Source organism: Chiayiivirga flava, assembly GCF_014202825.1.
Classification (GTDB): Bacteria; Pseudomonadota; Gammaproteobacteria; order Xanthomonadales; family Xanthomonadaceae; genus Chiayiivirga; species Chiayiivirga flava.
The window spans coordinates 229,209-286,879 of sequence record NZ_JACHHP010000001.1 but is presented as its reverse complement, the minus strand read 5'-3'; the positions used below and the strand labels follow the sequence as shown (position 1 = coordinate 286,879).

At 67.6% G+C, this 57,671-nt stretch carries 43 protein-coding genes, 1 tRNA gene and 2 pseudogenes (1 of these 46 only partly in view); 28 read left to right on the top strand and 18 right to left on the bottom strand.

The window, feature by feature from the left end; all coding sequences use genetic code 11:
- Positions 1 to 132: 132 nt before the first annotated feature.
- The 14 genes from nuoG to truB all read left to right on the top strand — a co-directional run bounded on the left by nuoG (position 133) and on the right by truB (position 17,318).
- Complete coding sequence (nuoG, locus tag HNQ52_RS01230; protein WP_183958992.1) at positions 133 to 2,472, top strand: NADH-quinone oxidoreductase subunit NuoG; 2,340 nt, start codon at positions 133 to 135, stop codon at positions 2,470 to 2,472.
- Between the two features lie 2 nt (positions 2,473 to 2,474).
- Positions 2,475 to 3,554, top strand: a complete 1,080-nt coding sequence (gene nuoH, locus HNQ52_RS01225; protein WP_183958990.1) for an NADH-quinone oxidoreductase subunit NuoH — start codon at positions 2,475 to 2,477, stop codon at positions 3,552 to 3,554.
- Between the two features lie 9 nt (positions 3,555 to 3,563).
- Entirely contained in the window at positions 3,564 to 4,052 is a 489-nt protein-coding gene (gene nuoI / locus HNQ52_RS01220) for an NADH-quinone oxidoreductase subunit NuoI (RefSeq protein ID WP_183958988.1), read from the top strand.
- Positions 4,053 to 4,059: 7 nt separating this feature from the next.
- Entirely contained in the window at positions 4,060 to 4,674 is a 615-nt protein-coding gene (locus HNQ52_RS01215; RefSeq protein WP_183958986.1) for an NADH-quinone oxidoreductase subunit J, read from the top strand.
- Positions 4,674 to 4,982, top strand: coding sequence for an NADH-quinone oxidoreductase subunit NuoK (nuoK, locus tag HNQ52_RS01210; RefSeq protein ID WP_183958984.1), 309 nt, complete (start codon positions 4,674 to 4,676; stop codon positions 4,980 to 4,982). The genes HNQ52_RS01215 and nuoK overlap by 1 nt, the downstream gene beginning before the upstream one ends.
- A gap of 268 nt (positions 4,983 to 5,250) precedes the next feature.
- Positions 5,251 to 7,371: an NADH-quinone oxidoreductase subunit L gene (gene nuoL / locus HNQ52_RS01205; protein WP_425486457.1), complete on the top strand. Its 2,121-nt coding sequence runs from the start codon at positions 5,251 to 5,253 to the stop codon at positions 7,369 to 7,371.
- Positions 7,372 to 7,392: 21 nt separating this feature from the next.
- Entirely contained in the window at positions 7,393 to 8,904 is a 1,512-nt protein-coding gene (locus HNQ52_RS01200) for an NADH-quinone oxidoreductase subunit M (protein WP_183958982.1), read from the top strand.
- Positions 8,905 to 8,919: 15 nt separating this feature from the next.
- Positions 8,920 to 10,374, top strand: coding sequence for an NADH-quinone oxidoreductase subunit NuoN (gene nuoN, locus HNQ52_RS01195; protein ID WP_183958980.1), 1,455 nt, complete (start codon positions 8,920 to 8,922; stop codon positions 10,372 to 10,374).
- Between the two features lie 362 nt (positions 10,375 to 10,736).
- A tRNA-Met gene (locus HNQ52_RS01190) sits at positions 10,737 to 10,813 on the top strand.
- A 267-nt stretch (positions 10,814 to 11,080) separates the two neighbouring features.
- Complete coding sequence (gene rimP, locus HNQ52_RS01185) at positions 11,081 to 11,626, top strand: ribosome maturation factor RimP (RefSeq protein ID WP_183958978.1); 546 nt, start codon at positions 11,081 to 11,083, stop codon at positions 11,624 to 11,626.
- Between the two features lie 40 nt (positions 11,627 to 11,666).
- Positions 11,667 to 13,154, top strand: a complete 1,488-nt coding sequence (nusA, locus tag HNQ52_RS01180; protein ID WP_183958976.1) for a transcription termination factor NusA — start codon at positions 11,667 to 11,669, stop codon at positions 13,152 to 13,154.
- 116 nt (positions 13,155 to 13,270) lie between these two features.
- Positions 13,271 to 15,904, top strand: coding sequence for a translation initiation factor IF-2 (gene infB, locus HNQ52_RS01175; protein WP_183958974.1), 2,634 nt, complete (start codon positions 13,271 to 13,273; stop codon positions 15,902 to 15,904).
- A gap of 126 nt (positions 15,905 to 16,030) precedes the next feature.
- The gene (rbfA, locus tag HNQ52_RS01170) at positions 16,031 to 16,375 is read left to right on the top strand and encodes a 30S ribosome-binding factor RbfA (RefSeq protein WP_183958972.1); all 345 of its coding nucleotides are present in this window, start codon (positions 16,031 to 16,033) and stop codon (positions 16,373 to 16,375) included.
- 7 nt (positions 16,376 to 16,382) lie between these two features.
- Entirely contained in the window at positions 16,383 to 17,318 is a 936-nt protein-coding gene (truB, locus tag HNQ52_RS01165; protein WP_183958970.1) for a tRNA pseudouridine(55) synthase TruB, read from the top strand.
- Positions 17,319 to 17,367: 49 nt separating this feature from the next.
- Here truB and HNQ52_RS01160 read toward each other — a convergent pair whose 3' ends face one another.
- The 3 genes from HNQ52_RS01160 to HNQ52_RS01150 all read right to left on the bottom strand — a co-directional run bounded on the left by HNQ52_RS01160 (position 17,368) and on the right by HNQ52_RS01150 (position 20,543).
- Positions 17,368 to 18,399, bottom strand: coding sequence for a restriction endonuclease (locus tag HNQ52_RS01160; RefSeq protein WP_183958968.1), 1,032 nt, complete (start codon positions 18,397 to 18,399; stop codon positions 17,368 to 17,370).
- A gap of 259 nt (positions 18,400 to 18,658) precedes the next feature.
- Positions 18,659 to 19,216, bottom strand: a complete 558-nt coding sequence (locus HNQ52_RS01155; RefSeq protein ID WP_183958966.1) for a phasin family protein — start codon at positions 19,214 to 19,216, stop codon at positions 18,659 to 18,661.
- Between the two features lie 85 nt (positions 19,217 to 19,301).
- Positions 19,302 to 20,543, bottom strand: coding sequence for a patatin-like phospholipase family protein (locus HNQ52_RS01150; protein WP_183958964.1), 1,242 nt, complete (start codon positions 20,541 to 20,543; stop codon positions 19,302 to 19,304).
- 254 nt (positions 20,544 to 20,797) lie between these two features.
- Between HNQ52_RS01150 and HNQ52_RS01145 the strand changes: the two genes are divergently transcribed.
- The 7 genes from HNQ52_RS01145 (at position 20,798) to HNQ52_RS01115 (ending at position 27,355) form a co-directional block, all read left to right on the top strand.
- Entirely contained in the window at positions 20,798 to 21,142 is a 345-nt protein-coding gene (locus HNQ52_RS01145; protein ID WP_183958962.1) for a HesB/IscA family protein, read from the top strand.
- A 270-nt stretch (positions 21,143 to 21,412) separates the two neighbouring features.
- The gene (gene rpsF, locus HNQ52_RS01140; protein ID WP_183958960.1) at positions 21,413 to 21,820 is read left to right on the top strand and encodes a 30S ribosomal protein S6; all 408 of its coding nucleotides are present in this window, start codon (positions 21,413 to 21,415) and stop codon (positions 21,818 to 21,820) included.
- Positions 21,821 to 21,846: 26 nt separating this feature from the next.
- On the top strand, positions 21,847 to 22,074 hold the full coding sequence (gene rpsR / locus HNQ52_RS01135) for a 30S ribosomal protein S18 (protein ID WP_183958958.1): 228 nt from the start codon (positions 21,847 to 21,849) through the stop codon (positions 22,072 to 22,074).
- A 160-nt stretch (positions 22,075 to 22,234) separates the two neighbouring features.
- Entirely contained in the window at positions 22,235 to 22,684 is a 450-nt protein-coding gene (gene rplI / locus HNQ52_RS01130) for a 50S ribosomal protein L9 (protein WP_183958956.1), read from the top strand.
- A 289-nt stretch (positions 22,685 to 22,973) separates the two neighbouring features.
- Entirely contained in the window at positions 22,974 to 24,383 is a 1,410-nt protein-coding gene (locus HNQ52_RS01125; protein ID WP_183958954.1) for a replicative DNA helicase, read from the top strand.
- Entirely contained in the window at positions 24,380 to 25,459 is a 1,080-nt protein-coding gene (gene alr, locus HNQ52_RS01120) for an alanine racemase (RefSeq protein ID WP_183958952.1), read from the top strand. Before HNQ52_RS01125 ends, alr begins: the two co-directional genes overlap by 4 nt.
- Before the next feature lie 96 nt (positions 25,460 to 25,555).
- Entirely contained in the window at positions 25,556 to 27,355 is a 1,800-nt protein-coding gene (locus HNQ52_RS01115; protein WP_183958950.1) for a diguanylate cyclase, read from the top strand.
- 4 nt (positions 27,356 to 27,359) lie between these two features.
- Here HNQ52_RS01115 and pbpC read toward each other — a convergent pair whose 3' ends face one another.
- Both pbpC and HNQ52_RS01105 read right to left on the bottom strand, forming a co-directional pair.
- The gene (gene pbpC / locus HNQ52_RS01110) at positions 27,360 to 29,675 is read right to left on the bottom strand and encodes a penicillin-binding protein 1C (protein ID WP_183958948.1); all 2,316 of its coding nucleotides are present in this window, start codon (positions 29,673 to 29,675) and stop codon (positions 27,360 to 27,362) included.
- A 211-nt stretch (positions 29,676 to 29,886) separates the two neighbouring features.
- Positions 29,887 to 34,779 carry an alpha-2-macroglobulin family protein gene (locus tag HNQ52_RS01105; protein WP_183958946.1) on the bottom strand — a complete coding sequence of 1,631 codons (4,893 nt, stop codon included), beginning with the start codon at positions 34,777 to 34,779 and terminating at the stop codon, positions 29,887 to 29,889.
- Positions 34,780 to 34,915: 136 nt separating this feature from the next.
- On the opposite strand from HNQ52_RS01105, the gene HNQ52_RS01100 reads away from it, so the two are divergent.
- From HNQ52_RS01100 to HNQ52_RS01085, 4 genes are all read left to right on the top strand, one after another.
- Positions 34,916 to 36,337 carry a cryptochrome/photolyase family protein gene (locus HNQ52_RS01100; protein ID WP_183958944.1) on the top strand — a complete coding sequence of 474 codons (1,422 nt, stop codon included), beginning with the start codon at positions 34,916 to 34,918 and terminating at the stop codon, positions 36,335 to 36,337.
- A gap of 112 nt (positions 36,338 to 36,449) precedes the next feature.
- Positions 36,450 to 37,895 (top strand): WS/DGAT/MGAT family O-acyltransferase, encoded by a 1,446-nt coding sequence (locus tag HNQ52_RS01095; RefSeq protein WP_246387455.1) that lies wholly within the window; start codon positions 36,450 to 36,452, stop codon positions 37,893 to 37,895.
- 1,256 nt (positions 37,896 to 39,151) lie between these two features.
- A complete protein-coding gene (locus tag HNQ52_RS01090) occupies positions 39,152 to 39,757 on the top strand; it encodes a hypothetical protein (protein ID WP_221281870.1) in 606 nt (201 codons plus the stop codon).
- Positions 39,758 to 40,292: 535 nt separating this feature from the next.
- On the top strand, positions 40,293 to 40,937 hold the full coding sequence (locus HNQ52_RS01085; RefSeq protein ID WP_183958939.1) for a hypothetical protein: 645 nt from the start codon (positions 40,293 to 40,295) through the stop codon (positions 40,935 to 40,937).
- Positions 40,938 to 41,894: 957 nt separating this feature from the next.
- Here the strand turns inward: HNQ52_RS01085 and HNQ52_RS01080 are convergent.
- The 10 genes from HNQ52_RS01080 to HNQ52_RS01035 all read right to left on the bottom strand — a co-directional run bounded on the left by HNQ52_RS01080 (position 41,895) and on the right by HNQ52_RS01035 (position 48,546).
- Positions 41,895 to 42,149: a Txe/YoeB family addiction module toxin gene (locus HNQ52_RS01080; RefSeq protein ID WP_183958937.1), complete on the bottom strand. Its 255-nt coding sequence runs from the start codon at positions 42,147 to 42,149 to the stop codon at positions 41,895 to 41,897.
- A complete protein-coding gene (locus HNQ52_RS01075) occupies positions 42,146 to 42,397 on the bottom strand; it encodes a type II toxin-antitoxin system prevent-host-death family antitoxin (RefSeq protein WP_183958935.1) in 252 nt (83 codons plus the stop codon). Before HNQ52_RS01075 ends, HNQ52_RS01080 begins: the two co-directional genes overlap by 4 nt.
- A 221-nt stretch (positions 42,398 to 42,618) precedes the next feature.
- On the bottom strand, positions 42,619 to 43,278 hold the full coding sequence (gene pcp / locus HNQ52_RS01070; protein WP_183958933.1) for a pyroglutamyl-peptidase I: 660 nt from the start codon (positions 43,276 to 43,278) through the stop codon (positions 42,619 to 42,621).
- Between the two features lie 11 nt (positions 43,279 to 43,289).
- A complete protein-coding gene (locus HNQ52_RS01065; protein WP_183958931.1) occupies positions 43,290 to 44,243 on the bottom strand; it encodes a DUF979 domain-containing protein in 954 nt (317 codons plus the stop codon).
- Entirely contained in the window at positions 44,240 to 45,001 is a 762-nt protein-coding gene (locus HNQ52_RS01060; protein WP_183958929.1) for a DUF969 domain-containing protein, read from the bottom strand. The genes HNQ52_RS01065 and HNQ52_RS01060 overlap by 4 nt, the downstream gene beginning before the upstream one ends.
- Positions 44,998 to 45,771, bottom strand: a complete 774-nt coding sequence (locus HNQ52_RS01055) for a 5-oxoprolinase subunit PxpA (protein WP_183958927.1) — start codon at positions 45,769 to 45,771, stop codon at positions 44,998 to 45,000. The genes HNQ52_RS01060 and HNQ52_RS01055 overlap by 4 nt, the downstream gene beginning before the upstream one ends.
- A 60-nt stretch (positions 45,772 to 45,831) precedes the next feature.
- A complete protein-coding gene (locus tag HNQ52_RS01050; RefSeq protein WP_183958925.1) occupies positions 45,832 to 46,794 on the bottom strand; it encodes a 5-oxoprolinase subunit C family protein in 963 nt (320 codons plus the stop codon).
- Complete coding sequence (gene pxpB, locus HNQ52_RS01045; RefSeq protein WP_183958923.1) at positions 46,791 to 47,477, bottom strand: 5-oxoprolinase subunit PxpB; 687 nt, start codon at positions 47,475 to 47,477, stop codon at positions 46,791 to 46,793. Before pxpB ends, HNQ52_RS01050 begins: the two co-directional genes overlap by 4 nt.
- Positions 47,474 to 47,893 carry an HIT domain-containing protein gene (locus HNQ52_RS01040; RefSeq protein WP_183958921.1) on the bottom strand — a complete coding sequence of 140 codons (420 nt, stop codon included), beginning with the start codon at positions 47,891 to 47,893 and terminating at the stop codon, positions 47,474 to 47,476. Before HNQ52_RS01040 ends, pxpB begins: the two co-directional genes overlap by 4 nt.
- Complete coding sequence (locus HNQ52_RS01035; RefSeq protein WP_183958919.1) at positions 47,890 to 48,546, bottom strand: dienelactone hydrolase family protein; 657 nt, start codon at positions 48,544 to 48,546, stop codon at positions 47,890 to 47,892. Before HNQ52_RS01035 ends, HNQ52_RS01040 begins: the two co-directional genes overlap by 4 nt.
- 473 nt (positions 48,547 to 49,019) lie before the next feature.
- On the opposite strand from HNQ52_RS01035, the gene rimO reads away from it, so the two are divergent.
- Positions 49,020 to 50,423 (top strand): 30S ribosomal protein S12 methylthiotransferase RimO, encoded by a 1,404-nt coding sequence (gene rimO / locus HNQ52_RS01030; protein ID WP_183958917.1) that lies wholly within the window; start codon positions 49,020 to 49,022, stop codon positions 50,421 to 50,423.
- Entirely contained in the window at positions 50,423 to 51,313 is an 891-nt protein-coding gene (locus tag HNQ52_RS01025) for a DUF3025 domain-containing protein (protein WP_183958915.1), read from the top strand. Before rimO ends, HNQ52_RS01025 begins: the two co-directional genes overlap by 1 nt.
- Before the next feature lie 113 nt (positions 51,314 to 51,426).
- Here the strand turns inward: HNQ52_RS01025 and HNQ52_RS16985 are convergent.
- The 3 genes and pseudogenes from HNQ52_RS16985 to HNQ52_RS01015 all read right to left on the bottom strand — a co-directional run.
- Positions 51,427 to 55,632 (bottom strand): annotated as a pseudogene (locus tag HNQ52_RS16985) (Lhr family helicase); the annotation flags it as partial.
- 333 nt (positions 55,633 to 55,965) lie between these two features.
- Positions 55,966 to 56,616 (bottom strand): annotated as a pseudogene (locus tag HNQ52_RS17595) (DEAD/DEAH box helicase); the annotation flags it as partial.
- Positions 56,617 to 56,888: 272 nt separating this feature from the next.
- The gene (locus HNQ52_RS01015) at positions 56,889 to 57,143 is read right to left on the bottom strand and encodes a hypothetical protein (RefSeq protein ID WP_183958913.1); all 255 of its coding nucleotides are present in this window, start codon (positions 57,141 to 57,143) and stop codon (positions 56,889 to 56,891) included.
- A gap of 179 nt (positions 57,144 to 57,322) precedes the next feature.
- Here HNQ52_RS01015 and lexA point away from each other — a divergent pair, with 179 nt between their 5' ends.
- Positions 57,323 to 57,671: the 5' portion of a transcriptional repressor LexA gene (lexA, locus tag HNQ52_RS01010; protein ID WP_183958911.1), read on the top strand. It continues 266 nt past the right edge of the window; 349 of the gene's 615 nt are visible here — the first part of the coding sequence; the start codon lies at positions 57,323 to 57,325; its stop codon lies off the right edge, out of view.

Genomic DNA, 57,671 nt, shown 5'->3' with positions numbered 1-57,671 from the left:
TTTTCATTCGACGTTCTCGGACCGCCTGACCCTCGGTCATTTCCCCTCCGTCGTCCCGGCGAACGCCGGGACCCAGCGACGTTGGCTCCTTGCTGACGCGCCGCACCGCCACACCGCACCCGGAGCCGCCGCATGAGCGCGCAGCCCATCAACCCGAACACGCCCCCCGACCACGTCAACATCGAGATCGACGGCGTCGCGATGACCGCGCCGAAAGGCTCGATGATCATCCACGCCTCCGACAAGGCCGGCATCCCGATCCCGCGCTTCTGCTACCACGAGAAGCTGCCGATCGCGGCCAACTGCCGCATGTGCCTCGTCGACGTGGAAAAGGCGCCAAAACCCATGCCCGCCTGCGCCACGCCGGTGATGGAAGGCATGAAGGTCTACACCCAGACCAAGCGCGCGCTCGACTCGCAGCGCAACGTCATGGAATTCCTGCTGATCAACCACCCGCTCGACTGCCCAATCTGCGACCAGGGCGGCGAGTGCGAGCTGCAGGACGTGGCCATGGGCTACGGCCGCTCTGTCAGCCGCTTCACCGAAAGCAAGCGCGTGGTGCCGGACGAGAACATCGGCCCGCTGGTCGCCACCGACATGACGCGCTGCATCCACTGCACGCGTTGCGTCCGCTTCGTGTCCGAGATCGCCGGCACCTACGAGCTCGGCGGCATGAGCCGCGGCGAGAACCTCTCGATCGGCACCTACATCGGCAAGAACATCGACAGCGAGCTGTCGGGCAACATCATCGACGTGTGCCCGGTCGGCGCGCTGACGAACAAGCCGTTCCGTTTTCGCGCCCGCGCCTGGGAACTGGTCGCGAAGGAATCGATCGGTTACCACGACGCACTCGGCTCCAACCTCTACCACCATGTGCGCCGCGGCGAAATCCTGCGCAGCGTGCCGCGCGACAACGAAGCCGTGAACGAGGCGTGGCTCTCGGACCGCGATCGTTATGCCCACACCGGCCTGCGCGCGAGCGATCGCGTGGCGATGCCGATGCTGCGCGACGGTGCCAACTGGCGCGAAGCCAGCTGGGATGAGGCGCTCAAGCGCACCTCCGAACTGCTCGCCGCCAACAAAGGCGACGACCTCGGCATGCTGGTCAACCCTGCCACGACGAACGAAGAAGGCGCGCTGCTCGCCCGCATCGCGAAGCACCTCGGCACCGGCAACCTCGACCACCGCCTGCGCACCGCGGACTTCGCCGACGCCCCCGTCGCGCAGCCGTTTGCGATGCCGCTGGCCGAGATCGAAACCGTCGGCGCCGTGCTGCTGATCGGCTGCAACCCACGGCATGAAGCACCGCTGCTCAACCACCGCATCCGCAAGACCGCGACGCGCGGCGCCAAAGTCTTCGCGCTCAATCCGATCGACTTCGACCTGAACTACCCGGTGGCGCAGAAGCGTATCGTCACGCCGAACGCGATGGTCGACGCGCTGCTGTCGCTGGCCCGCGCGGCAGGCGAGGGCGGCACCGCCACGCCGCCGGCCGGCATGGCCGACGCGCTCGGCCGCGCCGAGTCCGACGATTTCGCCAAGGCGATGATCGCCTCGCTGCGCGATGCATCGAGCGCCGTCGTCATCCTCGGCGAAAGCGCGCTGAACCACCCGCAGGCCTCGTGGCTGCGCGCGCTCGCGCAGCACATCGCCGACAGCACCGGTGCACGCCTCAACGCGCTGCCGCAGGGCGCCAACGCGATCGGCCTCGCACGCAACGGCGTGCTGCCGACTGCACGCGATGCACAGGCGATGCTGGCGCAGCCGCGCAAGGCCTACGTGCTCTACGGCGTCGACCCCGCGCACGATCTCGCGGATTCCACCGCCGGCCTCAAGGCCTTCGCGCAATCGACGGTTGTCGCGTTCGCGGCCTACGCGGACGAAGCGCTCAAGCGCGTCGCCCACGTGATCCTGCCGATCGGCCTGCTGCCGGAAATCGACGGCACGCTGATCAACGCCCTCGGCGATGCACAGCGCGTCACGCCCGCCGTGAAGGCCCCGGGCGAAGCGCGTGCCGGCTGGAGCGTGCTGCGTGCGCTCGGCGAAAAACTCGCTGCACCCGGTTTCGACTTCGTTGACTTCACCGACATGCAGGCCGGCCTCGGCATCCCGCAGGACGTCGCCAGCGGCACCGGTCTCGCGTCGCGCGACACCACCACCAGCGAAGGCTGCCTCCAGCGCATCGCCACCACCGCCATCTACCGCGCCGACGCCGTGCTGCGCCGCGCCGCGCCGCTCAACGCGCACACGCTCACGCGTGGCGCCCGCATCGTGCTGCACCCGGACGATGCCGCAGCACGTGAACTGGCCAGCGGCGCACTTGCCAAGGTCGACGACGGCCGCGGCACCGCCACGCTGCCGATCGAAACCAGCGCCCGCGTGCCGCGCGGTGGCGCGTGGATCGAAACCGGCTACGACGCCACCGCGCCCATCGCCGGCGCCGGCGCCATCCTGAACGTGTCGAGGGCCTAAGCGTGTTCGAACTGCTGAGCCAACCGATCGGCCTGCTGCGCGAGTTCTTCCTCGCCTTCGGCACCGTCGGCCTGCTGGTCTGGACGGTGATCAAGATTCTCGTGGTCACCGTGCCGCTGATCGTCTGCGTCGCGTTTTTCACCCTGTGGGAACGCAAGGTCATTGGCTGGATGCACGCGCGCCACGGGCCGGTGTACGTCGGCCGCATCTTCGGCATCGGCCTGATCCAGCCGTTTGCCGACGTGTTCAAGATGCTGTTCAAGGAACTGCTGGTGCCCAGCAGTGCGCACCGCTTCCTCTACAAGCTCGCACCGGTGCTCGCGCTGGCGCCGGCCTTCGCGGCCTGGGCCGTGGTGCCGTTCGAGGACGGCATCGTGCTCGCCGATATCAACGCCGGCCTGCTGTACCTGCTCGCGATGACCTCGATGGGCGTGTACGGCGTGATCCTCGCCGGCTGGGCCTCGAACTCGAAATACGCGTTCCTTGGCGCGATGCGTTCCGCCGCGCAGGTGGTGAGCTACGAAATCGCGATGGGCTTCGCGCTCGTGGGCGTGCTCGTGTGCGCGGGCAGCCTCAACCTGTCCGAGATCGTGCGTGCGCAGGCGGGCGAGGGCGGTCTGTTCGACTGGTTCTGGCTGCCGCTGTTCCCGCTCTTCGTCGTCTATTACATCTCCGGCGTGGCCGAGACCAACCGCGCCCCGTTCGACGTGGCCGAAGGCGAATCGGAAATCGTCGCCGGTTTCCACGTGGAATATTCCGGCGCGGCGTTTGCGGTGTTCTTCCTCGCCGAATACGCCAACATGATCCTGATCAGCTTCCTCACCGCGATTCTGTTCGCGGGCGGCTGGCTGTCGCCGTTCCCGTCCTCGTGGGGCATCCTCGGCGCGCCGGGCATCTGGTGGCTGCTGATCAAGGCCCTGTTCTTCGCCTTCCTCTTCCTGTGGTTCCGCGCCACGTTCCCGCGCTACCGCTACGACCAGATCATGCGTCTGGGCTGGAAGATCTTCATTCCCATCACCCTCGTCTGGGTCCTGGTCGCCGCGTGCTTCGTGCACTGGGGCTGGGTCCAGGCAGGCGTCTGAGGTCAGCACATGAATCGCGTTTTTGGCTACCTGCGCAGTCTGCTGCTGATCGAGCTGCTGGCGGGCCTGTGGTTGACACTGAAGTACTTCGTCAAACCGAAGTACACGGTCAACTATCCGGAAGAAAAGATCCCGATGTCGCACCGCTTCCGCGGACTGCATGCGCTGCGCCGTTATCCCAACGGCGAGGAACGCTGCATCGCGTGCAAGCTGTGCGAGGCCGTGTGCCCGGCGCTGGCGATCACGATCGACTCGGAGCCGCGCGCCGACGGCACGCGCCGCACCACGCGTTACGACATCGATCTGTTCAAGTGCATCTACTGCGGTTTCTGCGAAGAAAGCTGCCCGGTGGATTCCATCGTGGAGACCCACATCCACGAATACCACTTCGAGAAGCGCGGCGAAAACGTCGTGAACAAGCTCCAGCTGCTCGCCATCGGCGATCGCCTGGAATCCGAGATCGCCGAGCGCAAGGCGCTCGATGCGGCGTACCGCTGAGGCCCGCATGTCCGTCGAACTGATCGCCTTCTATCTCATTGGTGCCATCACGGCGGCGTCCGCGCTGGCCGTGATCACGGTGCGCAATCCCGTGTACGCGGTGCTGTGCCTGGTGCTGACGTTTTTCTCCAGCGCCTGCCTGTGGCTGCTGCTGCAGGCCGAGTTCTTGGCCATCGCGCTGGTGCTGGTCTACGTCGGCGCGGTGATGGTGCTGTTCCTGTTCGTGGTGATGATGCTCGACATCAAGATCGATCCGATCCGCGAAGGCTTCGCGCGCTACCTGCCGGTGGCAGGCCTCGTCGCGGTGATCATGGCGGCCGAAATGTTCACGCTCATCGGCGTGAACCGGCTGCGCCAGACCATCGATCCGGCGAACCCGGCGCTGGTCGACAACGGCTCGAACATCGAGTGGATCGGCCGTGCGATGTTCACCGACTATCTGCTGCCGTTCGAGATTGCCGGCGTGATCCTGACGGTGGCGATCATCGCGGCGATCACGCTGACGCTGCGTCGCCGCCCGGGCACCAAGCACCAGGATGCGGGCCGGCAGGTGCAGGTGCGCGCGGAGGATCGCGTGCGCCTGATCAAGATGGACGCCGAGACCAAGGGGCAGAACCCGTGATGACGCTTTCGCTCGGCCACTACCTCGCGCTCGGCGCGCTGCTGTTCTGCATCAGCGTCGCGGGCATCTTCATCAACCGCAAGAACATCATCGTGCTGCTGATGGCCATCGAGCTGATGTTGCTGTCGGTCAACATGAATTTCATCGCGTTCTCGCGTTACCTCGGGGACGCGTCGGGCCAGGTGTTCGTGTTCTTCATCCTGACGGTGGCGGCGGCGGAAGCCGCGATCGGATTGGCGATCCTCGTGGTGGTATTCCGCAACCGCAGTTCGATCAACGTGGCGGAGCTGGATTCGATGAAGGGCTGAAAGCTCCGTCGTCCCGGCGAACGCCGGGACCCAGCGACGTTGGCCCTGGCCTCCGTCATGGGACGCCGGAAAAGCGAGCGCCACTGGGTCCCGGCTTCCGCCGGGACGACGGTGGGATGGAGTGAGTGGAACGGGCAGCTCGCAGCGCCAATAAGGCTGCAGCGATAGTCCTGAGTAACACCAGAGTCTTCAACATCGCATTCAGTATCCGCGTCACGATCACACCCGCACCACCAAGCAACGCCCGCGCAGACGCAACGGAATCTTCATAGTGATATCGCAAAACATCCTGCTGACCATCGCGCTCGCGCCGCTTTTCGGCGCCATCGTCGCCGGCTTCTTCGGTCGCCAGATCGGACGCGCGGGCGCGCATTGGGTCACGATCCTCGGCGTCGCGATCTCCTGCGCCCTGTCGATGAAGGTGCTGTACGACCTGGTCTACGGCGGCGCGCCCACGTTCAACCAGAACGTCTACACCTGGTTCGAGATCGGCAGCTACTCCGCGCATGTCGGATTCCTGGTCGACCGCCTCAGCGCGATGATGATGGTGGTGGTCACGTTCGTCAGCCTGCTCGTGCACATCTACACCATCGGCTACATGGCCGACGACGACGGCTACCAGCGTTTCTTCAGCTACATCTCGCTCTTCACCTTCTCGATGCTGATGCTGGTGATGAGCAACAATTTCATGCAACTGTTCTTCGGCTGGGAAGCGGTGGGCCTGGTCTCGTACCTGCTGATCGGTTTCTGGTTCAAGCGGCCGACCGCGATCTTCGCGAACATGAAGGCCTTTCTCGTCAACCGCGTCGGCGATTTCGGCTTCCTGCTCGGGATCGCGGCGGTCCTGTACTGGTTCGGTACGCTCGACTACGGCACCGTGTTCGCGAACACGGCCGTCATCGAAGGCAAGTCGTTCGCGCCGTGGGACGGTGCGTCGTGGGCCATCCCGACCTTCATCGGCGTCTGCCTGTTCATCGGCGCGATGGGCAAGTCGGCGCAGGTGCCGCTGCACGTGTGGCTGCCCGATTCGATGGAAGGCCCGACGCCGATTTCCGCGCTGATCCATGCCGCAACGATGGTGACCGCCGGCATCTTCATGGTCGCGCGCATGTCGCCGATCTACGAACTGTCCGAGACCGCGCTCGCCTTCGTGCTGTTCATCGGCGCAACGACGGCATTCTTCACCGGCCTCATCGGCATCGTGCAGAACGACATCAAGCGCGTGGTGGCCTATTCGACGCTGTCGCAGCTCGGCTACATGACCGTCGCGCTCGGCGTCTCGGCCTACGCCGGCGCGGTGTTCCATCTGATGACGCATGCCTTCTTCAAGGCGCTGCTGTTCCTCGCGGCAGGTTCCGTGATCATCGGCATGCACCACGAGCAGGACATGCGCAAGATGGGCGGTCTGCGCAAGTACATGCCGGTCACGTGGATCACGTCCTGGATCGGCACCCTGGCGCTGGTCGGCACGCCGTTCTTCTCGGGCTACTACTCGAAGGACAGCATCATTCTCGCCACCGAAGCTGCGGCGCACTCCGGCGGCTGGGTGCAGGTGTACGCGAAGTGGGCGGTGCTGCTGGGCGTGTTCGTCACCAGCTTCTACAGCTTCCGCCTGCTGTACCTCACCTTCCACGGCAAGGAACGTTTCCGCGACGCGCATGCGCATGACGACCACGCGCACGCCGATGCACAGGGCAGCACCGCCAAGGTGGGCCACGAGGAAGCCGTGGGGCACGACAAGCACGCGGTCGAAGGCCACCACGTACACGATGCGCATGCACACGACGACCACGATCACCACGGCCCGGTCGAGCCGCACGAATCGCCGTGGGTGGTCACTGTTCCGCTGATCCTGCTCGCGATCCCGTCGATCCTGATCGGCTACTTCACCGTCGGGCCGATGGTGTTCGGCGACTGGTTCGGCAACGCCATCGTCGTTCGCGAGGCGCACGACACACTCGCGATCGTCGGCGAAGAGTTCCACGGCCCGCTTTCGTTCGGCCTGCACTTCATCGCCTCGCCGGTGTTCTGGCTGGCGTTCGCCGGTTTCGCGCTCGCCACCTTCATCTACCTCTTCAAGCCGGCGGTGGCGACCCAGGCCAGCAAGCTGTTTGCATTGCCGATCCGCGTGCTCAACAACAAGTACGGCTTCGACGATCTGTGGATCAAGGGCTTCGCCGGCGGCGGCGTCAAGCTCGGCCGCTTCTTCTGGAAGCGCGCGGATGCCGGTCTGATCGACGGCGTCGTCGTCAACGGTTCCGCCACGCTCGTCGACCGCATCTCCGGCATCGTCCGCACGCTGCAGTCCGGCATGCTCTATCACTACGCCTTCGCCATGATCCTGGGTCTGATCGCGCTGCTCGGCGCGCTGATCTGGGCGGTGCGCTGAGAAATTCGAGGACGCGACACGATGTTTTCCCAGCAAACCCTGCTGAGCCTTCTGATCTGGGTTCCGATCGTCGGCGGCGTTGCCACGCTCGCGTTGTCGGGCAAGTCGAACGCGGCGCGCTGGTTTGCGCTGCTGGTGGCGCTCGCGACGCTCGCGTTGAGCGTGCCGCTGTACACGCAGTTCGATCCGTCCGTCGCATCGATGCAGTTCGTGCAGAACATCGCGTGGATCTCCGAGTACGGTATCCGCTACCACTTGGGCGTCGACGGCATTTCGGTCGCGTTGGTGATCCTGACCACGTTCACCACGGTGCTGGTGCTGATCGGCGCGTGGACGTCCATCGAGGATCGCATCGCCGAGTACATGGCCGCGTTCCTTATCCTCGAAGGCCTGATGGTAGGCGTGTTCTGCGCGCTCGACGCGATCCTGTTCTACGTGTTCTTCGAGGGCATGCTGATCCCGATGTTCATCATCATCGGCGTCTGGGGCGGTCCGCGCCGCGTGTACGCGTCGATCAAGTTCTTCCTGTACACGTTCCTGGGCTCGGTCTTCATGCTGGTGGGGCTGATCTACCTGTATATGAAGGGCGGCAGCTTCCAGCTCGCGGACCTCTACGCGCTGCCGCTGACGCGCACGGAACAGATGTGGATCTTTTTCGGGTTCCTGATCGCGTTTGCGGTGAAGGTACCGATGTTCCCGGTGCACACCTGGTTGCCCGACGCGCACGTCGAGGCGCCGACCGGCGGCTCGGTGATCCTTGCGGCCATCATGCTGAAGATCGGCGGCTACGGCTTCCTGCGCTTCGCCATGCCGATCACGCCGGACGCCGGCCACGAGTGGGCCTGGCTCGTCATCGCGCTGAGCCTCATCGCGGTGGTGTACGTCGGCCTCGTGGCGCTGGTGCAGGAAGACATGAAGAAGCTGATCGCGTATTCGTCGATCTCGCACATGGGCTTCGTCACGCTCGGCATCTTCATCGCGTTTGCGCTGGTGCGCGACGCGGCCAACACCGACGGTGCGGAGCTTGGCCTGCAGGGTGCGATGGTGCAGATGATCTCGCACGGTTTCATTTCCGGCGCGATGTTCTCGTGCGTGGGCGTCGTGTACGACCGCATGCACACCCGCATGATTCGCGACTACGGCGGCGTCATCAACACGATGCCGTGGTTCGGCGCCTTCTTCGTGTTCTTTGCGATGGCCAATTCCGGCCTGCCGGGCACGTCGGGCTTCGTCGGCGAATTCATGGTCATTCTCGCCGCGTTCCAGCACAATTTGTGGGTGGCTGCGCTTGCCGCGCTCACGCTCATCATCGGGGCGGCGTACACGCTGTGGATGGTGAAACGCGTGCTGTTCGGCGAGGTCGCCAACGCCAACGTGGCGGCGCTCAAGGACATCGACGCACGCGAAGCCCTGGTGCTCGGTGCGTTCGCTGTCGGCGTGCTCTTCTTCGGCCTGTATCCGAAGCCGCTCACCGACCTGATGGACGCCTCCATCGTGCAACTCGCGGCGCAGCTCGCCGCGTCCAAGCTGTAAGGGCAGGAACCGACGATGCTCACTTCCGCCGATTTCCTCCCGCTGCTGCCGGAAATCTTCCTGGCCTCGGCCACCTGTGTGCTGCTGCTGGTGGACCTTTTCATCAGCCAGCAGCGACGCGGGTTGACGCATTTCCTTGCGCTGCTGATCCTCGCCGCGGCCGCGGTACTGACGTTGCGCAACGGCGGAACCACCGCCGCCGTCAACGCCAGCGCGTTCGGCGGCATGTTCCTGCGCGACGGGTTGGGCGATGTACTCAAGCTCTTCATCTACCTGGTGACGGGCGCGGCGTTCGTGTACGCCAAGCCTTATCTGGTCGACCGTGGCCTGTTCCGCGGCGAGTTCTACCTGCTGTGCCTGTTCGCGGTGCTCGGCATGATGTTCCTGGTGTCGGCCGGCAATCTGGTCACCGTCTACCTGGGCCTGGAACTGCTCGCGCTGTCGCAGTACGCACTGGTGGCGCTCGACCGCGACAGCCGGCTCGCGTCGGAAGCGGCGATGAAGTATTTCGTTCTCGGCGCGCTGGCCTCGGGCATGCTGCTGTACGGCATGTCGATGCTTTACGGCGCCACCGGCACGCTCGACCTTGCGAGCATCTATCCGCTGGCGGCGCAGGCCGCGGGCGAGTCGCGCATCCTGCTGCTGTTCGGCGTGGTGTTCGTCGTCGTCGGGATCGCGTTCAAGTTCGGCGCGGCGCCGTTCCACATGTGGCTGCCGGACGTCTACCAGGGCGCGCCGACGGCGATCACGTTGTTCATCGGCTCGGCGCCCAAGCTCGCCGCCTTCGGCATGACCTACCGCCTGCTCGAGAACGGCGCCGGTGCGCTGGATGCCGACTGGCGCATCATGATCGCCTGGCTCGCGGTGCTGTCGCTCGCCATCGGCAACATCGTCGCCATCGCGCAGACCAACCTCAAGCGCATGCTGGCCTACTCGACGATCTCGCACGTCGGTTTCCTGTTCCTGGGCATCGCCAACGGCACGCCGGACGGCTATGCGGCCGCGATGCTGTACGCCATCTGCTACGCAATGATGTCGGCCGGTGCCTTTGCCGCGATCATCCTGCTCTCGCGCAAGGGCTTCGAAGCCGAGAACATCTCCGATTTCAGCGGCCTGTTCCGCAGCCATCCGTGGCACGCGGGCATGGTGTTGCTGCTGATGGCCTCGCTCGCCGGCTTCCCGCCGCTGTTCGGGTTCTGGGCCAAGCTCGCGGTGATCCAGGCGGCGATCGACGGCGGCATGCTGTGGCTCGCGATCGTGGCCATGGTGTTCGCGGTGATCGGCGCATATTACTACCTGCGCGTGATCAAAGTAATGTTCTTCGACCGCGCGTCCGACGACGTGCGCGTGGTGCCGGTGGCGGACGTGCAGGTGCGCTGGCTGCTGAGCGCGAACGCGCTGTTGATGCTGGTGCTGGGCGTGTTCTGGAGCCCGCTGCTGGATCTGTGCGTTCAGGCGGTGCAGGGCTAGGACGGTCAACGCTGGGCCGCGAGCGTCCACTGTCCGGCCCACGCGCGCCGGACGTAGGTTCAGCCTCGACGGTTCCAGCCTCGAATTCTTCTCCCGCCGGGAGAAGATGCCGGCAGGCAGATGCGGGCGAGTCGCAGGTTCGGGCGTGGACCTGGGTTGCGAGGCAAGCACGGCCGCTTCGACGACGCTCCAAAAAAGGCCTGCGGGGATCCTCGCGTGGCGCCCTCATCCGCCCTTCGGCACCTTCTCCCGCGGGGAGAAGGAAACAAGGCGTCGCGCGACTGAGTATCCGCAATCGATGAAGCCTCGCGCGATACGCTTGCGAAAGCCACACGCGATCCTTATAATTGCGGACTCACTGCTGCGGGGTGGAGCAGTCTGGCAGCTCGTCGGGCTCATAACCCGAAGGTCGCAGGTTCAAATCCTGCCCCCGCTACCATGTTTCGGTAACGAGGATGTCTCCACGGAGAGATCCTTGTTCGGCGAAGTCCTTGCCAGAAGGACGACGCCACGGCCAGCAGGCGCCTGTCGTCGATGCGCCGGGACCGAGCAAGCGTTACCGGAAAGGGGCTTCGGCCCCTTTCTTTTTTGGTCGGGAAAGTGGGGCCTGTCGCAATCGATTGATCCACAAGCGATTGCGTCGATCATGCCCCGACTCCGCCCGCACCGTTCGGCTTGAAATGCCCGAGGACAACCAGCACATCGCATGACGCAGCTCCGCACCGATATCGAAACCCTGCTTTCCCCGGCGGTGGCCGCCCTCGGGCTGGAACTGCTCGGCGTGGAATTCAGCGCCGGCCCGGCCAGCGCGCTGCTGCGGCTCTACATCGATGCGCAGGGGCGCTATGTGACGGTCGAGGATTGCGAGGCGGTCAGCCGCGAGGTGAGCGCGCTGCTCGACGTGCACGACCCCATCGACGCGAACTACACGCTCGAAGTGTCCTCGCCCGGCATCGACCGGCCGCTGTTCCGGCCCGAGCATTTCGCCCGTTTCGTCGGTGAGCAGGTCAAGGTCACGCTCGATCTGCCGCAGGACGGCCGCCGCCGCTTCCAGGGCGCGATCGTCGGCGTCGACGGCGACACCATCACCGTGGAACAGGACGGCGCGCACGTCGCGCTGCCGCACGGCAATATCCAGAAAGCGCGCCTCGTGCCCGATTTCGAGAAACCCGCGAAGCCCGGCAAGGCGCCGCGCCGCAAACCCAAGTCTGGCGAGCCCGGTGGGGCCCGCGGCGAACCCACTCCTGATTGACCATTCGACAGGGCGAAACCCGCCCGCCGGAGCAAGAACGATGAGCAAGGACATGTTGATGGCGGTCGACGCCGCAGCGAACGAGAAAGGCGTCGCGCGCGGTGTGATCTTCGAGGCGATGGAAGCGGCGCTCGCGTCGGCGGCCAAGAAGCGCTATCCGGACCAGGACGTCGCGATGCGCGTCTCGATCAACCGCGTCAACGGCGAGTACGAGACGTTCCGTCGCTGGGAAGTGATCGCCGACGACATCGTGATGGAATCGCCCGAGCGCATGATGCGCCTGATGGACGCGCTCGACATCAAGGACGACGCCCAGATCGGCGACTTCATCGAGGAGCAGGTCGAGAACGCCGAATTCGGCCGCATCGCGGCGCAGGCGGCCAAGCAGGTCATCGTGCAGCGCGTGCGCGAGGCCGAACGCGCGCAGGTGGTGGAAGCGTACAGGGACCGCGTCGGCGAACTGCTGACCGGCATCGTCAAGCGTGTCGAACGCGGCAGCGTGTACGTGGACCTGGGCGGCAACGCCGAAGGCTACATTCCGAAGGACAAGGCCATTCCGCGCGACGTGGTGCGCCCCGGCGATCGCATCCGCGGCTACTTGCAGGACGTGCGCGAGGAAGCGCGCGGGCCGCAGCTGTTCATCAGTCGCGCCGCGCCGGAATTCATGATGGAGCTGTTCAAGCTCGAAGTGCCGGAAGTGGGCCAGGGCCTGGTCGAGATCAAGGCTGCGGCACGCGATCCGGGCGACCGCGCCAAGATCGCCGTCATCGCGCACGACCACCGCACCGATCCGATCGGTGCCTGCATCGGCATGCGCGGATCGCGCGTGCAGGCCGTGAGCAACGAGCTCAACGGCGAGCGCATCGACATCGTGCTGTGGAGCGACAATCCGGCGCAGTTCGTCATCAACGCGATGGCGCCGGCGGAAGTGCAGTCGATCATCGTCGACGAGGAGAAGCACTCGATGGACATCGCCGTGGCCGAGGACAAGCTCGCGCAGGCCATCGGCAAGGGCGGCCAGAACGTGCGCCTCGCGAGCAAGCTAAGCGGCTGGCAGCTGAACGTGATGACCCAGGCGCAGGTGGTGGCCAAGAGCGAGTCCGAACAGGCGGCCGCGCGCGTGCTGTTCACCGAAAAGCTCGAGGTCGACGAGGAGATCGCCGGCATCCTCGTGGGCGAAGGCTTCACCACGCTCGAGGAAATCGCCTACGTGCCGGCCGGCGAACTGCTGGCGGTGGAAGGGTTCGACGAGGACATCGTCGAGGAACTGCGTGCCCGCGCGCGCGACGCGCTGCTCAACGAGGCGCTCGCGGTGGAAGAGGAGCTCGAAGAGCATAAGCCGGCCGAAGACCTGCTCGGGCTCGAAGGCATGGACGAAGCGACGGCCTACGAGCTGGCGCGTCGCGGCATCGTCACGCGCGACGATCTGGCCGATCTTGCCACCGACGAAATCGCCGATGTCGAAGGCATGGACGCCGAACGCGCAGCCGCGCTGATCATGGCCGCGCGCAAGCACTGGTTCGAATGAGTCTGGCTGCCTGCGCCACGGCGCGGGCAGGCGTCACCGGGCGGGCATCGCGTCCGCACATGAATTGCTGCACCCGTCGCGCCCGGCGCGTCGGTTCTTAGAACACAGGAAGTCGCATGTCCGAAGTTACCGTACGCACCTTGGCACAGTTGGTCGGCACCCCGGTCGACAAGCTGCTCGAGCAGCTGGCCGAGGCCGGCATGACTTTCAACGGCCCCGACCAGGTCGTCACGCCCACCGAAAAGATGAAGCTGCTCGGTTTCCTGCGCCGCACTCACGGCAAGGGCGACAAGCCGGTGGAAGACGCCGCGCCCGCGCAGATCACGCTCAAGCGCCGCAAGGTGGAGGAGCTCACCGTCGCGGCCGGCAAGAACAAGACCACGGTCAACGTCGAGGTGCGCCAGAAGCGTACCTACGTCAAGCGCACCGAGGTCGAGGTGAGCGACGATCCCGAGCGCGAGGAGGCACAGCGCAAGCTGGCCGAGTCGCAGGCCCGCAACCAGGCCGAGCTCGATGCGCTCAGTGCCGGCGACCGCAAGAAGCGCGAGGATGCCGACCGCAAGGCGGCCGAAGCGGAAGCCGCGCGCGTCGCTGCCGAGCAGGCCGAGATCGACCGCAAGCGGGCCGAATCCGCCGCCGCCGCGCCAGCAGCGGACACCGAGACGCGGGCCGCACCGCCGGTACGCCAGCCCATCATCGAAACGCTCGCGCCGCCGCGTCCGCCGCGCGGCACCGACGCGCCCGCGCCGCGCCGCGAGGACGCCAAGCCCGCGCCCGCCAACAACCGCCACAGCAAGCCCGCGCGTGGCCATGTGGCCGGTCGCGAAGGCGGCGAGAGCGACAGCCGCTTCGCGCGCGGCGAACTGCATTTGTCCGATGCCGGCAGCGCACGTCGCGGCGCGAACAAGAAGAAGCTGCGTCCGCGCCAGGAAGTGAGCCGTTCGGGTTCGGCGCAGCACAGCTTCTCGCGTCCGACCGCGCCGGTCACGCGCGAAGTGGCGATCGGCGACACCATCAGCGTGGCCGATCTGGCCGTGAAACTCGCGCTCAAGGGCGGCGAGGTCGTGAAGGCACTGTTCAAGATGGGCGTGATGGCGACCATCAACCAGGTCATCGACCACGACACCGCCGTGCTGGTGGTGGAAGAACTCGGCCATCGCGCGGTGAAAGCCACCGACGACGATGCCGAGAGCGCGCTGGTCGCGCACGTCGAGGCGGTGCAGGGCGAGCGTCGCACGCGCCCGCCGGTGGTCACGATCATGGGCCACGTCGATCACGGCAAGACGTCCTTGCTCGACTACATCCGCCGCACCAAGGTGGCCTCGGGCGAAGCCGGCGGAATCACCCAGCACATCGGCGCGTACCACGTCGAAACGCCGAAGGGCGTGATTTCCTTCCTCGACACGCCCGGCCACGCCGCGTTCACGTCGATGCGCGCGCGCGGCGCCAGGCTCACCGACATCGTGGTGCTCGTGGTGGCCGCCGACGACGGCGTGATGCCGCAGACCATCGAGGCGATCCAGCACGCGCGCGCGGCCAAGGTGCCGATCGTCGTGGCGATCAACAAGATCGACAAGAGCGATGCGAATCCCGATCGCGTCAAGCAGGAACTGATCCAGCAGGAAGTGGTGTCCGAGGAATTCGGCGGCGACGTGCAGATGGTGCCGGTGTCGGCGAAGACCGGCGCGGGCATCGATGCGCTGCTCGATGCGCTGCTGCTGCAGTCCGAGTTCCTCGAACTGAGCGCCGTGTTCGAGGGCCGCGCCACCGGCGTGGTCGTGGAGTCCACGCTCGACAAGGGCCGTGGTCCCGTCGCGACCGTGCTGGTGCAGCAGGGCACGCTGAAGAAGGGCGATTTCCTCGTGTGCGGCGTGCATTACGGCCGCGTGCGCGCGCTGTTCGACGAAACCGGCAAGCAGGTCGACGAGGCCGGCCCCTCGATTCCGGTGGTCGTGCTCGGCCTGTCCGGCGTGCCGGACGCGGGCGACGATTTCACCGTGGTCGCCGACGAACGCCTCGCGAAGGATGTGGCGCAGCAGCGTGACGCCAAGCGCCGCGAGAGCCGTCTGGTCAAGGCCGCCGGCAACCGCATGGAAGACGTGATGGCGCTGATGGGGCAGGGCGAAGGCCAGGCCCAGCAGCAGCTCAATCTCGTCATCAAGGCCGACGTGCAGGGCTCGGTGGAAGCGCTGCGCCAGGCGTTGACCAGCCTGTCGAACGACATGATCCGCATCAACGTGCTGGTCTCGGGCGTGGGCGGCATCACCGAATCCGACGCCAACTCGGCCGTGACCTCGAAAGCCACGATCATCGGTTTCAACGTGCGTGCCGATGCGGCCGCGCGTCGCATCGTCGAAAACAACGGCCTGGACCTGCGCTATTTCTCGATCATCTACGACGTGATCGACCAGGTGAAGCAGGTGGCGTCCGGCCTGCTCGGCGTTGAGGTGCGCGAGGAAATCATTGGCACCGCGCAGGTGCGCGACGTGTTCCGCAGCTCCAAGTTCGGTGCGGTGGCCGGCTGCATGGTCATCGAGGGCGTGGTCAAGCGCAACAAGCCGATCCGCGTGCTGCGCGACAACACCGTCATCTTCCAGGGCGAGCTCGAATCGCTGCGCCGCTTCAAGGAAAACGTCGACGAAGTGCGCAACGGCACCGAGTGCGGCATCGGCGTCAAGCAGTACAACGACGTGAAGCCGGGCGACCAGATCGAGTGCTTCGAGCGTATCGAGGTGCAGCGGACGCTCTGACGCACGCCCTGACGCGCAGCGTCAGAGCGGTGATTCGGGATTCGAGATTCGTGATTCGCAACAGCGGGTCATGGCAGGATTCCGGATCGCGCTCTGACGAATCACCAATCACGAATAACGAATCACGTGCCCAGCCAGAAATCCTTCCACCGCACCGACCGCGTCTCCGCCCAGCTCCGCCGCGATCTGGGCGAGCTCGTGCATGCGGCCGTGCGTGAGCATGGGCTGCCGTCGGTCAGCGTGTCGGACGTGGAAGTCACGCGCGATCTTGCGCATGCCAAAGTGTTCGTCACCGCACTCGATCCGGCCACGGCCGCCGACACGCTGAAGGCGCTGAAGGCGCTGGCCAAGGAAATCCGCTACCAGCTCGGCCAGCGCGTGCGCCTGCGCATCGTGCCGGAAGTGCATTTCTTCTACGACGATTCGGTCGATCGCGGCGAACGCATCGGGAATCTGCTGCGCGACCGCTGAGGCGTCCGTGGCAACGCGTCGCTCCCGGCAATACCGCAATCCGCCCACGCGTCCCGTCGACGGCATCGTGCTGCTCGATAAGCCCGCCGGGATCAGCTCCAACAAGGCGCTGCAGCAGGTGCGCGGCCTGTTCGCCGCCGACAAGGCCGGCCACACCGGCAGTCTCGATCCACTCGCGACCGGCCTGCTGCCCATCTGTCTTGGCGAAGCGTGCAAGGTGGCCGGGGTGCTGCTGGCCGAACGCAAGGCCTACGAAACGCTGATCCGTCTGGGCGTCGACACCGACACCGACGATGCGGAAGGTACGGTGGTCGCCACGCGTCCCGTGCCGGCGCTGGACCCCGCGGCACTCGATGCGACGTTGCGCGAATTCACCGGCCGCATCGCCCAGGTGCCGCCGCGCTACTCGGCACTCAAGCGTGACGGCGAGGCGCTGTACGCGCGTGCGCGGCGCGGCGAGCTGATCCGGATCGATGCGCGCGACGTGGACGTGTTCGCCATCGACGTGCTCGCGATCGGCACCGACACACTGCGCCTTCGCATCGAATGCGGCTCCGGCACGTACATCCGCAGCCTGGCGCGCGACATCGGTGCGCGCCTGGGCTGCGGCGGGCATGTGGAAACGCTGCGGCGTCTCTGGGTGGAGCCGTTCCGGAATCCGGCCATGTTCACGCTGGAGGCGCTCGCCGAACTGGCCGCACAATCGCGCGAACGCATCGACGCGACCCTGCTGCCGATCGAGTCCGGGCTGGCTGGTTATCCGCGCTTTTCGCTCGATGCCGAGCAGGCGCACCGCGTTCGGCACGGCGTACGCATCCGGGTCGATCCCGCGCTTGCGCCGGGCGCCTACGCGGTGTCCGGTCCGGACGGCCTCGTGTTCGCGCTGGTCGAGTTTGCCGAAGACCGGCTGTTGCGCATTCAGCGTCTGCTGCATCGCGGCTGACGGCCACGCGTGCGCGGCCGCGTCGATCCGGTGCCGCAGCTGCTGCTGGTCAGCGGCACTGCCGCCAGCGCACGGTCGGAGGCTGATCCTCGACACCCGAGGCCACTTCGAGCTGCAGGCGCGTGTAGCGCTGTTCCTCGTACTGCAGCAGGACCCGGCACACGTCCGCCAGGAGGGTGTCGGGCACCGCGCCGGTCGAGGCGGGCATCGAGACCACCAGTGTGGATTTGGTGGGCCAGGAGGCGTCGTCGACGCCGGGAATGCTGCGCACTTCCATCGCGCTCGTCGCACGCCGGGTTTCTAGCTGCGCCTCGCTGAGGGTCGGATCGGGCAGGCCGGGCGCCGTGCCGGTAGCCGATGGTGCCGCGTGCGGAACCGGCGTCGCCGCGGTCGGGGCGGGCGGTACTGCCGGTGCGACCGGCCGCGGCGCCGCGGGCTGCGGCCGGTCGACAGCCGCGTCCGGTGTCGATCCAAGCCCGCTCGCGGCAGCCCACGCGAGCGCGCCGGCGAGCAACGCGGCGCCGACGGCGATCCACAGCCGCCGGCTGCGCATGCGGCGGGCGCTGGCCTCGGCCTCGTCGCGGATATCGTACGGCAGCAGGTGCCTGATCTGGCGCCACAGCGCATGCCCGGCGATCACCTCGATGCCGCGCGAGCGCGCGAGGTCGAGCGTGGCGACATCGGCCCGTCCGCAGGCGATGATCAGGGCGCCTTCCGCGTCTTCGTGCTGCATCGTGCGCTGCAGGTCGGTGACGTTCTGCGGCGTGACCTGCTGCCCGCCGGCGTTCTTGCAGATCACCAGGTAGCTGCTGGTGCCGCGTTCGAGCAGCAGGTCGAATCCGCCATCGCCGAGCTTGCGCTCGCTGGTGCTGCGCTGCAGGCCGCGTTCGCCGAGGAAGCTGCCCACGAGGGTGGCGAAGTCCTGCCACTTCATCGCGCAGAGCGCGGCAAGCCCGACATCGGCCTCGAACACGTGGCGGCGCAGCGCGCCGGTCGCATAGACCGTCGCCACGCCGACGATGAGCGCCACGATCGCCGCCAGGGCCGGTGGCGAGGTCAGCAAGCCTGCAATCGTGGCCATGTCTGCGTCCGAACGGTTGGATCCCCGGCGCGGATCATAGCCCGCGCTTGCAGAATGCGCGCGTCGGCCGGCGGCGATTGCGACGGTGTTCGCGCTTCGTGCGCCACGGTGGACGCGGGCGTGGAGGCAAGGCCGCAAAAAAGAGAAGCCCACCAGCCGAAAGCCGTAGGGGAGGGAGCTGCGGCGTTTCTGATGGCTGGCGGGCTTCAGGCGTGCGTCGCGGGCCGTGCCCGCGACGCGTCGTCCGGGGGAAGACGGATCAGTCGGTGAGGTCCTTGATTGCCTTGCGCTTGGCGGGCGCGCGCGCCGCGCGCTTCGTCGTCTTGGATGCCTGCGGTGCCTTCTTTGCGGCGCGCGCGGGTGCCTTCTTCGCGGCCGGCCTTGCGGCGGCGGGCGTCGCGTTGCCGAGCTTGCGCAATTCCGCGTTGAGTTCGTCCACGCGTGCGATCAGCGCCTGCAGGTCGTTGCGGTCGGGCACGCCCAGGCGCACGAGCGCGCGCTGCACGCGGTCCTCGAACACTTTTTCGAGCTTGTCCCAGGTGTCGGCCGCACGTTCCTTGACCGCACCGACGCGGTGCTCCACCGCATCGCGCACCGCGTCGACCTTGCCGCCGGCAAGCTTGCGCGTCTTCATTTCCAGGCCGCTGCCTTCCTTGACCAGTGATTCGAACAGCCTGGAGCCTTCTTCCTGCGCGCGGCCGAAGGCGCCCATGCCGGCGTGCCAGATCTGCTGGGCAGAATCCATGATGGATCGCGGCAGGCCCTCGCCGAGTGTCGGCGCGGTCTTCTTCTTGGCGCTGGATTTGAGCTTTGCCATGGAACGTCCTCCCGGGATGCGCGGCCCTGCGTGTGGAACCGCTTGCGAGACGGTCAATCTAGGCGCCGCGCCTAGAATAATCACACTATCCGCGCTCCGCGCGGCGTTGCCTCACCAGCGCGGCGACGTCGTCGAGCGCGCGCCGCAGCGAGGCGGTGGCGTCGGTCTGGCGGTAGGCCGGTTCGCCCAGGCCCGCGGTCAGCGAACGCGCGGGGTCGTCGAGCACCTCGACGCGAAGGCGCAGGCCATGCCTGGCAAACACGGGCGCAAGCTCCGCGCGCCGTGCCGAGAGATCGTCGAGCGTGTTGCGGTAGGCGTGTTCGCACAGATGCTGGCGCGCCGAATAGCTGAAGATGTTGGTGAAGAACATCTCGCCATCGGACGGATTGGGCTCGAACACCAGCTGGTCGACATCGTCGTACTGCTGCGCGTGGCGCGTCATGCCCACCTGCATGCGCGACTGCAGCAGGGTGCGGAAGGTCTGCGACAGCACCATCGGCAGGCCGCCGCGGCTGAGGTTGTCGTATTTGCCTTTCGCGCCGCGCCGGGCGGACGCGTTGTCGATCGGCACCAGCGGATTGAGGCCGATGAACAGGTCGACACCGCTGTCGAACGCCACCGAGGCGTGCATGGTCCGGCGCAGCGCGCCGTCGACGAACTGGCGGCCGCGGATGTCGACCGGCGGATACAGTGCCGGCAGCGCGGCGCTGGCCTGGACGGCACGCGAGATCGGCACGTCGTCCCAGCCCTCGCTGCCGAAACGCACGGCTTCGCCGCTGTCGATGTCCACCGCCACCACGTACAGCTTGCGCTTGAGCTCGCGGAAATCGTTGGTGCGACCGTGGCGGCTGTAGGCATCGCGCAGGAAACGCTCGACCGCGGCGTTGTCGAACAGCCCGGTGGGCACCAGGTCGCCGAAGCGCTGCATCGCATCGCTGATCCCGATACTGCGCGGGTGCAGCAGCAGATCGCGCCACCAGCCCAGCAGCACGCGCGGCATCGCGGCCATGCGTTTGCCGTATTCGGCAAAGGCCGGGCGCAGGAACGCTTCCGGACGGAACGGGACGTCGTCCGGGTCGCCTGTGATGAAGATCCGGCACATCTGTTCGGTGCTGATGCGGTTGGCCAGACCCGCGGCGAGGAAGGCACCGGAGCTGACGCCGACGTAGACCGCCAGATCGTTGAGATCCAGACCCTCGATGGCCTCGTCCAGCGCCCGCAGCGCGCCCAGCTCGTACATGCCGCCGATCGGCCCGCCACCGGCGATCGCAAGCCCGATCTTGCCGCGGCTCGCGCGCGGTCGGGTGCTGGGTTGGAATAGGAGCATCGTCTTGGCAAACAGCTGCGGAGCGTCGGATTCTAGCGTCGGTACGTTCGAGTCGACCAACCAATCCGGCGTGCTCGATTGCGACCATCGTCGCATGGCGGATCGCGCGGCCGAGGCCGCGGTCGTTTATCGCGCCGGGTTGCCATCCATCATCCGGTGCGCCGGCTTCGCGGACACCGCGCAGGCGCGCAAGATTGGGGCTGCTCGAGCCTCTCTTCAGCGTCCGGAACACCGGAAGCCCCTATACTTCGAGTATGGCCATTCGTCTGACCCCCACCGCCCTCGACCGCGCGCGCCGCTTCCTCGCGGCCAGCCCCGCCAGCGTGGGCCTGCGTTTCGGCGTCAGGAAGACCGGCTGCTCCGGCTGGGGTTACGAAATCGATGTCGCCAACATCAAGCATCCGGACGACACCGTATTCGAGCAGGACGGCATCGCCGTGCTCGTGAATCCGCAAAGCCTGCCGCTGGTCGACGGCACGCAGATCGATTTCGTGCGCAAGGGCCTGAATCAGGAATTCGTGTTCGACAACCCGAACGCCGCCGCGGCCTGCGGCTGCGGCGAGAGCTTCACCACGGTGGACAAGCCGCTGCCGGGCTGAGTCGGCGACTCTGCGCTCGATCCCGCGACAGCCTCGCCGCAGCGTCGAACCCTGCGACCGTAGTCCTCCTTGCAGCGGGCAGGCGGCGTGCGACCCGAGGCCGACCCCGGCACCGTCGCGCCCGATTGCGCCAGGCCACTGATCCGACTACACTTGCCGGCTCTCGACCGATATCCGGTCGGGACCCCTTGCCTCACCGCTGGCGCCCTTGCCATCGCGGGAGGCTGCGCGACGGCCTGCGTGCCGTCCGTCATCCACAAGGAATCATCCATGCGTCACTATGAAATCGTGTTCCTGGTCCACCCGGACCAGAGCGAGCAGGTGCCCAACATGATCGAGCGTTACAAGACGCTGATCGAGGGCGACAACGGCAAGATCCACCGTCTGGAAGACTGGGGCCGCCGCCAGCTTGCGTATCCGATCGAGAATCTGGTCAAGGCGCACTACGTGATGCTCAACATCGAGTGCTCCAAGACCGTGCTCGAAGAACTGGTCTCCGGCTTCCGTTTCAACGACGCCGTGCTGCGCCACCTCGTGATCGCGCGTGACGAAGCCGTCACCGAGCAGTCGCTGATCATGAAGACCAAGGACGAGAAGCCCGAACGCCGTCGCCGCGACGACGACGAAGGTGGCAGCAACGCCCCCGCCGTCGAAGCCACCGCCGACGAAGCCGCCTGAGCCCTCGACCCTTTCGGAGCACACCCATGTCCAAGTTCTTCCGCCGCCGCAAGTTCTGCAAGTTCACCGCCGAGGGCGTGGTCGAGATCGACTACAAGGATCTCGCCACCCTGCGCCAGTACATCACCGAAACCGGCAAGATCGTCCCGAGCCGCATCACGGGCACGAAGTCGCGCTACCAGCGCCAGCTGCAGGCCGCCGTCAAGCGCGCCCGCTTCCTCGCGCTGCTGCCGTACTGCGACAGCCACTTCTGATCTGCCGCTCCGCGCTTAGCCGCGGAGCCGGCGCCGGAAGATGTTTTCCTCCGATGTGCCGCCGCTGCGGCACATCGTTTTTCGTCCGTTCGGACAGCCACGAGTTGCGGTCGCGCCGGTATTCCCACCGGCCGGACGCTAACGAACCCGGAGTCAACCCATGCAACTGATCCTCCTGCAGAAAGTCACCAACCTCGGCAGCCTCGGCGACAAGGTCAACGTGAAGCCCGGCTACGGCCGCAACTTCCTCGTGCCGCAGGGCAAGGCCGTGCCGGCCACCGCTGCCAACGTGGAGCAGTTCGAAGCCCGCCGCGCCGAATACGAGGCCAAGGCCGCCGCGCTGCTGTCGGATGCCGACGGCCGCCGCGCCCGTTTCGCCGATGCCTCGGTGACGATCAAGGCCAACGCCTCCACCGAAGGCAAGCTGTACGGTTCGGTCGGCCCGCGCGATATCGCCGAGGCCTTCACCGCTGCCGGCCTGCCGCTGAACAAGTCCGAAGTCATCATGGGCGAAGGCGCCCTGCGCCGCACCGGCGAATTCGAAGTGCTGCTGCACCTGCACGCCGACGTCGAGACCAAGGTCAAGGTGATCGTCGAACCGGAAGCCTGATCGGCCAGGATTCTGCACGCGACAGTGTCGAACGACGGGCGCCGCAGGGCGCCCGTCGTCGTTTCGAGCCCGTCGAACTTCCCCGCGACGGGAGCGCGGCACGCCGCAACAGCAGGCCAAGGCGGGCACCGCCCCCGAATCGCCTCATTGCGTCGGTGCGGCGCCCGTCGCGGCTGCTGAGATGCACACGCGTTATCCACAGGTTGGTCACAGACCTGTGCATAACGTCTCCGTGCCGAGGCCCCGTATGATCCCGCGACTCACCGCCACAGTTCCCGATCGAAATCCCATGGCCGTCGTCTTCCCCGGGCGCAAACCCGACCGTTCCGAGCGTCCCGATGCGCGCGTCGATGCGCTGCGCATCCCGCCGCATTCCATCGAGGCCGAGCAGGCCGTGCTCGGCGGCCTCATGCTGTCGACCGAATCGTGGGACAGGATCGCCGACAAGATCACCGAGGAAGATTTCTACCGGCGCGACCACCAGCTGATCTTCCGCGCCATCGGTCAGCTCGCCGAGCAGAGCAAGGCGTGCGATGCGATCACACTGGGCGAGTGGTTCGAGTCGCAGAACCTGGCCGAGCAGGTGGGCGGCAGCGCGTACGTGATCGAGCTCGCCAGCACCACGCCGAGCGCGGCCAACATCGCCGCGTATGCCGAGATCGTGCGCGAGAAATCGATCCTCCGGCAGCTCATCGACGTGGGCACCAACATCGCCAACGACGCCTTCAACCCGGAGGGCCGCAGCAGCCGCGAGGTGCTGGAGGTGGCCGAGCAGTCGGTGTTCCACATCGCCGAGGCCGGCATGCGCGGGCGGCAGGGGTTCGTCGCGATGCGCAGCGCGGTGAAGGATGCCTTCCGCATCCTGCAGGAGCGCTACGAGAACAAGGGCGCGATCACCGGGCTGCCGACCGGCTTCCTCGATTTCGACAAGATCACCGCCGGCCTGCAGCCGTCCGACCTCATCATCCTCGCCGCGCGTCCGGCCATGGGCAAGACCTCGCTCGCGCTCAACATGGGCGAGTACGCGGCGATCAAGACCAAGAAGCCGGTCGCGGTGTTCTCGATGGAAATGTCGGCCTCGCAGCTGGCGTTCCGCCTGATTTCCTCGCTCGGCCGCGTCAACCAGCAGAACCTGCGCACCGGCCAGCTCGAGGACGAGGACTGGAGCAAGGTCAGCCATGCGATCACGCTGCTGGCCGAGGCCAAGATCTTCATCGACGACACGCCCGCGCTCTCGCCCACGGAGCTGCGCTCGCGCGCGCGTCGTCTCGCGCGCGAGCACGGGCTCGGGCTCATCGTCATCGACTACCTGCAGCTGATGCAGGTGCCGGGCAACAAGGAGAACCGCGCCACGGAAATCTCCGAGATCTCGCGCTCGCTCAAGGCCCTGGCGAAGGAGCTCAACATTCCGGTGATCGCACTCTCGCAGCTCAACCGCGGCCTCGAAAGCCGCACCGACAAGCGCCCGGTGATGGCCGACCTGCGCGAATCGGGGGCCATCGAGCAGGACGCCGACATCATCCTGTTCATCTACCGCGACGAGTACTACAACCCCGATTCGGCCGACAAGGGCCTGGCCGAGGTCATCATCGGCAAGCACCGCAACGGCCCCACGGGCATGGTGAAACTCGCCTTCCACGGCCAGTACACGCGCTTCGACAACTTCGCGTCCGAGGCCTACAGCGGATCGTTCGAATGAGTCGCGCCGCCAGCGCGACCATCCACATCGATGCGTTGCGCCACAACCTGGGCGTCGTGCGCCGGCGTGCACCCGCGAGCCGCGTGCTCGCGGTGGTGAAAGCGGACGGTTACGGCCACGGGCTCGAGCGCGTCGCGCATGCGCTCGAAGGCGCGGACGGTTTTGGCGTGGCGGCGCTGGCCGATGCCGAGCGCCTGCGCGCGGCCGGCCTGAGCCAGCGCATCGTGCTGCTGTCGGGTTTCGACGAGCCGGCCGACCTGCCGGCGCTGCGCCGGCTCGCGGTCGAAACGGTGGTCCATCACGACAGCCAGCTCGACATGCTTGCCGCCGAACGCGATGCGCTGCCGCCGCTGCGCGTGTGGCTCAAGCTCGACAGCGGCATGCATCGGCTGGGGTTTGCGCCCGAGCGCGCGGTCGAAGTGCACGCGCGCCTGCGTGCATTGCCGAACGTCGACAACGAGATCGTGCTGATGACGCATTTCGCCGCGTCCGATGAGTTCGCATCCTCGCGCACGCCGGAACAGCAGGCCGCGTTCGAGCACGCCGTCGACGGCCTGCCCGGGCTACGCTCGCTCGCCAATTCGGCCGCGGTGCTCGGCTGGCCCGCGACGCACGCGGACTGGATCCGACCGGGCGGCGCGCTGTACGGCCTGTCGGCGGTCGACGGCAAAAGCGGAGTGGATCTGGGCCTGCAGCCGGCGATGACGCTGTCGACGCGTCTGGTCGCGATCAACCGCGTGGCGCGCGGCGAACGCGTCGGCTACGGCGGCACGTTCGCGTGCCCGGACGACATGCCGATCGGCGTCGCCGCGATCGGTTACGGCGACGGCTACCCGCGCAGCGCGCCGAGCGGCACGCCGGTGCTGGTGAACGGGCAGCGCGCGCCGATCGTCGGTCGCGTGTCGATGGATTTGCTCGCGATCGATCTGCGCGCGCTGCCCGACGCACGCGTCGGCGACCCGGTGGTGCTGTGGGGACGCGGCCTGCCGATCGAGGAGATCGCCGCGTCCGCCGGCACCATCGGCTACGAACTGGCCTGCGGCATCACGCGCCGCGTTCGCTTCGTCGAAGACTGACGTCCGCTGCCCGAAGCCGCCCCGGGCTCACCGCGCCGCGCGATGAGGTACCCTGCGCCGCAGGGGCGGATGGGGGTCCGCGACACGGGTTGCAGCATGACGTTCGCACGGTGGAGCGTGGCGACTGCCACGTGGCTGATCGCGCTGGCCGCAGTGGCCGACACCGTGCCGTTCGATCTGCAGGCCTATCGCCTGCTCGCGGCCAGCGATCGCGCCGCCGGCATCGCACAGGGCCGTGCCGCACTCGATGCGGGCGTGTTCGGCGACGACACCGCCGGCGAGCGGCAGCTGCTCTGGTACATGGGTGGTGCGGCCGTCGGCATGCCCGATGACGTGGCGCTCGGCGAGGTGGTGCTGCGGCTGCAGAGCCTCGGCGCCGCGCGCAGCGATGCGGTGGCGCTGGCCTACGCCGATTTCCTGCGCGGCGCACGCATGATCGACCTGGGCGACAGCGGCGAAGGGCTTGCGACCACGCTGCGCGGCGCCAACCGCATCGAGGAAAGCGACGATCCGCAACTGCGCGCCACCGCGGCATCCGAACTGTGCCGGGCGTTCAGTGCGGTCGACAAGTCGGACCAGGCGCTGGCCCACTGCCGGCGCTACACCTCCATCGTGCGTCCGCTCGGCGACAGCGCCGTCATCGCGCGCGCCGAATACCTCGAAGCGGTGGTGCTCAGCCGGCTCGACCGGCCCGCGGAGGCGATCCCGCTGTGGCAATCGGCGCGCGAGCGCTTCCTCGCGCGCGGCCTCGGCGTGCTGGCCGACCGCGCCGCGGGGGCGCTGGCCAGCGACCTCATCAGCGTCGGTCGCGGCGACGACGCGCTGGCGCTCGCCCGCGTGGCCGAACGGGCAGGGCGCGACGGCGGCAACCCGATCAGCACCTACTTCGCGCAGGGGGTCGCGGCACGCGCGCTGCTGGCGCTCGGACGCGGCGAAGAGGGCGCGTCCGAAGTCGCGACGGCCATCGAGGGAACGCGCGCGCTCAACCAGCCGACCGTGCTGGCGGAACTGCTGTCGGTGCAGGTGCAGCTTGCCGAGGCCGCGGGCGACGCTGCGCTGGCGCAGCGTGCGCAGGCGGAAATCGAATCGCTCTCGACCGAGCCGATTTCCGACGCGCAGGGCGCCACCATCGCAATGCTGGAACAGCGGTACGTGGCGCGCGAGCAGGCGCTGCGCATCCGTGAACTGGAGCAACAGAACGAACACAAGGCCGTGGCGCTGGAACAGAGCCGCGCCGAGGCGCAGCGGCGCGCCGAGGCCCTGCGCGACCAGCGGCTGATCCTCGTGCTGGCCGTGCTGGGCTGCGTGGCGCTGGTGGTCGCGCTTGCGTCGATGCTGTTGCTGTGGCGCTCGCAGCGGCGCGTCGCCGCCGGCCTGCGTGCACACGCCTATCGCGACGCGTTGACCGGCCTCGACAACCGGCGTGCGCTGTTCGAGGCGATCGACGCGGTGCTCGCAACGCCGGATGCGGCGACGGCCGGACATTGCCTGATCCTCGTCGACGTCGACCGCTTCAAGGCGATCAACGACCGCGGCGGACATCCGTTCGGCGACCAGGTGCTGGTCGGCATCGCGGGGGCGCTGCGTGCGGTGGCCGGCACGCGCGCACAGGTCTGCCGGCTCGGCGGCGAAGAATTCGCGCTGTTGTGTCCGCGTCTTGGCATCGATGCTGCCTGCGCGCTGGCCGAAGCCGCACGCGACGCGGTGCGGGCCCTGCGCTTCGACCTCGACGGCGGCGTGGAAACCGTGAGCGTCAGTCTCGGCGTCGCACCGCTCGACCGCTGCGCGAGCCCCGACGCGACCACGTGGATGCAATGCGCCGACCGCGCGCTGTACGAAGCCAAGAGCGGCGGTCGCGACCGCGTGGTGGTGGCGGCCGAACCTGCCTTGCCGTGAGAACTCAGGGCATCACGCGCAGGTCGAGCTGCGCGTAGCGGCCGCGCGTATCGAGCGCGAGAACGCGCTGCGGACCGGGCTGGTCGAACTGCGCCAGGAACGGGGCGTCGCCGACGCTTTCGCCGATCAGGCGACCGTTCACCAGCCAGCGCACCGCATCGCGCGTGCCGAGTGCGCGCAGCGACACCTGCGGCGGCGTGTTGCTGTTGGACGGTGCACGCAGCACGCTGCCGTCGGTGGCGCCGGCGATGCCGAGCTCGCTGCGCGGTGCGGTCGGCGCGCTGCAATCCTGCGCGAGGTCCGGCAGCGTGGCGCGTTTGCGTTCGCTGCCGTCGAGCCACGGATAGGCGAGCGTCGGCCACGGCGCGATGCTGGCGAGCGCGGTGTCGTGCGGACGCGTGCAGGTGCCGGCAACGCGTTGGCCGGAGCGGGTGTCGCGCAGGTACGCGACCGGGCTTGGGACATCGCCGGTGGAGGCGATCGGAAGCGTCGGCGGCACGGTGCCGTCGAGCGTCCAGGCCGACTGCGTGCGGTGGCAGTGCTCGGGTGGCGTGGCGTCGCGGGCGCGGCCGAGCGGCCAGCAGATGTCGGTTTCGGCGACCGTGGCCGGGCGCGGCGACGCGGTGGCACGCAGCTCGCGCGGCAGGCTGTCGGCGATCGCAAACAGCAGCGGCAGCGCGGTGATGGCGCCGTACTGGCCGGGCAGCGGCGTGCCGTCCGGCCGGCCGATCCAGACGCCGACGATGGCGCCGCCCGAGGCGCCGATGGCCCAGGCGTCGCGGAAGCCGTAGCTGGTGCCGGTTTTCCACGCAAGGTCGGCGCGGCGCGAGGTGTCGAAGCGGCCCGCCGCCTCGCCCGGACGCGGCGCGGACTGCAGCATCTCGCGCACGATCCACGCCGCGCCTGGCGACAGCAGCCGGCGTTCGCGCAGCGGTGCGTCGACGCGCAATCGCGGCGCGGCCGCGAGGCCGTCGCGTTGCAAGGCCGCGTAGGCGCCGACGATATCTTCGAGCCGCGCCTCGGTGCCGCCGAGGATCATCGACAGGTTCGGTTCCGCGCCGCGCGGCAGGCGCAACGGCAGGCCCGCGTGCGCCAAACGCGCGGCGAACGTCTGCGGCCCGAGCGCGTCGAGCAGCGCCACCGCCGGCACGTTGAGCGATTGCTGCAGCGCCTCGGCCGCGCCGACCGGGCCGCGAAAGCGGCTGTCGAAGTTGCCGGGGCGGTAGCCGTCGAAGTCCTGCGGCGCGTCGATCAGCAGACTTTCGGAATGGATCAGGCCGGCGTCGAGCGCGAGACCGTAGAGAAAGGGCTTGAGCGTGGACCCGGGCGAGCGGCGCGCGGCCACCATGTCGATGTGGCCGAAACTGTCCGCCTCGCCGAATTTCGCGGCGCCGACGTAGGCGCGCACCTGCATCGTGCGCGTGTCGGCCACGAGCACCGCGGCCGAGGTGCGCGGCGGCAGGCGGCCGACCCAGTCCGAGACGCGGACTTCGAGGCGACGCTGCAGGTCGGCATCGAGCGTACTTTCGATGCGGCGTTCAATCGGGAATTCGCTGCGCAGGCGCTGGGCCAGCAGCGCCGCGCGCAGCGGCGGCTGCAGCTGGCGCGCGGCCACCTGCTCGACCAGCGCATCGTCGACGACCATCTGCGGCCAGGTCCGTTGCGCACCGAGGCGGCGCAGCACCTTGTCGCGCGCGGCCTGCGCAGCGGTGGCGTGGCGGTCTGGCCGCAGCCGGCTCGGCGCCTGCGGCAGCACCGCGAGCAGTGCGGCCTCCGCATGCGAGAGCTGCGCGGCGGGTTTGCCGAGGTAGCCGTAGCTCGCGGCCTGCACGCCCTGCAGGGTGCCGCCGAACGGCGCGTAGTTGAGGTACAGCGTGAGGATCTCGCGCTTGGACAGATGCCATTCGAGCTGTGTCGCCCGAACGATCTGGCGCAACTTGCCGATCCCCGAATGCGGAATCGGTTCGATCAGGCGCGCCACCTGCATCGTCAGCGTCGAACCCCCGGACACCAGCTCGCCGTGCCACAGCGCCTGCAGCGCGGCACGCGCGAAGGCGAACGGGTTCACGCCGCCGTGCCGCCAGAACCAGCGGTCCTCGTAGCCTGTGACCGCTTCGATGTAGAGCGGCGAAACATCGTCGATGGAGACGGGGTAGCGCCACACGCCGTCCGCGTCGGCGAAGGCGCGCAGCGGGGTGCCGTCGCGTGCCACGACCACGGTGGCGGCATCGCGCGCGGTGTCGGGCAGTGGTAGCGGGAAAAGGCGATCGAGTGCGAACGGGACCGCGAGCGCTGCGAGCACGACGAGGAAAGCCAGCACGTGCCTGTGCTTGAGCCCTTCCCCCTTGACGGGGGAAGGGTTGGGATGGGGGTGGCTCTTGATCGTGTTCCTGCTCAACGGATCGGGGGGGCGTGTCGGAGCGTCGTGTCGAATCTGGGGTTCAGGGATCAGGAGCAAAAAAGAAGATCAGGAGCCACCCCCATCCCAACCCTTCCCCCGTCAAGGGGGAAGGGCTTTGAGCAACAGACAGCTACGGCGAGACGACCGTGATCGTCTTCTGCGTGACTTCGCCGACGCCGCCGATCTGCGGCCGGTACATGTCTTCCACCGTCGGCGGCGGCACCACGAACGTGCCGGGCGACACCGCGCGCACGAGGTAGAACAAATGCGCCGGGCTGCCGGCCCACAGCTTCACCGCGGCCACGTAACGATCGTCGCGGAATTCCTCGTGCTGCACGTCGGCGGCGTATTCGCGCTGGTTGAGCGTGATGCCGTCGAGCACCAGGTCGCCGAGCGCGCCGCGGTCGCCGAGCGCGAGGTTTTCGATCTCGATGCCCGCCGGCAGCAGGTCGACGACCAGCGCGTCCGGCACCTGTTCCTTCGCCTCGACGGTGAGCTTGGCGATGAGCGTGTCGCCTTCGGTGAGTTCGCTGCCGGTGAAGAGCGTGCCGTCGGTGGTGTACCAGCTGCGGCGCACGCGGATGGGATCGTCCTTCGGCGCCGGTGCCGTGGTCGGCGTGCCGACGACATCCTCGGACACCCAGAACGGGCCATCGCCCTGCAGCACCACGCTCACACCGGCGCGCAGGTCCGCGAGTACGGCCTCGCGCGACACCAGCGGACGTCCGTCCAGCGCCTCGACCGTTTCGCCGACGCGCAACTCGCCCTGCAGGCCGCGCGCGTTCTCGCCGAGCACGGCGCGGCCGAGGCGGAAGATGGCAAGCTGTTCCTGCGTGCTGAACCAGTAACGCTGCCGCTCCGGTGTGCGCACGTTGCGCGCGAGTGCGATGACGCGCGCATCGAGGGCCGGCGTGCGCTGCTTGTTCTCGTGCAGCAGCGCGATCAGCAGCGCTTCGTCGCGCACGTCCGATCCGTAGTCGCCGAGGTACTGCGGGCGGTCGCTGTTCTTCTGCAGCGCTTCCTCGACCGCCGCCTGGCCGCGCTGCGCATCGCCCTGCAGCTGCAGGGCAAGCCCCAGCTGCACCAGCGGCAGCGCGGTCAGCGAATTGCCGCGCTGGTTGTCGTACAGCGAACGCAGCGTGCCGAGCGGGGCGCGGTTGGCGCGCGCCAGCACGTAGCCTGCGTAGGCGTTGGCGGCAAAGCGCAGGTGGTCCGAGTGCTCGTAGTTGTAGTAGCCGTCGCCGCCGGTCAGCAGGTCTTCGTTGAGGCGTTCGAGCGCCTTGTCGAGCACCGCCTGCGGGTAGTCGAGGCCGTTGTCCTTCGCGGTCAGCAGCAGGTCGGCCACGTAGGCGGTCATCTGCGGCTGCGCGTAGCCGTCGCCGGGCCAGAACGAGAACTGCCCGTTTTCCAGCTGCATCGCGGAAATGCGTGCGAAGCCGGCGTCGAGCATGGCCTTGCGCTTGGCCGGCTCCAGCGCCGGGATGCCGAGTTTGCGTGCGGTGGCGTCGTCCAGCCACACCAGCGGCCACAGCCGGCTCGATGTCTGCTCGATGCAGCCGTACGGATACCCGATGAGGCCGTCGACCACGGCCGCGAACGGCAGCGGCGGCACCGCCGAGACGCTGATCAGTGCCTTGGCCGACTCCGGGTACAGGCCATCGAACAGGTTGCTGCCGAAGTTGAGCGTCTGCGCAGTGTCGATCACGCGCGCGTTGCTGCGCCGGACGGTGGACCACGCCGGCCGCACCACGATCTCGAAATCGCGCTTGAGCGTGGCGCCGGCTGATTCGGCGCTGACGCTGAACTTGCCGACGCCGTAGCCGGCCAGCGCTTTGAGCGCAAACCCGATCGTACGGCGCTGGTTGTCTTCGAGCTCCACCGTCTGCACCGCGCCGGGAATCGACAGCGGGCCGCTCGACGTCGCCGAGACACGGTACGTCGCCTTTGCACCGCTGAGATTGTGCAGGTCCACCGTCAGGCTGGAGCTGTCGCCCGGCGCCATTGCGCGCGGCGTGCTGACCTCCAGCACCAGCGGCGCACGCACGATGCTCTCCACGCTGCTCCTGCCGTAGTTCTGCGCCGAGTAGGCGAGGGCGGCCACGCGCAGCGTGCCGTTGAAGTCCGGCGCGGTGAAGGTCACCGTGGCCTTGCCCTGCGCGTCGAACGCCACCGGCGCGTGGTGCAGCGCGACGGTCTGCACCTTCGCGGTCGGTCGGCGCGCCTGCGGCAGCGCGGACAGCGCGGCGTCGCCGCCGAAGCGCAGCTTGGCGCGCACGCCTTCCAGCGTTTCGATCACGCGGCCGTAGATGTCCCAGGCCTCGACGCCGAGCCCGCGCTGCGCGAGGAAATAGTCCGACGCATCCGGCACCGCGTAGTTCGTGAGATTGATGATGCCGAGGTCCACCGCTTCGACCACCACGAACGCCTGCTGCCCGGCGAACCCCGGCGCGTCGACGGTGACGGCGATCTGCTCGCCCGGACGCGTGCGTTCGGGCGCGGTCAGCGTCAGCGCCACGTCGCGGTTACCGCGCGCGATCGGCAGGTGCGCGATGCCGATGGCGCGCTTGGGTCCCATGCCTTCGCCCGTGCCGGCGGGGCGGAAGACGAGGGCGGTGATGTAGACATCGTGCCGCGCCATGTCCGCGCTGATCGGAATGCTCACCGTGGCACCGGCGCGCGCTTCGATCTCGGTGCGGAACAGCAGCGTGTCCGATTCCACCAGCAGCACGCCCTGGCCGTCGTACGGCGGCGTGATCGTGACCACGGCGGTGTCGCCGGCAGCGTAGCCGTCCTTGTCGAGGGAGAGTTTCACCTTGTCCGGGCGTGCGTCGACGCCGCGGTTGTCGTCGTTCCAGCTGTAGCCGGCGGTGAACGGGTAGCGCATCGTCAGGCCGGTGTCCGGATCGGTGATCTCCAGACGGTATTCGCCCCATTCCACCCGCGCCGAATACCGTCCCGGCGTACCTGCGGCGAGCGCGAGCGTGGTTTCGTCGACGGTCTCGTAGCGGCGCGTGTAGTCGGTGCTCCAGCCGCTGCCGTCGGTCCAGGTCCAGTGGTAGTTGCGCAGCTCGCGGATCAGTTTCACCTGCAGCGCGGCGGCCGCGAGCGAGGTGCCGGCGGCGTCGCTGCGCACGATTTCGAACGCGGCGTCGGAATTGGAATTGGCGCCGTCGTCGTGGTCGAACAGCGGACGCACGCCGACCAGTGCGTCGGCCGGCCAGATGGTGCGCGTGAGCGAGCGGCGCACGGCGCGGCCGCCGGATTCGAACACGCTGCCGGCCACGAGCACGTCCACCGGCGCGGTGACGGGTGCGGCGTCGGGCAGCAAGGCGATGTCTTCGTTCAGCGTGCCGTCGTCGCCGAGTTTGGTGTCGATGGCCTCCTGCGGCTCCTTCGGCAGGTCCTGCGTCGGGTCGCCGAAGAAGTAGTCCTTGAACGCCGGCACCGGGTGCAGCGCCGGGCGGTAGATGAGTTCGGCAGTGAAGCGGTTGCCGGCGGCGGGCGCGCCGTAGAGATAGTCGCCGTCGACGGCCAGCGGCAGCGGCTCGCCGGGCGCGAGGCGTTCGGCACTGCTGTCGAGCGCGAGTTTCAACCGTTCGGGCAGGAATTCCTCGATGCGGAACGCGAAGCGTCCGTCGGGTTCGGGCGTGGACGGATCGAGGCGGAATTCGACGGTCCAGCGGCCGGTGGCGCCGTCCTCGGGCAGCAGGCGTGCATAGTTGTAGTACCCGAGTGCTTCCGGATCGAGCTGCAGCGTGGACACGGCGCGGCCGTCGGGCTGGCGCAGCGTCGCGAACAGCGGCTGCGGGTTTGGCAGCGGACGGCCGTCGAAGTCGCGCAGCAGCGCGGACACCTGCAGCGGTTCGCCCGGGCGGAACAGGTCGCGACCGGACCATGCGTACACGTCCTGCGCCGTCTGCTTGCGGCCGGCGATGGAGAATTCGGACAGATCCAGCGCCGGCTGGTTGAACGGGATCAGCGCGAGTTCGTCACCGTCGCGCGCGATCAGCACGTGCTCGGAGTTCGGCGTGTAGGCAAGGCGCGCGTCGCCGTCGGAATCGGTGCTGCCCGAGGCCAGCGTGTTGCCTTTCCTGTCGATCACCTGCACCGCGACGCTGCCTCGCGCGCTGCCGCTCGCCAGCGACGCGGTGTGCACCCACAGCGTGCCGTTCTGCACGCGCGCGTGCAGGCCCAGGTCGCTGACGTAGAAGTAACTGGTTTCGTAGCTGCCGTCGAAGGTGCCCGGACGCTTCATCAGCGCGAAGTACAGGCCCGGCTCACGCAGTTCGGACAGGGTCTGCACCGGCAGGAAGCTCACCGTGCGCTGGTTCGGCGCGCCCTCCAGCGCAAAGCGCGTGGCGTAGACCGAATCGGCGATCGCGCTCAGTTCCGACAACTGCCAGTAGCTGCGCGGCGACTGGCCGAGGAAGGTTGCGAAGAACTGCGAATAGTTCTTTTCGCGCACGCGCAGGAATTCGACGTCGACGTCGGTCACGTTCACCGCGATGACGGGCAGCCCCTCGCTGCCGCGCGCCGGCAGCACGCTGCCCTGGCTCGCGAAGCCGACCGTCGGCGCGAGATTGCCCGAGTACACCTCGCGCGCCGGCTGCGGTGCCACCGTGCGGCCGTCGACGGCGCTGATCGCACCCTTCAGCGTGACGCTGTAGGTCTTGTCGCCCTGCACATACGGAAACAGCAGGGTCTGGCGGTCATCGTCGAGCACCCAGCCGCCGGACTGCTCGGCACCGTTGGCATCGGCCACCACGATGAGCTGGTCGAACGGCTGCTCGCCGACGAGCGGCTGCGAAAACCGCAAGCGCAGCGCGGGGCGGCCATTCCACGTTTCGCTGCCGGCGTCGATCAGCACGAAATCGGCCGTCGGCGCGGCGGGTGCATCGGCCTGCGTGGCGGGGTCGGGTGTCGGCGGCGGCGGGGCGTCGTTGCCGCAGCCGGCCAGAACGAGCGAAAAGGCAAGCAGCACGAACACGGTCTTGGCCGTCGACACGAGACGCGAAGAGCGCATGGCAGGAGTTCTCCGGAAGGTGCGGCAATATACCGCAGCGCGATGACGCGGCCCGGCGTGCGTGTGGCGAATTGCCGACGCGCGGTGCGTTATGCGTGGCAGACGCGGTGCCGTCGCGCCTGATAGATTCGTCGCGATGACCACCGCCCTGCTCTGGTTCCGGCGCGACCTGCGCCTGGACGACAATCCCGCACTGCAGGCCGCGCTCGACGCCGGCCATCGCATCGTGCCCGTCTACGTGCACGCGCCGGACGAGGAGGCGCCGTGGATGCCCGGCGCCGCGAGCCGGGCCTGGCTCGCGGCCTCGCTGCGGGCGTTGTCGGCGGCGCTGCGCGAACGCGGGTCGATGCTGGTGCTGCGACGCGGACCCACGGAGCGCGCGCTCGAGACATTGATCGAGGAAACCGGCGCCAGCGCGGTGTACTGGAACCGGCTGTACGAGCCGGCCGTCATCGCGCGCGATGCCGCGCTCAAGACGCATTTCAAGCAGCGCGGCATCGACGCACACAGCCACAACGCCGCGCTGCTGTTCGAACCGTGGGAGATCGAAACGGGGCAGGGCACGCCGTACCGGGTCTTCACGCCGTTCTGGCGCAACGCGCGGGCACGGCTGCGCGACGGCGCACCGCCCGCCGCCCCCGCGCGCCTGCCGGCCGTGCCGCACCTCGCGTCGGAGACGGTCGATGCGCTGTTGCCCGCGCCGCGGCCGCGCTGGGATCGGCCGATGCTCGCGGACTGGCGCCCGGGCGCGGCCGGTGCCGCGGAAATGCTGGAGGTGTTTCTCGACGACGCCGTCGCGCACTACAAAACCCAGCGCGACCTGCCGGACCGCGTCGGCACCTCGCGCCTGTCGCCGCACCTGCACTTCGGCGAGATCTCGCCGCGCCGGCTCGTCGCCGCCATCCAGGGGCGCACGTGGCCGGCCGCCGTCGAACCGCATGTCGAAACCTGGCTCAAGGAACTCGGCTGGCGCGAGTTCTCGCACCACCTGCTGTATCACTTCCCCGCCAGCACCGACGCCAACCTCAACCCGCGCTTCGACGACTTTCCGTGGGCGCCGCGCGACAACGACGCGCTCGAAGCCTGGTGCCGCGGCCGCACCGGCGTGCCCATCGTCGATGCCGGCATGCGCGAGCTGTGGGCCACCGGCTTCATGCACAACCGCGTGCGCATGCTCACCGCGAGTTTCCTCACCAAGAACCTGCGCCAGCACTGGATCCACGGTGCACGCTGGTTCTGGGACACGCTGGTCGACGCGGATCTGGCCAACAACACCCAAGGCTGGCAATGGACCGCCGGCACCGGCGCCGACGCTGCGCCGTACTTCCGCATCTTCAATCCCGTGACGCAGGCACGCCGCTTCGATCCCGATGTCCGCTACGTGCGCCGCTGGCTGCCCGAGCTCGACGCATTGCCGGACGCCGCCGTGTTCGCGCCGTGGGAGCACGCCGACGCCGCGCGCCTGGCACCGGACTATCCGGCGCAGCCGATCGTCGACCTGGCCCAGAGCCGCGACGCGGCCCTCGCCGCACACGACAGGATCAAGACCGCGCGTTGACGTTCTCGCCCGCGCCCGGGCACCATCGGGCATGCGCGTCACCGCGGGGAGGCGGTTCACTGCGATGTCATCCAACCCCAGGCCGGAAAAGCCGCGCCGCCGGCGCGAGCCGATGTCCAAGGTCGACACCGCGTGGCTGCGGATGGAAAAACCCACCAGCCCGATGATGATCACCGGCGTGCTCATGTTTTCCGAGCGACTGCATCTGAAGGCCCTGCGCAAGCTCATCGGCGAGCGCTTCCTCGCCTTCCGGCGCTTTCGCCAGAAGGCCGTGGATACCGGCTCCGCCGCGTATTGGGAAACCGACGCCGATTTCGACCTGGACTGGCACGTCTGCCACACCGCGCTGCCCGGCGACGCCAGCCAGACCGAGCTCGAACGCCTCGTCAGCCAGCTCGCATCGAGCCCGCTCGATCATTCCAAGCCGCTGTGGCAGTTCCACCTCGTGGAAAACTACAACGGCGGCAGCGCGCTCGTGTCGCGCATCCACCACTGCTATGCCGACGGCATCGCGCTGATCCAGGTGCTGCTGTCGCTCACCGACGTGAGCCCGGTGCAGAAAAAAGGTGCGGCGCTGAAGGAAGCCTGGCTCAAGCACGATGGCGAAAAGGTCTCGCGCAAGTTCTTCGACCCCGCGCGCGCCCAGCTCGACCGCGCGGTGAAACTCGGCGGCAAGGTGTTCGGCAAGGGCATGGAGATGTACCGCGACCCGACCCTCGCCGGCATGCTGGCGAAGGAGGGCGGCGAAATCGCGCGCGAACTGGCGCAGGCGCTGATCCTCTCCGACGACCCGCCCACGCCGCTCAAGGCCCCGCTCGGCGTCAGCAAACGCTGCGCGTGGGCCCCGCCGATGGCGCTGGACGAGGTGAAGGCCGTCGGCAAGGCGCTCGGCTGCACCGTCAACGACGTGCTGCTGGCCTCGGCCACCGGCGCGCTGCGCTCGTACCTGCTCGACATGGGCGAGGACATCGACGGCCTCACCATCCGCGCCACCGTGCCGGTGAACCTGCGCCCGCTGGAACACGCGAAGAAACTCGGCAACCACTTTGGCCTCGTCTTCCTCGACCTGCCGATCGGCGAACCCAACCCGCTGATGCGGCTGGAACTCGTTGCCGAAAACATGCGCCAGATCAAATCCTCGCGCCAGGCCATCATGACCTTCGGCGTGCTCGCCGCACTCGGCATGACCCCGGTGCCGGTGCAACGCTTCGCGCTCGATCTCTTCAGCCGCAAGGCCACGGCCGTCGCGACAAACGTCCCCGGCCCGCAGATGCCGCTGTATCTGGCCGGCGCCCGCATCAGCGACCTGATGTTCTGGGTGCCGCAGACCGGCTGCATCGGCATGGGCATCAGCATATTGAGCTACAACAACCAGATCCATTTCGGCCTGATCACCGACGCAAAATCCGTCCCCCGCCCGCAAGCCGTCATCCGCCGCTTCCGCACCGAATTCGAGAAACTCCTCTACATCACCCTGATGGAAGACTGGGAGACGCCGATTGTCCCGCACGATGCCGAGGACACGCTGCGGCGGCTGGTGGGCGAGGCGGTCGACTAGCTGGATCGGGTAGTGCGACCGCGGTGCCGCAGAGGCGTGTCACCCGGGCATTTTCTCGCCAGGCATTTGGATCTGCCTTGGCCGCACATGTGTTTCGCGCCCGCTGTCCCAACCTCAGTGCTTGCTCCGCATCCCTTGCGCCGCCGTCTCGCGAGTGCAACGATGCAATCCATGTCTCCCAGAGTCGAAAAATGCTCCGACGTTACACCCCACGCGCGGGGGTGCAATCACGACAAAGACGCTGATTCACAGGCAAATTTACTGCCAGAAGCCGTGTTACACCGCGACGTTATGCACCACATTAGTGGTGTCGAATAGGTGTTAGCCGGTCGGGTCAAGGGTTTCCGCGGTCTTCAAAGAGCTCGTCCTTTCACTTTCTCGCTCGGGTCTAGCAGATGCACGTTCTGCTCTTGCTTGCGGTCGGTCTTGGTATCGCGGTGGTTCTTTGGCGCACAGCAGCGCATGGCGCCGGTTCAGCCGTGTCGCTCGAAGAAGAGCTTGTCGTCCTGTGCCTGGGGAGCAAAGAGCAGGCTGAGGCGCTCATTCGGCATGAGCTTCAACGCATTCCTGGCTTGAGCCGTCGTAGTGCCATTGAGAGAGCGGTTCGTTCAATCAAGCGTGACCGGCGCTAGGCAGGTGTCTATTCGTGGCCGCCGGCTAATTATGCGTTCAAGCGGACCGCGGGGAGAGGTTTCGATGTTTCCTGTTACGTTGTCGGCCCGCGGCCGCTTAACGCGGCGTTGGACAGCAAATGCTGAGTTTCGAATTCGAACCTCCAAACGAGTCACGCCCATGCGAGTGTTGCGGTGGAAAGACAACTTCGCTTACCCGGTTCGTTTACAAAGACGGGGATGCGCATGCAATCTACTATGCCCAATTCTCTGACAATCATCCCAAGCGCTCGGTCCTCGCTACCGTGTGCCTCGGTCCGTGGGATGAGGAATCAACACCAGAGCAACGTGTTGCTTTTGCACTAGAGCTTCGTGCCTCCGAATCTCGATGCGAGGTCATAGCCATTGACGCGGAATGCTCGCCATGGCGAGACGCAAAGACTATTGGTCGCACACTCGATAGGTCAGAGGCGCTTATTCATCCCTTGCTCGCAGAAGTCTTCCACATTACAGATCACATTGTTCTTGAGGATCCTCCACTAAATGCCTACCTCAACGCTCAGTAGGTTGCTGTCCAACTTTTCGTTCAAGCCGACCGCTGACGTGGCGGCTTAACTCAGGTGGTTGATCGCACGAGCCACTACGATGAAGACTAGCCCTGACATTTCTGCTCGATCAAGTGATCGGGAGCTTGCCGGAAGGCATGAGTCTTCAGCTTGGGTTAGCGGAAGAAATTGCGTTTATACCGACACAGGTCACAAGACCTATCGTGTGTCCATCAAGACTGAGCACGGGTGGAAAACTTACGGCCGATTTAATGATTTGGAAACGGCCACTTATGTTGCCAATATCGCCATACTCGTTGAGAACCTTGAAGTTCGGTACGAGTTAAATAAGGAGATCGGGACAAAGGATCGCCAAGAACTAGCGATCTGGCGCGCCACCTCAAATAACTCAGATCTCGAGAAAATAGCTGCGAGCAGATTTGAAAGAGTAAGGATCGCACTGGAATCAGTGCGGGAGAAAGAGAGGTCCGAGGCGGAGGCGCTGCTTGATAAAATCAAAAGAGCGAGAGATCGAGTTTTCGAGGAGGCATGGCTTCCGCCCGAAAGGTTAAAAGCAATACGCTCGATGAGCAATGATGATCTTGTTGATTTTATTAAGGTCAAAAAGCGTGGCCCTGAATATGATGTAGCGATGGCCGAAGCAGTGAGACGATTTAAGAGGCTTGATCTGCCGCGCCAAGCCTAACTTTTCATTCAAGCAGTCGCCTACGGCGCACCTTAATTGAAGTGTTAAATGTCAGTGCGATCTTTAGGTTAAACTGTGTTCCAAACTCAGAATTTGCGCTCATCGGGGAGTGACATGGGCAATATCACAAAAGAAGATCTTCACGCAGTCGTATTTGTGGCTGCACATAACTCCGGCGGACTTAACGAAGAAACTCAACATGGGATTGACGGGTTTGATCCCAAGACGTATCGGCGCTTTCTGAGGGTCGCGCTGGAGAGGCGAGAGCATGCTGACCGTACTGGAGACGTCGGTGGTGGAACTAGGTCTGCGTCGTACTTGAATGAGGCGATAGATAATCTGGATTTCATACTTTCTCAGTAGTCTAACCCCCTTCCGTGCGCTCGTTTGGCTCAATGATATCCTCGATGCTCGGCATACATCGTCATTTTCATTTCTCAAGGCGCTTGGGACGCCGTTCGTATGCTGCCATCTAACTATTCGTTCAAGCCGACGACGCTTCGCGGCGCGCCTTAATTCCGGTGTTAGCTTTCACATGAAACATTTTCAGGACTTCGTGATTTACGTCTTGGTCTCTGGGGCTTTAAGCACAGTGCTCGCAAGTATCGTGCTTTGGCTAGGCCGAGCTTGGATTTCTGAGCGCCTGAAGCATGCGATTAAAGCTGAGTACGATGAAAAACTGGAAAGCCACAAGGCCCAGCTCAAAGCACAAAGTGATGTTGAGCTGGAAAAGCTGAGATCGGAACTGAGCGTGCGCGCGACCGAACACCAGGTAACGTTTAGCCGCCTACACGAAAAGCGAGCTGAGGTCATTGCGCAAACCTACTCCAACCTGCGTGCAGCTCACGACGCCATCAAAGACTATACAAAGGTCTTTGAACCAGCTGGCGGACTCTCAAGAGAGGGTCGTCGGAAAATCGCGGCGGATGCTCAGAATGCGTACTACGCGTACTACTCCAAGCACCAGATTTTTCTCCCCAAGACAGCCGCTCAACTTCTCGACGATCTCAATAGGAGTACAATTCAAATATTCAATCATTTCTTGTTCCTCGTTGACCGGAAACCTGATGGAGGAATCGACGAGTGGATCAAGATTTCTGAGCGAGTGGATGGGCCCTACCAGGCAGCACTCGGAGAGCTCGAATCCGCGTTCCGCAAGATTCTCGGCAGTGAAATCTAACAATTCATTCAAGCCGAACCCGCTTCGCGGGTCGGCTTAATTCAGGTGTTGGGCGGTAAATGAACGTCTTAGATGGTTTGAAGGCTCGGGTTGCGCTCGTTTTGGTTCTAGTTGTGCTTGCCTCATGCGCGTTCACCGACAATCCTCAAGTTTCGATACGGCCTGAGCATCTTGGCTGCCGCGTCGATACCGACTGCACTCGCATTCCTCTTGCATGTTCGAGCTGCGGAGGCCCAGTCGCTGCTATACACGCCAAGGCTTTGACTCGTGATCTCGACAAGCTGTGCTCGGGTTATAGGGGTCCTGTGGTTGATTGCCCGCCGCCCGGCGAAGTTGTCTGCAATGCCGGTCGGTGCGCGGTCGCTCCTTACCCCTCGGAGACCTACGAGTGATCATTTCGCCGAGTTCGCGTGGCCTAATTAAATCATTCAAGCCGACGCCTTCGGCGCGGCTTAATTCAAGGAGTTAGGTTCGCTCTTGAATTCCACCGCTGAGCGGCTCTTGGAGCCGGCGTTCAACTTGCTCGCACTCCGAAGATCGGATGGCTGCGGGTTCGTACAAGGTCTCATGCTCGCGGCCCTTGCACGAGTTCGGGCGAACCTGCCGCCTGCGGCTCGCGACGCGCTGACAATCGCCGAATCGATCGCATCTGGGCGCAGCGACCCGAGCTTAGAGGAGCGTGCGCGAGTCACGCTGTGGCGTTCCATCGAGGGCCGGGACCTCTCGACAAGTCCGGAGGTCCTTCGCACGCGCGCGACCCTCTGTGCGCTCTACACCCAGGTGGAGGGCGACGACCCGTGCGATACATTGGAGTTCTTCGGGGCTTCGTTCATTTCTGGCGGCCTCGAGCCGAGTGCCCTCGCAGCGGCGGTTGCAGAAGTCCTCAATGGGCCGCGAACCTAATTATGTGCGCACAGCAGGCACGAATCTGCGGTCATCGGTCCATACGATCCGTGGTCAATAGTGGTATCGCAGCTGCGCGATAAACAACGAGCCATCGGCTATTTTGTAGACGATGCGATGCTCGTCATTGATGCGCCGCGACCAGTAACCTGACAACGCATGCTTCAGCGGCTCCGGCTTGCCGGTTCCTGTGTGCGGTGTCCTGGTGATTTCCTTGACCAGGTCGTTGATGCGCTGCACCAGCTTCTTGTCGACTTTCTGCCAGTACACGTAGTCTTCCCAGGCTTGCTCCGAGAAGACTAGCTTCACTTGGCCAGGCTCCGCTCCTTGCCCTTCCCCGATTGAAGCGCTGCAATGCTTTCCAGAAGACGCTGCGCGTTCCTGGGGCTACGCAGAAGGTAGGAGGTTTCCTCGAGCGCCTTGTAGTCGTCGAGCGCCATCATCACGACGGCCTGCTGGCCATTGCGGGTGATGATGACGGGCTCATGATCATTGCAGACACGGTCCATGGTGTCGGCCAGCTTGGCTCGTGCGGTGCTGTAGGTAATTGCGTCCACAGGGTTCTCCCATTGTACGTATATTTGTACAAGTGACGTTTCGTTGTGTCAATGGCCGGCAACGGGCGACACATTCAGGTCGAAGGCATGGATCGCCGGCTCTCTCGGCGAGTGTTTGGTTCAAGGGATACCACCTCGACGTTGCCCGCTTGGCCGTTGCCGATCGCGGTGTGCTTCTGTCTGGTCACACCGAATCGACGCGCGGGTCTTCGGAGCCGATGTCAGCACACCGTCCCGCCCACCGCTGAAATGTCTTCGCGGTGCTGCAGCGCCGCTTCGATGCCGATGCCGATGCCCTTGCTCATCGTCTCCAGCGCCAGGCACGGCGCGTCCGGGACGCGGGCGGCCTGTTCGGGGAGCCAGGGGATGTGGATGAAGCCGCCGCGCACGCTGGGCCAGCGGGTCTGCAGGGTGTGGCGAAGGGCGAAAAATGCGGCGTTGCAGACGTAGGTGCCGGCGGTCAGCGAGAGTTCGGCCGGGACGCCGGCGGCGGTCATCGCCTGCAGCATGGCTTTCACCGGCAGGGTGGTGAAGTAGGCGTCGGGTGCGCCGGTGATCACGGGCACGTCGATCGGCTGCGCGCCGGCGTTGTCGGCGATGCGTGCGTCGACGAGGTTCAGCGCCACGCGTTCGAGCGAGATGCGGGCGCGGCCGCCGGCCTGGCCGACGCACACCACCAGCGCCGGAGACACGCGTTCGATCGCGGCCACGAGCGCGGCGTGCGCGCCGTCGAACGTCACCGGCAGCGTGGCCGGTTCGATGCGATGGCCGGCGATGCGTTCGCCGGCGAGTTCCCGCACCACGTCCATCGCGGGATTGATGCTGTCGCCGCCGAACGGTTCGAATCCGGTCAGCAGCACGCACGGGGCGGAGCGGGGCATCGTCGTCGCCTTCAGCGGAACACGAGGAAGTACATCAGCAGCACGTTGGCGCCGAGCAGCGGCAGTGCGGTGCCGACCTGGGCGCGGATCACGGCGTAGGGGTCCTTCAGCTCCAGCAGCGCCGCCGGCACCAGGTTGAAGTTGGCGGCCATCGGGGTCATCAGCGTGCCGCAGTAGCCGCAGAGCATGCCGATGGCGGCGAGCGGTGCGGGGTCGGCGCCGTGCAGCTGCACCAGCAGCGGCAGACCGATGCCGGCCGTCATCACCGGGAACGCGGCGAAGCCGTTGCCCATGATCATGGTGAAGCCGGCCATGCCGAGGGCGTACGCCAGCACCACGACGAAGCGGTTGTCGACCGGGATGCCGGCGGTCACGAGCGCGGCCACGGCCTCGCCGACGCCGCTGGCGGCGAACACGCTGCCGAGCGTGGCCAGCAGCAGCGGCAGGATCGCGGCCCAGCCGATGGCATCGAGCAGGCGGCGCGATTGTTCCACCGCTTCGCCCGGTGTCTGGCGCGTGAGTGCGCAGGCCGCGAGCACCGCGATCACGCACGCTATCGCGAGCGCGACGAGCGTGAGGTGTTGCGGATCGAACGGCGTGGCGTACGCGCCCCACAGATAGCTCTGGCCGAGCACGATGGCGATGGTGATGGCGGGAATCAGCAGCGCCGGCAGGAACAGTCGGTTGCCGAGGCGGCGCGCCTCGGCGGTTTTCTGCGCGGGCGTCGCTTCGCGGTAGCGCCCGAGCCGCACGCCGCCGAGGCCCGCCAGCAGCGCGAGCGCAATGACGATGGCACCCACCAGCGCGCTCGGCAGGTGCTCGCCCACCAGCAGCACCAGGCTCACCAGCGCCCAGAAGCCGCCGGTGCTCCAGCGCCGCGGGTTGCCGCGATCGCGCAGGCCGAGCAGCGCGAGCCACGCGAGATAGCCGCCGAGCAGCCAGTACACGTATTGCAGCGAGATCATGCGCGCGGCTCCGGCGGTGTGCGGGCGAGCGCATGCAGTTCGCGTTGCAGCTGACGGTCGAAGCGCAGCAGGCGCGCGGCGTGGATCGCGAACGCGCACAGCGCGGTCGGAATGGCCCACAGCGCGATCTGCAGCGGTTCGAGCACGATGCCGTGGTCGGCGTAGAAGGCCTGCATCAGCAGCACGGCGCCGAACGCGATGAAGATGTCCTCGCCGAAGAACAGGCCGACGTTGTCGGTGGCCGCCGACATCGCGCGGATGCGCTGGCTCATGGCATCGGGCAACGCTTCGGGCGTTGCATCGGTTGTCGAATCGGGCGCGTCGGCCGTGTCGCGGCGATCGCGCGCCAACGCGGCCTGCGCCGCGCCTTCGGCCATCGGCGCGAGCAGCGGGCGCACCGTTTGCGGGTGGCCGCCGAGCGCGGTGAGGCCGAGCGTTGCGGCGAGCTGCCGCAACGCGAGATAGGCCACCAGCAGGCGGCCCGTGGTGGCCGCGCGCAGGCCCGCGACCCAGCGCTGCGCGTGTTCCTTCAGGCCGTGCCGCTCCAGCAGGCCGATGACGGGCAGCGTCAGCAGGAACAGCGCGAGGTAGCGGTTCTTCACGAACGCCTCGCCGAGCAGTTCCAGCACCGCGAGCGGCGACTTGCCGGCCACGAGGCCCGTCACGACGCCGGCAGCGACCACCACCATCGCCGGATTGAGCCGCAGCGCGAAGCCCAGCACCACCAGCGCCACGCCGATCAGCGGCCACGCGTTCAAGCGTGCGCCCCCGGCGGCGCGATGCGGAAACCCGCGCCTTCGATGGCGCCGCGCAGCGCGGCGGCGAATTGCGGTGCATCGGGGCGATCGCCGTGCAGGCAGATGGTGTCCGCACGCAGCGGCACCTGTTCGCCGCTGCGCGCGGTGACGCAACGTGCGCGCAGCATCGACGCCACCTGTTGCGCGGCGAGGTCCACGTCGTGGATCACCGCGTCCGGCTCGCTGCGCGCGACGAGGTTGCCGTCGCGTTCGTAGCGACGCTCGGCGAAGGCTTCCTGCGCCACGCGCAGGCCGAGGCGCTCGCCCGCGGCGCACAGCGCGCTGCCGGCAAGGCCGTACAGCAGCAGGCGCGGGTCGACATCGCGCACGGCGCGGGCGATGGCGTCGGCGAGCGCCGCATCGCGCGCGGCCATGGTGTAGAGCGCGCCGTGCGGCTTGACGTGGTGCAGGCGCGCACCGGCCGCGTGCACGAAGGCGCTCAGTGCGCCGACCTGGTACAGCGTCAGCGCGTACGCCTCGTCCGGCGTGGTGGGGAGCGCGCGGCGGCCGAAATGCTCGCGATCGGCCAGCGACGGATGCGCGCCGATGGCGACGCCGTGCGCGATGCACAGCGCCACCGTGCGGCGCATCGTCTGCGCGTCGCCCGCGTGCCAGCCGCAGGCGATGCTGGCCGAGCTGATGTGCGGCATCAGCGCGGCGTCGTCGCCGACGCCTTCGCCGAGGTCGCAGTTGAAATCGATGGAGGCAGCGGATGGGACGGAGGTCGACACGAGGACGGTGGCGGGCAGGGTGACAGCGCGATGGTAGTGGACGTGGACCCGCGGTGAGCGTCAGCGTGGCGCATGCGCGTCGCGCTGCGCGATGGCGAGCGCGATGCGCGCCAGCCGCTGGCGCTGTTCGCGTTCGGCCGCGGCCGCGGCGGATGCATCGATGCGCACGAAATGCAGCAGCGTGCCGGGGCGCGCCTGCGCCAGCCGCGGCAGGTCGGCGCTGCAGACATGGCCGATGCGCGGATAGCCGCCGACGGTCTGCGCGTCGGCCAGCAGCACGATCGGGCGCCCGTCCGGCGGCAGCTGCACGGTGCCGGGGGCCACCGGTTCGGACACCGATTCGCGCGGTGTCGCGAGCGCCAGCGCCTCGCCGTCGAGCCGCAGGCCCTGGCGGTTGCTGGCGCTGGCCACGCGCCATGCGGTGTCGACCAGCGCGTCCGGTGCCGCGAGGGCGTCGCGCCCCGGCAGCACGCGCACCTGCATCGCATCGGCGAAGACGAGATCGGGCGTCCAGTCGATCCAGCCGCGTTCGAGTTCGAAGCTCGCCACGTCGGGCGTGCCGTGCCAGTGCAGCGTGTCGCCGGGGCGCAGCGCGCGGCCTTCGAGGCCGCCGAAACCGGCGCGCAGGTCGGTGCCGGTGCTGCCGAGCACGATCGGTGCGTCGAAGCCGCCGGCCACGGCCAGGCACGCACGCATGCCGACGCGGCAGGCGCCGATGTCGAGCGTGGCGCCGGCCGGCACACGCGCGCTGCACCACGCCGGCAGCGCCACGCCATCGACCTGCGCATCGAACGGCGCGCCGCACAGCGCGATGCGCGCGGCGCGCTCGAAGCGCAGGCACGGTCCGCGCAGCGTCACTTCCAGCACGGTGGCGTCCGGCGCGTTGCCGACCAGCAGGTTGGCGATCGCGTGCGAATACGCGTCGAGTGCGCCGCCGCGGCCGACGCCGAGGTGGCGCAGGCCGGTGCGACCGGCATCCTGCAGCGTGCTGCACGTGCCGCCGCGTTGCACCTGCGCGCTCATGGCGTGCGCCGTCGCGCGACGAACCGCACACGGTCGCCCGGTTGCAGCGCGGTCGGTGGTGCGTGCTGCGGATCGAACAGCACCGCATCGGTGCGACCGATCAGACGCCAGCCGCCGGGACCTGCCTGCGGATACAGCCCGGTCTGCGCGCCGCCGATCGCGACGCTGCCGGCCGGCACCGATTCGCGCGGCGTGGTCAGGCGCGGCGTCGCGAGCGCCGGGTCCAGACCCAGCAGATACGGGAATCCCGGTGCGAATCCGAGCATCGCCACGCGGTACTCGCCCGCGGCATGGCGGCGCACGACCTCGTCCGGCGACAGGCCGGCGTGCGCCGCGACATCGTCGAGATCCGGCCCGTCGTCGCCGCCGTAGTCGACGTGCAGTTCGACCGTGCGCGTGGCTGCGGTCGCATCGGTGTTCGGCGATGTTGCGAGGCGCGCCAGCAGCCAGTCGCGTGCCGCGTCGAGCGGATCGGCGGCGGCGTCGAACGCGGCCACGTCGACGAAGACGCCGAGCGTGGCGTATGCCGGCACCAGGTCGACGAGCCATGCCGGCCGTGCCGCGAGGATGTGCCGCGCCAGTGCATGCACGTGCGCGTTGACCTGCGCATCGATACCGTCGCCCAGGCGCAGCAGCAGGGCTGCGTCGCCGAGGCGCTCGATCGTCGGTGTGGGGAGGTTCATGCGTCGGCGAACGCGGCGCGCAGCAGCGCGATGCGCTCGGCCTGCGCGCCCGGCGCGTAGGCGCGGGCCGGGACGCGGCCCCACACCGGCGCGGGCCACGCGGCGTCGTGCGTGTGGCGTGCGATCACGTGCACATGCAGCTGCGGCACCATGTTGCCGAGCGCGGCCACGTTGATCTTGTGCGGCGCGAACACGCGCTGCAGCACGCGCGAGGCCTGTGCGATCTCGCGCATGAGCTGTTGCTGCTGCGCCTCGTCCAGATCCACCAGCTCGCGTGCATCGGGCACACGCGGCACCAGCACCAGCCACGGATACCCCGCGTCGTTGGACAGCAGCACCGCGCACAGCGGCAGCGTCAGCACCGGCGTCGTGTCCTGTGCCAGCTGCGGGTGCAGGGTCGCGTCGTCGTGCGTCATCGCAGCGCCGCGTCGAGGAAGGTCAGCGTGCATTGCCACGCGAGCGCGGATGCCGCCGCATCGAAATCGGCGCGGCGATCGCAGTTGAAGCCGTGTCCGGCGTCGTAGACATGCACCTGGGCGGTGGGCAGGGCATCGCGGTGTTTCCGGATGTCGTCCGGCGGGATTGAGGTGTCGTTCCCGCCGAAATGCAGCAGCAGCGGCCGCCGCGGAATTTCGTGCAGGTAAGCCACGGTGCGCGCGCCGTAGTAGCTCGCCGACGCAAGGCCGAGCCGCGTGTTGGCGAGAAAGGCCACCGAGCCGCCCCAGCAGAAGCCCACCGCGGCCACGTCGTTGCCGCCGCCGAGCGCATCGAAGGCCGCGCGCACGCCTGCGACGGCGCGGTCCATGCCGAGCTTGGCGACCAGTTCGCGCCCGCGTGCCACGCCATCCGCGGTGTAGTCGAGTTCGACATCGGGCTCCACCGGATCGAACAGGGCCGGCGCGATGGCGCGGTAGCCCGCGTCCGCGAAGCGCTGCGTCACGTCGCGGATGTGACCGTTCACGCCGAAGATTTCCTGCACCACGACGACGGCGCCGCGCGCCTGACCTGCGGGATCGGCGCGCCACGCCGACAGCGGACCGGCGCTGGAGTGAAGCGTGATGGCGGGCATCGGCGGTCTCCGGTGAAGCGATGCCGGAACGATACCTGCTGCGGGCGTGAAGCGTCACGGTTCGACGCTCCGCCATCGTGCGGAGTGTTTCGGGCGCATGCGCACGACTCCACAATGCTTTGCGATGCGGCTCACCGCAATCCGGAGCGGCCCGACGTGCGGACCCTCTCATCCCGTCGTCCCGGCGAAAGCCGGGACCCAGTGACGTGGCTCGTTTCGACGCCGGATTCGGGAGCGTTGGTAAACCGGGAAACGCCACTGGGTCCCGGCTTTCGCCGGGACGACGGGGGGCGACGTGCAGAGATGACGGGGGAGCAATGGATACGACCGTGGAGGTTGCAGTAACGTGTTCGCGCCCGCGCAAGCTGTGGGCCACATCCATTTCCACGCCCTGCGCGCCCAGCTCCGGTCTTCCGGGCACGTCCCCGCCGTACGCGTATAATGGCCGGTTCCGCGCCAGCCAAGCCGCCTGCATGTCCGCCAGCTCCCGTTCCGCCGACGCTTCACCCGCCACGCCCGCGCCGGGCGTTGGCCGCAAGGTCGGTTTCGTCAGCCTCGGCTGTCCCAAGGCGCTGGTCGATTCGGAGCGCATCCTGACCCAGCTGCGCGTCGAGGGCTACGACATCGTGCCGAGCTACGACGCCGCCGACGTGGTGGTCGTCAACACCTGCGGCTTCATCGATTCGGCCGTCACCGAATCGCTCGATGCCATCGGCGAGGCGCTTGCGGAAAACGGCAAGGTCATCGTCACCGGCTGTCTCGGCAAGCGGCCGGAGCAGATCCGCGCCGCGCATCCCAACGTGCTTTCGATCAGCGGCCCGCAGGACTACGCCAGCGTGATGAGCGCGGTGCACCTCGCGCTGCCGCCAAAACACGATCCTTTCGTCGATCTGATCCCGCGCCGCACCGGCGCCGACGATATCGGCATCAAGCTCACGCCGAAGCACTACGCGTACCTGAAGATTTCCGAAGGCTGCAACCATCGTTGCAGCTTCTGCATCATCCCGTCGATGCGCGGCGACCTGGTCTCGCGTCCGGTCGACGAGGTGCTGCGCGAGGCGGAAAAACTCGTGCGCAACGGCGTGAAGGAACTGCTCGTCGTCTCGCAGGACACCAGTGCCTACGGTGTCGACGTGAAATACGCGCCGCGCGAGTGGAACGGCAGGCAGTACGAAACCCGCATGAAGGCGCTGTGCGAAGGCCTCGGCGAGCTCGGCGTGTGGTCGCGCCTGCACTACGTCTATCCGTATCCGCACGTCGACAACGTGATTCCGCTGATGGCCGAAGGCCGCGTGCTGCCGTACCTCGACATCCCGTTCCAGCACGCCAGCCCGCGCATCCTGAAACTGATGAAACGCCCCGGTGCGGTCGACAAGACGCTCGAACGCATCCTGCGCTGGCGTGAAATGTGTCCGGACATCACCATCCGCAGCACCTTCATCGTCGGCTTTCCCGGCGAGACGGACGCCGAATTCGAGGCACTGCTCGATTTCCTCGACCAGGCCGAACTCGACCGCGTCGGTGCGTTCGCGTATTCGCCGGTGGACGGTGCGCAGGCCAACGCCTTGCCCGATCCGGTGCCCGAGGACGTGAAGCAGGAGCGTCTCGCACGCTTCATGGCGCTGCAGGCGCAGATCAGCGCCGAGAAGCTCGAACGCAAGGTCGGCACGGTGCAGCAGGTGCTGATCGACGTGGTCGACGGCGAACTCGCCATCGGCCGCTCGCGCGCGGACGCGCCCGAGATCGACGGCTGCGTGCAGATCCAGGACGGTGCCGAGGCGGGCCTGAAGCCCGGCCAGTTCGTCGACGTGCACATCCTCGGCAGCGACGAACACGATCTCTACGGCCGCGTGAACCTCGTCGACGACGAGGACTGATGGCGAAGCGGCGCTACGTCGCGCCGGCGCGCGGTGCGGTGGCGCCCGGTGTGTTCGATCATCCCGTGTTTGCCGGCTTCGCGGCGCACCGCGCGTGGCTCGATGGCGTCGCGTGGCCGTCGCTCGATGCGCTCAATTGCGCGCTTGCCGCCGACGGTGCGGCCGAACGGGTCGTCGCGCAGGACGCGGCGCTGCTGTCCGATGGCGAACACTACGAGCTTCGCATTGCGCGGCGTGGGCACATCGCGACGCGGCCAGACAACTGGCACGATCTGCTCAACGCACTGGTGTGGATCGAACACCCGTCGCTGAAGCGCGCACTGAACCGGCGCCAGGTCGCGGAGATCGCGCAGGTCGGACCCGCGCAGCGCAGCCGGGCACAGTGCGCGCTGACGCATTTCGACGAAGGCGGCGCGATCGTGGTGCTGCGCGATGCGGCGCTGCTGCCGCTGTGGGACGCGCACGACTGGCACGGACTGTTCTGGCGCGAACGGGCCGCGTGGTTTGACGGACGCATCGACGTGATCGTGTTCGGTCACGCGCTGCTGGAGCATGCGCTGACGCCCGGGCAACTGATCACGGCCAAGTGCATCGCGGTGCTGGACATCGCCGGTGCATCGGGGCGCGACGAGCTTCGCGTCGACACCCGCCCGCGTGCGATGCAACGTGCCAGCCTCGCGGTGGCGGAGGCCACAGCACGCGGCGTGGTGTTCGTCGATCCGCAGGAACTGCGCCCGCTGCCGCTCTCGGGCATCCCGGGCTGGCATGCGGGCACGGACGACGAGGCGTTTTATCGCAATGCCGAGTGTTTCCGGCCGCTGCGGCCCGGGCGTGTGTATCCCGCGCCGCGGGTGTTGCAGGCGTCGGACGAAGACGCGTCCGACGCCTGACCCGACTCGCCGCGCACGGGCGGCGAGCCTGGCAGGCATGCAATGCCATCGTTGCCGCGAGCGAGATGCCGTTGCGCCTGTGCAAGACAAAAGCCGCCCCGACCCTTCCCCCGTCAAGAGGGTAGGGCTCCGACGATCGGCAGGCCGTCGTCGTGCACCTGTTCGAACGGCGCATGCGCGGACAGCGTGTGTTCTCCGCGCAGCGTGCGACGCACCTGCCGCTCCGCGTCCGGTGTCAGTGCCACCAGTAGTTCGACGCTGTCGCCGATGCGCGTGGCCACGGGAATGCCGTCGCGGTAGATCACGCGCGCACCGGTCAGGCGCGGTACCTTGCCGCCGGGCAGCACGCTTCCGACGAGATTGAGCGGGTCGGCGCCGGACAGGCTCACGAGCGTGCCGTCGTCCGGGCGCGCACGCGCCTTGCGCAGCAGCGGGATCGCGTCCGGCAGCGCGAACTGCTCGCCGCTGAGTCCGGCGATGAAACGCCCGCCGCGCAGCTCGCCGCGTGCTTCGAGCCGGTGCAGCACGCGCTGCATGTCGCGCCACGGCGGCAGCCAGCCGGCTTCGCGTTCGAGCAGGCGGAAACACAGCACGCCGTAGCGGCGCAGCAGGGTGCGGACGACGAGTTCGACGGTGTCCGCGCCCGCGCTGGCTTTCGCAGGGGCTGTCCTGCCTCGCGCAGACGCGCCGCGCGCGGATCGGGACGGTGCCGCAGCCGGCGGCGTGTCCGCGTCGTCCGCCTGCGACTGGCGTCGTGCCAGCGTCCAGCGGCCCGCGTCCTCGATGCCGAACAACGCCACGCGTCGGCCGCGCCGTCCGTACGCCGTTTGCCGTTTCGACGCCGGCACCAGCAGCGCGCGCAGGCCGCTGAAACTGTCCGACACCACCACGCCGCGCGCGACGAGTTCGGCCAGTGCGTCCTCGAGTTCGGCACGCAGCAGGCCGACGCCCGAGAGCAGTTCGTCGAAAAACGAGGCGCCGTGTTGCTTGAGCCAGTCCGCCACGCGTTGCGCGCGCGACGTCAGCGCAAGGTCGTCCGCTGCGGGCGTTGCGCCGAGCGCCGACCACGCGGCGCGGTTGCGGCGCGAGAGCAGCGCGATCGGCGTGGAACGCACCGGCCCGGCGTGGCGGCCGCGTTTTTCGCCGCTCGGCGGCGCGCCGGCCTGCACCCGTGCCCACGCCACGCGCCCGGCGAGGCACAGGTCGTCGAGCCACGAGATCGAATAATCGTTCACGCGTGCCGGCAGGATCTCGCTTTCCCACGCGGCCGCGGGCGCCTCGAATCCTTCGAGCTGGCCCAGCACGCTGGCGAGCGCATCGGGCCCGGTGACCTTCGCATCGGGCGACACGCGCTGCCAGTCGAACAGGAAGCGCATGAAGTCGCGCGGCTCCACCGGCTCGATCTCGCGCCGCAGCCGACCGAGCGTGTAGCGGTGGATGCGCGCGAGCAGGTGGCGTTCGCACCATTCGAGCGCACTGCCGCCGGGCGTGAAGTGACCGCGCATGACGTAGCCCTCGCCTTCGAGTGCGAGCAGCGCGAGGTCGATGTCCGATGCGGGCAGGTGCAGCGAAGCCGCAATTTCGGCGACGGTGCGCGGACCGAGGCCGCTGAGGCGCGCGCGCAGCAGTTCGCGCAGGGCGTCCTCGCGTGTCCACGCGACGGCGGCGTAGTCGGGCGGGGCGGCGATGGCGGGATCGAGCGCGATGTCGGTGCCGAAGACGACGTGGAATTGCGGCAGGCGTTCGGCGGTGATCCAGATGGGTTGCTGGGCGGCATCTGCATCTGCATCTGCATCGGCATTTGCATCGGCAGCGTCAGCGTCAGCGGAAGACGCTTTTGCGGTAGTTCGACTTGACGGGTCGGACTCGCATTGGCGCGTCGCGGTTGTCCCGGACCCTCTCCCCAACCCCTCTCCCGGGGGGAGAGGGGCTAGCGCGACTTCGCGAATGTCGCGGGAGCAGGCGCTCGCTTGCCTGCCGTCCGGTACGCCGGCGCCCGCTTGCCCTTCTCCCCCCGGGAGAAGGTGGCGCGCAGCGCCGGATGAGGGTTCGGGATCGCCTGAACCGACCAGTTCGACCCGGGTCCGGCACGTCGTACTACCCTCGGGCGTTCCCTCCGATGTGATCGCCGCCGCAAGCGATGCCACCCGTCGGCTGTCGGACTGCGGCAACACCAGCCGCGTCGCCCGCCGCTGCGTCGCGAGCGTATCGAGCCACGCCGCCCAGCCGCGATTGCTCTCGACATCCGCCTGCGTCAGGAACCCGATGCCGTAAAGCGCCTCGTGCATCTCGTCGACATTGCGCGCCTCCGGCCAGGCCTCCACGCGCACCGCATCGATCGCGTCGCCGTCGAGCCTGCCCAGATCCTCGGCCTGCTGCACATCGCTCCAGCGCCGGCTCTGCACTGCCTGTGTGCGGCGTTCCTCGAGCGGAGCATCGTCGAGAAACGCATACGGCCGCGCGCCGAGCACTTCGGCCGCAAGCGGCGACGGCGCGGTGAGGTCGCGTGCCGCGATCCGGATGACGCCCGATTCCAGCCCGCGCAACAGTGCGAGGAAACCCTCGACATCCATTGCTTCGTGCAGGCAGTCGTACAGGGTCTGTGCGACGAGCGGATGGTCCGGAATCTGACGTTCGCCGACGATGTTCTCCAGGCACGCGACCTGGTCGGGGAACACCGTGGCGAGCAAATCCTCGCTCTTCATCCGCTGCAGCTGCGGCGCCACCTTCTTGCCGCCGGAAAAGCGCGGCAGCGCAAGCGCGGTGACCGCGTTCCAGCGCCAGCGCACGCCGAACAGCGGCGCATCGAGCAGGGCCTGCACCAGCACGTCTTTCGCAGTATTGGAGTGCAGGAATTTCGCCACGTCCTCGAGCGGAAAACTGTGGCTGGTGGAGAGCGACAGCACGATCGCGTCTTCCGTCGCCGCCGCCTGCAGCTCGAAGTTGAAGCTGCGGCAGAACCGCTTGCGCAGCGCCAGGCCCCAGGCGCGGTTGAGGCGGCTGCCGTACGGACTGTGGATGATGAGCTGGGTGCCGCCGGATTCGTCGAAGAAACGCTCCATCGCGAGCACCTGCTGCGTCGGCAGCAGGCCGAGGGCGATCTGCGCCTGCGCGAGGTAGTCGGCGAGTTGGCGCGCGGCCGATTCGTCGAGACCCACCTCGGTCTGCAGCCAGTGCGTCGCGTTGCCGACGACGGTGGCGATGTCGGCGTTCTCCGCCGATGCGCCGGTGAAGAATTCGGCCAGCGTCTCGCGCAATCGCGACACGCCGAGCGAGAGTTCGCGGCTGCGCCCTGGCGCTTCGCCGATCCAGAACGGAATCGTCGGCGCGGCGCCCTGCGCGTCCTCGACGCGCAGCTTGTCGCGCTCCACGCGCAGGATGCGGTACGAAGTATTGCCGAGCTGGAACACGTCGCCGGCGAGGCTTTCGACCGCGAAATCCTCGTGCACGCTGCCGACGGTCTGGGCCTGCGGTTCGAGCACCACGGCGTAGTCGGCGGTGTCGGGAATGGTGCCACCGGCGCTGAGCGCGGTGAGGCGCGCGCCGCGGCGCTCGCGCAGCACGCGCTGCACGGCGTCGCGATGCACGTGCGCAACATGCGTGCCGCGGCGGTTGGTGAAGCCCTCGGCGAGCATGCGCACCACGGCATCGAAATCGGCGCGGGCGAGGTCGCGGTAGGGGTACGCGCGCCGCACGAGCGCGTACAGCGCATCCTCGCTCCATTCGCGGCAGGCCACTTCGGCCACGATCTGCTGCGAGAGCACGTCGAGCGGCTGCGGCGGCAGGATCAGCGCATCGAGTTCGCCGCGGCGCACGCAGTCGAGCAGGGCGGCGCATTCGACCAGCTCATCGCGCGACTGCGGGAACAGCCGGCCTTTCGGCGTGGCGCCGACGGCGTGCCCGGCACGGCCGACGCGCTGCAGGAACGCGGCAATGGAGCGGGGCGAGCCGAGCTGGCAGACGAGGTCGATATCGCCGATGTCGATGCCCAGTTCCAGCGACGCGGTGGCCACGAGCACGCGCAGCGCGCCTGCCTTGAGGCGCTGCTCGGCATCGAGGCGCAGCTCCTTCGCGAGGCTGCCGTGGTGCGCGGCGACGACGTCCTTGCCGAGGCGTTCGGCAAGGTGGCGGCAGGCGCGTTCGGCCATGCGCCGGGTGTTGACGAAGATCAGCGTGGTGCGATGTGCCTGCACCAGCTCGGCGAGGCGGTTGTAGACGAGTTCCCAGGTGTCGTTCGACATCACCGCATCGAGCGGCACGGGCGGCAGTTCGAGCGCGAGGTCGCGCCGGCGGACGTGGCCGGTGTCGATGACGACGCAGTCGTGGCCGGGGTGGGCGAGGCGGGGTGGGGCGGGGGTGTCGGTGGGGTCGAACAGATTGCGGGTGTGGGGGAGTGCGGGAATGCGCTCCGGAACACCCCCTTCCGGCTGCCGCCACCTTCCCCCGCTTTGCGGGAGAAGGATTCCTTCGGTGGATTCTTCGACAAGATCCTGCGTCGCTGCCATCCGGGAGCGCGACAGAGAACCGCTGAATCCGGCCGGTGCCTCATGGAGAAAGACATCGGCTCCGGCTGTTCCCTTCTCCCGCGCAGCGGGGGAAGGTGCCGAAGGCGGAAGGGGGTGCTCCTGCTCCTGCTCCGCGTCCCCGCACCCCCCCACCAGAAACCGCGCCACCACCTCGATCGGCTTCTGCGTCGCCGACAACCCGATCCGCTGCAGCGGCCGCTCGCACAGCGCCTGCAGGCGCTCCAGCGACAGCGCCAGGTGGCTGCCGCGCTTGCTCCCGGCGATCGCATGGATCTCGTCCACGATCACGGTGCGCGTGCTGCCCAGCATCACGCGGCCCGATTCCGAGCCCAGCAGCACGTACAGCGATTCGGGCGTGGTCACCAGCACGTGCGGGGCGTGCTTGCGCATCGCGGCGCGGTCCTTCTGCGGCGTGTCGCCGGTGCGCACCGCGGTGCGGATCTCCACGTCCGGCAGCCCGCGTGCGGACAACTCCGCACGGATGCCCGCGAGCGGCGCCTCCAGATTGATGCGGATGTCGTTGGACAGCGCCTTCAGCGGCGAGACGTAGATGATCTGCGTCAGGTCGGCCAGCTCGCCGCGCAAGCCTTGCCGGACGAGATCATCGATGGCGGCCAGGAACGCGGTGAGGGTCTTGCCCGAGCCGGTGGGCGCTGCCACCAGCACGTGCCGTCCGGACTGGATCGCCGGCCACGCGGCGGCCTGCGCGTCGGTGGGCGCGGGGAACGTGGCGTTGAACCACGCGGCAACGGCGGGATGGAAGGCGTGCAGTGGCATGTCGGATGGCTCGGCGGTGTGGCGTCGCCGCATTCAAGGCGGCGCCCGTCTCAGCAATCGAGACGATACGCACGCGCGCCCGCCGATGTGTGAAATGCAGGGCGGCGATGGCTCTTGATCCTGCCCGGTTCCGCGCCAGTCACGGACGAGGAAACGAGACACGCAGCCAGGACAAGATCAAGAGCCATCGCCGCCCGTTGCGCGGACAGCCTGCAGTTCCGCAGCGGCCCGTCCGGCGGCGGGCCGGATCCGACCGCGCGCGGTCACGTGCATCAGCCCGCGCGCTGCAGCCGCTGTTCGATCCGCGCCAGCCGTGCCTCGTGCGACGCCAGCTTCTTGTGCGTCATCGCAAGCCCGGTCTGCAACACCGACATGTCGCAACGCAAACCCGACGCATGGCCCTCGAGCGAACCCAGGCGCTGGCGGATGTCGCCCAGGTCGGCGCGGGCGGCGGAGAGGTCGGAACGCAACGCGTCGAGGTGGTCGAGGCGGGCGGGGGCGAAGGCGGACGGTTCGGAACGAAGCATGGCCGGAACTCCTGGGGGTTGCAACGGTGTTGACGAGCGGTGGAAGGACGCGAAACCGATGGTGCGTGCACGGTTTGTTGGTGTATGTTTGTACACCATGCATCCGGCAGTCGTCCAGCGCCGGATTGGCAGAAATTCCGATATCACACGATTTTAATTGCGAATCAGACGGTTACCTCATGCCCACCGATCGCCAGCAAGCCATCCTCGACCATCTCGCCGCGCATCTGGCCACCCATGGCCGCCCGCCCACGCTGGGCGAACTGGCGGCGCAGTTCGGCATCGCCGTCAATGCGGCGCGCAAGCACCTGCTGGCCCTGGAGGCCAAGGGCCTGATCGAGATCGCCGCCGGCAAGGCGCGCGGCATCCGGCTGCTGGGCGCGCCGTCGGTCGCCGGATTCGACATTCCGGGCGCCATCGGCCTGCCGCTGGTCGGGCGCGTGGCGGCGGGCAGTCCGATCCTGTCCGAGGGCAACGTCGAGGCCGTGTTCGCCGTCGATCCGGCCTTTTTCCGTCCGCGTCCGGATT

What these genes read in the sequence shown, in the direction of transcription:
- nuoG (WP_183958992.1), top strand. Translation starts at nt 133, where the DNA reads ATGAGCGCGCAGCCCATCAACCCGAACACGCCCCCCGACCACGTCAAC.
- nuoI (WP_183958988.1), top strand. Translation starts at nt 3,564, where the DNA reads ATGAATCGCGTTTTTGGCTACCTGCGCAGTCTGCTGCTGATCGAGCTG.
- HNQ52_RS01215 (WP_183958986.1), top strand. Translation starts at nt 4,060, where the DNA reads ATGTCCGTCGAACTGATCGCCTTCTATCTCATTGGTGCCATCACGGCG.
- nuoK (WP_183958984.1), top strand. Translation starts at nt 4,674, where the DNA reads ATGACGCTTTCGCTCGGCCACTACCTCGCGCTCGGCGCGCTGCTGTTC.
- HNQ52_RS01200 (WP_183958982.1), top strand. Translation starts at nt 7,393, where the DNA reads ATGTTTTCCCAGCAAACCCTGCTGAGCCTTCTGATCTGGGTTCCGATC.
- nuoN (WP_183958980.1), top strand. Translation starts at nt 8,920, where the DNA reads ATGCTCACTTCCGCCGATTTCCTCCCGCTGCTGCCGGAAATCTTCCTG.
- rimP (WP_183958978.1), top strand. Translation starts at nt 11,081, where the DNA reads ATGACGCAGCTCCGCACCGATATCGAAACCCTGCTTTCCCCGGCGGTG.
- nusA (WP_183958976.1), top strand. Translation starts at nt 11,667, where the DNA reads ATGAGCAAGGACATGTTGATGGCGGTCGACGCCGCAGCGAACGAGAAA.
- infB (WP_183958974.1), top strand. Translation starts at nt 13,271, where the DNA reads ATGTCCGAAGTTACCGTACGCACCTTGGCACAGTTGGTCGGCACCCCG.
- HNQ52_RS01160 (WP_183958968.1), bottom strand. Translation starts at nt 18,399, where the DNA reads ATGGCCACGATTGCAGGCTTGCTGACCTCGCCACCGGCCCTGGCGGCG.
- HNQ52_RS01155 (WP_183958966.1), bottom strand. Translation starts at nt 19,216, where the DNA reads ATGGCAAAGCTCAAATCCAGCGCCAAGAAGAAGACCGCGCCGACACTC.
- HNQ52_RS01150 (WP_183958964.1), bottom strand. Translation starts at nt 20,543, where the DNA reads ATGCTCCTATTCCAACCCAGCACCCGACCGCGCGCGAGCCGCGGCAAG.
- HNQ52_RS01145 (WP_183958962.1), top strand. Translation starts at nt 20,798, where the DNA reads ATGGCCATTCGTCTGACCCCCACCGCCCTCGACCGCGCGCGCCGCTTC.
- rpsF (WP_183958960.1), top strand. Translation starts at nt 21,413, where the DNA reads ATGCGTCACTATGAAATCGTGTTCCTGGTCCACCCGGACCAGAGCGAG.
- rpsR (WP_183958958.1), top strand. Translation starts at nt 21,847, where the DNA reads ATGTCCAAGTTCTTCCGCCGCCGCAAGTTCTGCAAGTTCACCGCCGAG.
- rplI (WP_183958956.1), top strand. Translation starts at nt 22,235, where the DNA reads ATGCAACTGATCCTCCTGCAGAAAGTCACCAACCTCGGCAGCCTCGGC.
- HNQ52_RS01125 (WP_183958954.1), top strand. Translation starts at nt 22,974, where the DNA reads ATGGCCGTCGTCTTCCCCGGGCGCAAACCCGACCGTTCCGAGCGTCCC.
- alr (WP_183958952.1), top strand. Translation starts at nt 24,380, where the DNA reads ATGAGTCGCGCCGCCAGCGCGACCATCCACATCGATGCGTTGCGCCAC.
- HNQ52_RS01115 (WP_183958950.1), top strand. Translation starts at nt 25,556, where the DNA reads ATGACGTTCGCACGGTGGAGCGTGGCGACTGCCACGTGGCTGATCGCG.
- HNQ52_RS01105 (WP_183958946.1), bottom strand. Translation starts at nt 34,779, where the DNA reads ATGCGCTCTTCGCGTCTCGTGTCGACGGCCAAGACCGTGTTCGTGCTG.
- HNQ52_RS01100 (WP_183958944.1), top strand. Translation starts at nt 34,916, where the DNA reads ATGACCACCGCCCTGCTCTGGTTCCGGCGCGACCTGCGCCTGGACGAC.
- HNQ52_RS01095 (WP_246387455.1), top strand. Translation starts at nt 36,450, where the DNA reads ATGTCCAAGGTCGACACCGCGTGGCTGCGGATGGAAAAACCCACCAGC.
- HNQ52_RS01090 (WP_221281870.1), top strand. Translation starts at nt 39,152, where the DNA reads ATGAAGACTAGCCCTGACATTTCTGCTCGATCAAGTGATCGGGAGCTT.
- HNQ52_RS01085 (WP_183958939.1), top strand. Translation starts at nt 40,293, where the DNA reads ATGAAACATTTTCAGGACTTCGTGATTTACGTCTTGGTCTCTGGGGCT.
- pcp (WP_183958933.1), bottom strand. Translation starts at nt 43,278, where the DNA reads ATGCCCCGCTCCGCCCCGTGCGTGCTGCTGACCGGATTCGAACCGTTC.
- HNQ52_RS01065 (WP_183958931.1), bottom strand. Translation starts at nt 44,243, where the DNA reads ATGATCTCGCTGCAATACGTGTACTGGCTGCTCGGCGGCTATCTCGCG.
- HNQ52_RS01050 (WP_183958925.1), bottom strand. Translation starts at nt 46,794, where the DNA reads ATGAGCGCGCAGGTGCAACGCGGCGGCACGTGCAGCACGCTGCAGGAT.
- pxpB (WP_183958923.1), bottom strand. Translation starts at nt 47,477, where the DNA reads ATGAACCTCCCCACACCGACGATCGAGCGCCTCGGCGACGCAGCCCTG.
- HNQ52_RS01040 (WP_183958921.1), bottom strand. Translation starts at nt 47,893, where the DNA reads ATGACGCACGACGACGCGACCCTGCACCCGCAGCTGGCACAGGACACG.
- HNQ52_RS01035 (WP_183958919.1), bottom strand. Translation starts at nt 48,546, where the DNA reads ATGCCCGCCATCACGCTTCACTCCAGCGCCGGTCCGCTGTCGGCGTGG.
- rimO (WP_183958917.1), top strand. Translation starts at nt 49,020, where the DNA reads ATGTCCGCCAGCTCCCGTTCCGCCGACGCTTCACCCGCCACGCCCGCG.
- HNQ52_RS01025 (WP_183958915.1), top strand. Translation starts at nt 50,423, where the DNA reads ATGGCGAAGCGGCGCTACGTCGCGCCGGCGCGCGGTGCGGTGGCGCCC.
- HNQ52_RS01015 (WP_183958913.1), bottom strand. Translation starts at nt 57,143, where the DNA reads ATGCTTCGTTCCGAACCGTCCGCCTTCGCCCCCGCCCGCCTCGACCAC.